Source organism: Roseburia inulinivorans DSM 16841 (genome assembly GCF_000174195.1).
GTDB classification, from domain to species: domain Bacteria; phylum Bacillota; class Clostridia; order Lachnospirales; family Lachnospiraceae; genus Roseburia; species Roseburia inulinivorans.
In genome coordinates, this window is sequence record NZ_ACFY01000117.1 from 1 (window position 1) to 45,797 (window position 45,797).

The 45,797-nt window shown below is 41.9% G+C and carries 41 protein-coding genes, 1 pseudogene and 1 other annotated feature; of the genes and pseudogenes, 5 read left to right on the forward strand and 37 right to left on the reverse strand.

Features of this window, described 5'->3' with window-relative positions:
• From ROSEINA2194_RS13245 to ROSEINA2194_RS13295, 11 genes are all read right to left on the reverse strand, one after another.
• The coding region (locus tag ROSEINA2194_RS13245) for a dipicolinate synthase subunit B (protein ID WP_007888074.1) at positions 1 to 370 on the reverse strand (370 nt) is incomplete at its 3' end.
• An 83-nt stretch (positions 371 to 453) separates the two neighbouring features.
• Positions 454 to 1,302, reverse strand: a complete 849-nt coding sequence (locus tag ROSEINA2194_RS13250) for a dipicolinate synthase subunit DpsA (protein WP_007888076.1) — start codon at positions 1,300 to 1,302, stop codon at positions 454 to 456.
• A 761-nt stretch (positions 1,303 to 2,063) separates the two neighbouring features.
• On the reverse strand, positions 2,064 to 3,020 hold the full coding sequence (locus tag ROSEINA2194_RS19840; RefSeq protein WP_007888095.1) for a L,D-transpeptidase: 957 nt from the start codon (positions 3,018 to 3,020) through the stop codon (positions 2,064 to 2,066).
• A gap of 5 nt (positions 3,021 to 3,025) precedes the next feature.
• Complete coding sequence (locus ROSEINA2194_RS13260; protein WP_007888096.1) at positions 3,026 to 4,345, reverse strand: aspartate kinase; 1,320 nt, start codon at positions 4,343 to 4,345, stop codon at positions 3,026 to 3,028.
• 261 nt (positions 4,346 to 4,606) lie between these two features.
• On the reverse strand, positions 4,607 to 5,401 hold the full coding sequence (locus ROSEINA2194_RS13265; protein WP_044928066.1) for a LysM peptidoglycan-binding domain-containing protein: 795 nt from the start codon (positions 5,399 to 5,401) through the stop codon (positions 4,607 to 4,609).
• Between the two features lie 72 nt (positions 5,402 to 5,473).
• Positions 5,474 to 6,859, reverse strand: a complete 1,386-nt coding sequence (locus tag ROSEINA2194_RS13270; RefSeq protein WP_007888102.1) for a PepSY domain-containing protein — start codon at positions 6,857 to 6,859, stop codon at positions 5,474 to 5,476.
• Positions 6,829 to 7,011, reverse strand: a complete 183-nt coding sequence (locus ROSEINA2194_RS13275; protein WP_007888104.1) for a hypothetical protein — start codon at positions 7,009 to 7,011, stop codon at positions 6,829 to 6,831. The genes ROSEINA2194_RS13270 and ROSEINA2194_RS13275 overlap by 31 nt, the downstream gene beginning before the upstream one ends.
• 12 nt (positions 7,012 to 7,023) lie before the next feature.
• A complete protein-coding gene (locus ROSEINA2194_RS13280; RefSeq protein ID WP_007888108.1) occupies positions 7,024 to 7,587 on the reverse strand; it encodes an RNA polymerase sigma factor in 564 nt (187 codons plus the stop codon).
• A 149-nt stretch (positions 7,588 to 7,736) separates the two neighbouring features.
• A complete protein-coding gene (locus ROSEINA2194_RS13285) occupies positions 7,737 to 8,429 on the reverse strand; it encodes an LrgB family protein (RefSeq protein ID WP_007888111.1) in 693 nt (230 codons plus the stop codon).
• Positions 8,430 to 8,433: 4 nt separating this feature from the next.
• The gene (locus ROSEINA2194_RS13290; protein WP_007888112.1) at positions 8,434 to 8,793 is read right to left on the reverse strand and encodes a CidA/LrgA family protein; all 360 of its coding nucleotides are present in this window, start codon (positions 8,791 to 8,793) and stop codon (positions 8,434 to 8,436) included.
• 65 nt (positions 8,794 to 8,858) lie between these two features.
• Positions 8,859 to 10,169, reverse strand: a complete 1,311-nt coding sequence (locus ROSEINA2194_RS13295; RefSeq protein ID WP_044928069.1) for an FAD-dependent oxidoreductase — start codon at positions 10,167 to 10,169, stop codon at positions 8,859 to 8,861.
• A 284-nt stretch (positions 10,170 to 10,453) separates the two neighbouring features.
• On the opposite strand from ROSEINA2194_RS13295, the gene ROSEINA2194_RS13300 reads away from it, so the two are divergent.
• Positions 10,454 to 11,353: a DegV family protein gene (locus ROSEINA2194_RS13300; protein WP_007888114.1), complete on the forward strand. Its 900-nt coding sequence runs from the start codon at positions 10,454 to 10,456 to the stop codon at positions 11,351 to 11,353.
• Positions 11,354 to 11,375: 22 nt separating this feature from the next.
• On the opposite strand, the gene ROSEINA2194_RS13305 is transcribed toward ROSEINA2194_RS13300, so the two are convergent.
• The 4 genes from ROSEINA2194_RS13305 to ROSEINA2194_RS13320 all read right to left on the reverse strand — a co-directional run bounded on the left by ROSEINA2194_RS13305 (position 11,376) and on the right by ROSEINA2194_RS13320 (position 16,158).
• Positions 11,376 to 14,084 carry a DEAD/DEAH box helicase family protein gene (locus ROSEINA2194_RS13305; protein WP_007888116.1) on the reverse strand — a complete coding sequence of 903 codons (2,709 nt, stop codon included), beginning with the start codon at positions 14,082 to 14,084 and terminating at the stop codon, positions 11,376 to 11,378.
• 27 nt (positions 14,085 to 14,111) lie between these two features.
• Positions 14,112 to 14,762, reverse strand: a complete 651-nt coding sequence (locus ROSEINA2194_RS13310) for a YkgJ family cysteine cluster protein (RefSeq protein WP_007888118.1) — start codon at positions 14,760 to 14,762, stop codon at positions 14,112 to 14,114.
• 30 nt (positions 14,763 to 14,792) lie between these two features.
• Positions 14,793 to 14,972, reverse strand: coding sequence for a hypothetical protein (locus ROSEINA2194_RS13315; protein WP_007888119.1), 180 nt, complete (start codon positions 14,970 to 14,972; stop codon positions 14,793 to 14,795).
• Between the two features lie 400 nt (positions 14,973 to 15,372).
• Positions 15,373 to 16,158, reverse strand: coding sequence for a class I SAM-dependent methyltransferase (locus tag ROSEINA2194_RS13320; protein ID WP_007888131.1), 786 nt, complete (start codon positions 16,156 to 16,158; stop codon positions 15,373 to 15,375).
• A 403-nt stretch (positions 16,159 to 16,561) separates the two neighbouring features.
• Between ROSEINA2194_RS13320 and ROSEINA2194_RS21510 the strand changes: the two genes are divergently transcribed.
• The 4 genes from ROSEINA2194_RS21510 (at position 16,562) to ROSEINA2194_RS19845 (ending at position 19,919) form a co-directional block, all read left to right on the forward strand.
• Complete coding sequence (locus ROSEINA2194_RS21510; RefSeq protein ID WP_217284420.1) at positions 16,562 to 16,879, forward strand: MATE family efflux transporter; 318 nt, start codon at positions 16,562 to 16,564, stop codon at positions 16,877 to 16,879.
• Entirely contained in the window at positions 16,845 to 17,195 is a 351-nt protein-coding gene (locus tag ROSEINA2194_RS21515) for an MATE family efflux transporter (protein WP_081453920.1), read from the forward strand. The genes ROSEINA2194_RS21510 and ROSEINA2194_RS21515 overlap by 35 nt, the downstream gene beginning before the upstream one ends.
• 47 nt (positions 17,196 to 17,242) lie before the next feature.
• Positions 17,243 to 17,932 (forward strand): MATE family efflux transporter, encoded by a 690-nt coding sequence (locus ROSEINA2194_RS21520; RefSeq protein ID WP_217284421.1) that lies wholly within the window; start codon positions 17,243 to 17,245, stop codon positions 17,930 to 17,932.
• 880 nt (positions 17,933 to 18,812) lie between these two features.
• Entirely contained in the window at positions 18,813 to 19,919 is a 1,107-nt protein-coding gene (locus ROSEINA2194_RS19845; protein WP_007888143.1) for a TdeIII family type II restriction endonuclease, read from the forward strand.
• A gap of 649 nt (positions 19,920 to 20,568) precedes the next feature.
• On the opposite strand, the gene ROSEINA2194_RS13335 is transcribed toward ROSEINA2194_RS19845, so the two are convergent.
• The 22 genes and pseudogenes from ROSEINA2194_RS13335 to ROSEINA2194_RS13435 form a co-directional block, all read right to left on the reverse strand.
• Complete coding sequence (locus ROSEINA2194_RS13335) at positions 20,569 to 21,480, reverse strand: MetQ/NlpA family ABC transporter substrate-binding protein (protein WP_007888145.1); 912 nt, start codon at positions 21,478 to 21,480, stop codon at positions 20,569 to 20,571.
• Positions 21,481 to 21,510: 30 nt separating this feature from the next.
• Positions 21,511 to 22,170: a methionine ABC transporter permease gene (locus tag ROSEINA2194_RS13340; RefSeq protein WP_007888149.1), complete on the reverse strand. Its 660-nt coding sequence runs from the start codon at positions 22,168 to 22,170 to the stop codon at positions 21,511 to 21,513.
• Positions 22,160 to 23,204, reverse strand: a pseudogene (locus tag ROSEINA2194_RS13345) (methionine ABC transporter ATP-binding protein). The gene ROSEINA2194_RS13340 and the pseudogene ROSEINA2194_RS13345 overlap by 11 nt, the downstream one beginning before the upstream one ends.
• 100 nt (positions 23,205 to 23,304) lie before the next feature.
• Positions 23,305 to 23,502, reverse strand: a complete 198-nt coding sequence (locus ROSEINA2194_RS13350; protein WP_044928071.1) for a hypothetical protein — start codon at positions 23,500 to 23,502, stop codon at positions 23,305 to 23,307.
• Between the two features lie 120 nt (positions 23,503 to 23,622).
• A complete protein-coding gene (locus ROSEINA2194_RS13355; RefSeq protein WP_007888160.1) occupies positions 23,623 to 24,528 on the reverse strand; it encodes a LysR family transcriptional regulator in 906 nt (301 codons plus the stop codon).
• Positions 24,529 to 24,569: 41 nt separating this feature from the next.
• The gene (locus tag ROSEINA2194_RS13360; RefSeq protein WP_007888162.1) at positions 24,570 to 24,902 is read right to left on the reverse strand and encodes a cupin domain-containing protein; all 333 of its coding nucleotides are present in this window, start codon (positions 24,900 to 24,902) and stop codon (positions 24,570 to 24,572) included.
• 219 nt (positions 24,903 to 25,121) lie between these two features.
• A complete protein-coding gene (locus tag ROSEINA2194_RS13365) occupies positions 25,122 to 26,180 on the reverse strand; it encodes an iron-containing alcohol dehydrogenase family protein (protein ID WP_007888166.1) in 1,059 nt (352 codons plus the stop codon).
• A 31-nt stretch (positions 26,181 to 26,211) separates the two neighbouring features.
• The gene (locus ROSEINA2194_RS13370; protein WP_007888168.1) at positions 26,212 to 28,512 is read right to left on the reverse strand and encodes an SbcC/MukB-like Walker B domain-containing protein; all 2,301 of its coding nucleotides are present in this window, start codon (positions 28,510 to 28,512) and stop codon (positions 26,212 to 26,214) included.
• A gap of 80 nt (positions 28,513 to 28,592) precedes the next feature.
• Entirely contained in the window at positions 28,593 to 29,612 is a 1,020-nt protein-coding gene (locus ROSEINA2194_RS23090) for an AAA family ATPase (RefSeq protein WP_330370505.1), read from the reverse strand.
• Between the two features lie 4 nt (positions 29,613 to 29,616).
• Positions 29,617 to 30,240, reverse strand: coding sequence for a DUF4194 domain-containing protein (locus tag ROSEINA2194_RS13375; protein ID WP_044928092.1), 624 nt, complete (start codon positions 30,238 to 30,240; stop codon positions 29,617 to 29,619).
• Positions 30,241 to 30,280: 40 nt separating this feature from the next.
• A complete protein-coding gene (locus ROSEINA2194_RS13380; protein ID WP_007888176.1) occupies positions 30,281 to 31,696 on the reverse strand; it encodes a Wadjet anti-phage system protein JetA family protein in 1,416 nt (471 codons plus the stop codon).
• A gap of 186 nt (positions 31,697 to 31,882) precedes the next feature.
• On the reverse strand, positions 31,883 to 33,241 hold the full coding sequence (locus tag ROSEINA2194_RS13385; protein WP_044928095.1) for a uracil-xanthine permease family protein: 1,359 nt from the start codon (positions 33,239 to 33,241) through the stop codon (positions 31,883 to 31,885).
• Between the two features lie 256 nt (positions 33,242 to 33,497).
• A complete protein-coding gene (locus ROSEINA2194_RS13390) occupies positions 33,498 to 34,532 on the reverse strand; it encodes a U32 family peptidase (protein ID WP_007888180.1) in 1,035 nt (344 codons plus the stop codon).
• Between the two features lie 3 nt (positions 34,533 to 34,535).
• A complete protein-coding gene (locus ROSEINA2194_RS13395) occupies positions 34,536 to 36,122 on the reverse strand; it encodes an AAA family ATPase (RefSeq protein ID WP_007888195.1) in 1,587 nt (528 codons plus the stop codon).
• A gap of 73 nt (positions 36,123 to 36,195) precedes the next feature.
• Positions 36,196 to 37,896 (reverse strand): AAA family ATPase, encoded by a 1,701-nt coding sequence (locus ROSEINA2194_RS13400; RefSeq protein WP_044928074.1) that lies wholly within the window; start codon positions 37,894 to 37,896, stop codon positions 36,196 to 36,198.
• A 50-nt stretch (positions 37,897 to 37,946) separates the two neighbouring features.
• Entirely contained in the window at positions 37,947 to 39,218 is a 1,272-nt protein-coding gene (locus ROSEINA2194_RS13405) for a PDDEXK-like family protein (RefSeq protein ID WP_007888197.1), read from the reverse strand.
• An 80-nt stretch (positions 39,219 to 39,298) separates the two neighbouring features.
• A complete protein-coding gene (locus tag ROSEINA2194_RS13410) occupies positions 39,299 to 40,699 on the reverse strand; it encodes a hypothetical protein (protein ID WP_007888198.1) in 1,401 nt (466 codons plus the stop codon).
• Positions 40,700 to 42,427, reverse strand: coding sequence for a proline--tRNA ligase (locus ROSEINA2194_RS13415; RefSeq protein ID WP_007888200.1), 1,728 nt, complete (start codon positions 42,425 to 42,427; stop codon positions 40,700 to 40,702). It abuts the gene before it with no gap.
• A 320-nt stretch (positions 42,428 to 42,747) separates the two neighbouring features.
• Positions 42,748 to 43,027: a binding site (T-box leader), on the reverse strand.
• A 165-nt stretch (positions 43,028 to 43,192) separates the two neighbouring features.
• On the reverse strand, positions 43,193 to 44,233 hold the full coding sequence (locus ROSEINA2194_RS13420) for an aldose epimerase family protein (RefSeq protein WP_044928077.1): 1,041 nt from the start codon (positions 44,231 to 44,233) through the stop codon (positions 43,193 to 43,195).
• Positions 44,234 to 44,349: 116 nt separating this feature from the next.
• A complete protein-coding gene (locus ROSEINA2194_RS13425; protein WP_007888205.1) occupies positions 44,350 to 44,778 on the reverse strand; it encodes a MarR family winged helix-turn-helix transcriptional regulator in 429 nt (142 codons plus the stop codon).
• 46 nt (positions 44,779 to 44,824) lie between these two features.
• A complete protein-coding gene (gene trxA / locus ROSEINA2194_RS13430) occupies positions 44,825 to 45,136 on the reverse strand; it encodes a thioredoxin (RefSeq protein ID WP_007888207.1) in 312 nt (103 codons plus the stop codon).
• Between the two features lie 22 nt (positions 45,137 to 45,158).
• A partial coding sequence (locus ROSEINA2194_RS13435) for an NAD(P)/FAD-dependent oxidoreductase (RefSeq protein WP_007888208.1) occupies positions 45,159 to 45,797 on the reverse strand: 639 nt, incomplete at its 5' end.

Consider the following 45,797-nt stretch of genomic DNA (forward strand, 5'->3'; position numbering starts at 1 on the left):
GCGGCTTTCCATTTCTCATATGTGCCTTGGCTGCCATAAGAACCGGTGTATCTGTGATCCCGTTGCAGAGTTTTGCCGCAGTATTTCCGGTACACGGTGCGATCACCATGATATCCAGAAAATTATTCGGTCCGATTGGCTCCGCTGCGCAGATAGTGCGTATTCCCTCATTCCCTGTGATATCACAGATCCCTTCCACATAATCTTTTGCGCTTCCAAACCTGGTATCACAGGTCTGTGCATTAAATGAAAAAATAGGGATCACATTTGCGCCAAGTTCTGTCAGCCTTTCTATTTCCTTTCTGGCTCTTGAAAACATACAGAAGGAACCTGTGATTCCAAGTCCGATATTACATTTTGAAAAATCCATTTTCCATACCTTCCTGCTCTATTTAAATCAAGAATCATTTCATTACCTATATTTTCTGTCACACATTTTCTGTAAAAACGAATCTATCTGTCTATGCTTTTTTGCTTTGCGGCAAAACGTTCCATGGATCGTTCCAGAATATATGCACTTTCTTTTGGCGCATATTTTCCCGGAATGCCAAGCACTAAATCTGCCCGGATGCCAAACTCTTTTGCACATGCAAAATCTGTTCCGCCAGGTTTTGAGGCAATATCCAGAATATAGGCATCACGCGGAAGTTCCTTGATGATCACCCGCGTCACAACCGGTGCCGGCACAGTATTTACAAGCATTGCCGCTCCCATTGCCTCCTCCGGTCCGAATGCAAAATCAACTGCATAAAATCCATCTTCTTTTGCCTGCTTTCTTACCTCGCGGCGTCTGGCAAGCACTGTCACCCTCGCTCCCAGTCCCCGGAGTTTCTTTGCGATTGCCTTTCCACAGTTTCCGTATCCGGTCACCAGAATTTTGGCACCTTCTATATTATAAGGACTGTGGTTGGTAAGTTCTGCGATCGCACCCTCTGCCGTTGCCACCGCATTTTCCTGTGCCACCACTTCATCCTCCATAAAATCAAGGTAACGGATTCCTCTCCTGTCCAAAAGTTCCCGCTGTTCTTCTGTAAAACATCCACCAAGCACCAGCGTATCATTTGCCAGATTTTTATTTAAAATTTCATTCAGCCGCTCCTGCTCTGGAACTTTTGTTACCGGGATTGGAAGCACCAGCATTGCCGCCCCGGCAAGAAATTTTTTTAATTTTAAAAGCTGTTCTTCTACTGTCTGACTGTTTCTGATGTCCAGGCAGCGCACACTCATCCCCTTTTTTGTCAGGATTTCTGCCAGATATACCTGACGCATATCACTTATAAGAAGTATTGTTTGACCGTTCATATCCTTCACACCTACGCTCCCTTCATTTTATTATATGAAAGAAATGTTTCCCGGTTCCTTCCCATCTGATGTTTTGCAAAGTTGTCCTGCATATGGATTTTTCGTTCCTGCTTATATTTTTTATGCTTTTTATATTTTCTGAATATTTCGCAAAATTAATATAATTATTTTTATCTTTAAAAATCTTTTTATATTTTTCTAATTTTATTATTGACATTTTCTATTTTATCTGTTATAACTAAATTAACAAAAAACAAGAGAGAAAAAAATAAAGGAGGTACAGTCCACCAGAAACGTAACGAAATACCTAATAGAATATGAAAGACAGGAGGTACGGACCACCAGAAACATAACGATTTACCCAAAAGAATTTTAAAAGAATCGAGGTACAGTCCACCAAAACAGTAATTGCATTCGGTTTTACCTTCAAAAGATGAAATGAAAACATGACGATCCTAAGAAAGGAATCCTGAATTAGTATCAGATCAGAAACATTCTTATATGATACAATTCCAAATGTCATAAGAAAACAGGTTCAGAGATTGAAGAGAAAAGCGAAGAAGTCCAAAAGAGTTGTTTGAGAGTTTCATAAAAGAAATGATAGGCAATAAGAAAAATTGTTTAGAAATTTCAAAATGAAGCGGCAAACAGAACGAACAGTAGAAAAAAGAATAGCGAGGTATAGTCCCATGGACGAAATAGTTTAAAAGGCGGCATTGAAAGAAAAAAAATTTCGATGTCGCCTTTTTCATGTTTATTTTTTATTCATCATCTGACAGCTGATGCCACGGATTCTCTACATCCGGATCTGTCGGATCCCAGCCTTTATTCGGACTGTCTGTATCAATATGCGCTGCCTCAGGTTTTCCCAATGGTCCCGGATCATCATCCTCATAAATTTCCACGGTTGTTCCCGATGGACAGTTATCTGCGATCCATTTTGCATCTTCCACCGTGAGCCGCACACATCCCATAGATGCCTGCTGTCCAAGTTTATTATATTTTTCTGTGCACAGAGCACTTTTTGATTTTTTATAGTATGGAACCGAATGAAACAAAACGCCTCCTGTGATCCGGGTTGCATACTGACCATATACTTTTCCGTACAGTTCCCGCCATAGATATTTGGTTGATAAATGAAATGTGCCGCACGGTGTTGCATTGTACAATCCTGTGGAACAGATCATTGCCTTATACGGAACCGTATATTCGCCGTTTTCGTCTGAAGTATATACGGTAATACAGTTTTGTCTGCGATTTACTTTTATGTAATATGGAAATTCCGCTTCATCTGAAGCAGACTGCTGCGAATCTTTTTCCTGCTGATTTTCGCCCTGCACTGTATCTTCCTGCCGAACATTCTCGTTCTTTCCTTCTCCTGGCACAATATCATCCTCACTCTGGCTTTCACCCTGTGTGATATCTTTCCCGGAATTTTCGCTCTGACTTTCGCCTTGCAGCATATCCTCTTCTAACATTACGTTTTCCGTGCTTTCATCCAGTTTCATCTCATCACTTCTGTATTCCTCAAAAATATAGCTGTCAGAATCACCTGTCACATACGCAAGCACCGGAAGATTCCATTCCATCCGAAGCGCCACAAACTCCAGCGCCGTCAATCCGCACATAAAAACAGTGGCTGCAATTGCGATAACGATTGCAGCCCTATTCTTCCATACTTTTTCAATTGTCTTACGAAAAGTAGTTTGTTTTTTCATTTATCCTATAACTGTGTGATAACAAAAATATCATAAATCGCCTTGATCGCATTCTCGAAATCTGCGTTGCTTACACCAATAATGATGTTTAACTCAGATGATCCCTGATCGATCATTTTTACATTGATGTTTGCATGTGCCAATGCAGAGAAAATTCTTCCTGCTGTTCCGCGTGTGGATTTCATACCACGGCCAACAACTGCAATGAGTGCAAGATCACTCTCCAGCTCAATGCTGTCCGGCTGTGCATATCTGTGGATAGCGGAAATGACAGCCTGCTCTTTTCCCTCAAACTCCGGCTGGTGTACAAAGATTGTCATTGTATCAATTCCTGATGGCATATGTTCAAATGAAATCCCATTATCTTCAAATGCAGATAACACTTTTCTGCCAAATCCAATCTCGGAGTTCATCATATCTTTATCAATGTTTACAGAAACGAAACCTTTTTTACCTGCGATACCGGTGATCGTATATTTTGACTGATGGCAGGTGCTCTCCACGATCCATGTTCCCTCATCTTCCGGTGCATTCGTATTACGGATATTGATCGGTATACCAGCTTTGCGCACAGGGAATACCGCATCCTCATGCAGTACGCCGGCTCCCATGTAGGAGAGCTCGCGGAGTTCACGGTAAGTGATCGTCTTGATCGGCTTTGGATTGTCGATGATCCTTGGATCTGCGATCAAAAATCCTGAGACATCGGTCCAGTTCTCATAACAGGTTGCCCGCACTGCCCGCGAAACGATAGATCCTGTGATATCAGAACCCCCACGCGAAAATGTTTTGATGGTTCCATCCTCTTTTGCGCCGTAAAATCCCGGAATGACCGCACGCTCTATTTTTGCAAGACGCTCAGACAGTACTTTATCTGTTTTCTCCGGCATAAAGTTGCCATCCTCATCAAAAAAGATCACTTCTGCCGCATCCACAAATTCATATCCAAGGTAGTTTGCCATAATGATACCATTCAGATACTCACCGCGGGACGCTGCATAATCAACACCTGCTTTATTTTTAAAATTCTCGGAGATTTTCTTAAATTCTTCCTCTAAAGAAAGTTTTAGGTTCAAACCATTAATAATTGTGTCATAACGGTCTTTGATTTTCATTAACATCACACGGAAATCTTCATCCTTTTCCACAAGGTCATAACATGCATACAGCATATCCGTTACCTTTGTGTCCTTAGAATTTCTTTTTCCCGGTGCACTAGGCACTACATATCTTCTCTCTTTGTCTGCATGGATAATCTTACCAACCTTTGCAAACTGTTCTGCACTTGCAAGAGAGCTTCCACCGAATTTCACAACTTTAATCATTTTTTCAAACTCCTTCGATTCTGTTTCTCTATTATCACCGGCCGATCACAGCCAGCCGTCACTTTCCTGATTGCAGTTTTTCTTTTTCCCGGTCAGGACTAACGACTATATCTTATCATAAATGCAAATTTCGTCAAACTATTTTTCTTAAAATAAAGCGGTTTTTCGGCTTTTCTGCGTTCTTACTTAGAATTATGTCAACCACTTATAATTTATGATTATGGCACTTAAAATCAGAAGTAATAATATGATTGTTACGATTTACCGCGCAAGAAGTCCACTTGTAAGAAAATCGGCGAGCTCGATCATATTCTGCTGTGATCTTAAGTAAATTTCAATATCTGTCTCATAATCGCCGTCCAGATATGCTTCCATCTGCTGACGTTCCATATCAAGATGATCGTAGAACATTTTTCTCAACTCTGTCTCGTTGTAGACCGGTGTCTGTCTGCTCAAAAAGGATGCGATTTCCTCCGCATTGATATACCAGTTTTCCATAGCTGCTCCCGAAAAAGCCGGATCAGCCTTTAAGCCGGCTGCAACTTCATCGGTCAGACGCAAATGCTCCATAAAAAGTTTGCGGAATCTATGCATTGCTGAAGCCGGATAATACTGAGCAAAAATCGCAAGAATCTCCTCTGCATTTTTGTACACGGCGTCTTTCCACGCATTCTGGCTTGACAGGTTTTCAAAAAAACTGATGAGATAGAATTTTACAAGTGTAATATGATTGAGCCATGCCATGCGCATGCGCTGTCGCAGATCCACGCCCATGTTGTTTCCCGGCTGCGTTGTGGTTCCCGGGATAATGACAATTCCACCCACAGGAGTCTTAGTTGGTTTGTTCGTGTTCCCCTCGGATGGTTTGCTCTCATTCTCATCCACATATCCCTCTCCCGGGCAGATCGTCAGGCGCATTCCCGTCTGAAGATTGTATGGGTTCACCCCGGAATTGAGCAGGATAAGTTCGGTTACGGTTGTATGAAACTGTTTTGCAAGTTTGTACAGAGAGTCTCCTTCCTGTACACGATAACTGATTCGATTCTGACAATACATATTTTCTTCCATAAAAATATTTTCAGATTATTTTATGAAATTCTGCGGGTTTGGTTACCGAATTGGAATCACTTAATCATCCCACTCCTTATCGAATTCGACAATCGATCCTGTGGCTGCATCAACTTCATAGCTGTACTCATAGCCTCCAGCTTTAAATTCAATCTCATAAATAGACATGCCATCATCCCAATCCAGTTTTCCCTCCATCTCAAAAGCATTGGCACTTGCAACACCGGCATGGGATAAAGCAATCTCCTTGGCCTTTTCCAGTGAAATTTCACTTGTATTCTGACTGCTGCCTGCTTGTATTGCTGTAGGTGTACTATCTCCTTCAATGCCGTAGTCATAGCTTATGATACTTCCGTCAGATGCAGCAATCTCATAATCATACTCCTTGATGGTATTGCCGGAAGAAACAACAAACTCAATCTCAAAAACAGCACGTCCATCTTCATAGTCACTTTTTGCTTTTACAAAAGTCGCATCTGTAGCTTTTACCCCTGCATGATCCAGTGCAATCTCCTTGGCCTTTTCCAGTGAAATATTGCTGACAGCCTGGTTTTCTTCCGTCTGACTGTGCTCCGACTGCTCCCCGTGCTCTTCAACCGATACATTTGAAACAGCAGCGCCATCGTATTCTTTTTCAAATTTTACGATTTCACCGGTCATTGCGTTAACCTCACAGTCAAATTCGTAACTGCCCGAAATAAATTCTACATCATAGACCATGACTCCCTTATGCGTGTCCAGTCCAACTGTATAAAATGTCAGGTCGCTCTCAGATACACCCGCCTTTGCCAGTGCGATCTCTTTGGCCTTTGTCTCCCCGATATATCCCTTTTCACTGGCCGTTCCAACAACCTCAACATGGGTTTCTGCCCCTTCCTTCCCCAGCAGAATATTCAGTTCATTGATGGACAATGGAGCAAGTTCATCAAATGTGTGTAAAGAGTTTTTGCCGAGAATCTCCTGAATCAGTTGTGCCTTTCCGAGCGTAATCCCATATTGTTCTGCCATCTGCTGGAGCTCATCACTCTTTACAACCGTCTGACTCAATACAGCCCCTCTGAATGAATCGGTCTGAAGCAGTTTATTGACTTCGTCCGCCAGCCGTTCCTGCAATGCCATGCCCCGAACCGGATCATTATTGTCCACACTGATCAAAACGGAATTGGCCAGCTCATTGAGATAGCCGTTTTGAAGCATCGAACCGATTATGGCATTCACTGCAACATCAAGACTGCTGCCTGAGAAATCCATGTCACCGACAATGGTTCTGCCATCCTCGTTCAGCGGAATCACATCCAATATACGTTCCTTCTGATTGATCTTAATCTCCACGCTCGGGTTTACGTCCAGCGAAACCGTAGCATCTACCGTATGATTGACCTGATAATTCCTGACTCCCAATCCACCTCCAAGGATCAGGCACAAACCGGCAGCCAAACCTGCCATTCGAACTGCCCATGTTTTTTCTTGTTTTCTGTCGTCATCAATATCACTCGTCCTTTCTGCTCATTGCAGTCGGAAAGAACAGCATCCAACACATCCGGTGCTGCGTGAGTACATGCCTGCCGGATCTTCTCATTCAATTCGTCATTTGTCATTGCTGCCACCTCCTATTGCAAATATTGTTTCAGCCTTTTTAAGGCTCGTGCATATTTTGAAAGTACCGTCGACAGCGGAAGTTCCATAATCCTGGCAATTTCCCTGTGTTTAAATCCGACCGCCGCATGAAGCATCACTATCTGCCGTTCCTCATCGGACAATTGTTCCATGCAGGTGACGAGAATACTTCTGTCCTCCATTGTGAGCATATCAGTATCCGGGATAGCAAGTTCCCAGCCTTCCTGCGATGTACATTCCGCTTTCTTGCGCTCCCTCATCCGCTGCAAACACAGATTTTTTGCAATGGTTATAATCCATGCCATCGGTTTTCCCCGGGAAACATAGCTTTCTGCTCCATTCCATACAGCAACGTAACAGTCATGGAGAACATCCTCTGCATCGTGGTGGTTTTTCAAAACCGAAAGGGCAAAACTGTAAACAGATGTGTGCGTAACCTGATACAGCTGCTCCAGGCACTTCTTGTCACCGTTGGAAATGCCGTAAAGCAGACTGTCCAAATCTGCATAGTCTGTTGATTGCTTAATGTCCGACGTCAAGGCAAAAAGTATCATCATTTCACTCCTTTCACTCTATTAATGCACAAATAGATGTTTTTATTGCACCGAATAAATTTTTTTGTAAGTTTTTCCATAATCCTTGCACATTTTCCCTGTTTTTGGAGAAATATATCTGACATAGTCACAGACAGACAGCAAATTTAATTTTATAACAAATTAGCATAAACCATAGCGGCAACAACGGTCAGAATACCGGAAACCGCAATGGAAAGGCTGCTCATTGCCCCCTCTATCTCGCCGAGTTCCATCGCTTTTGCAGTTCCTACAGCATGGGAGGCAGAACCAATTGCGATCCCTTTTGCGATAGGTTCTTCAATATGAAAAAGTTTTAATACCGCATCTGCTGTTATGTATCCAAAAATTCCTGTGATGATAATGACCGCAACAGTAATTGTCACATAGCCACCAAGTTCCTCAGAAACTCCCATTCCGATCGCTGTTGTGATAGATTTTGGAAGTAATGTAACATACTGCTGATGATCGAAACGAAAAAGCAAAGCCAGAACCAGAATACATGTCATGCTGGTAAATACCCCGGAAATAATTCCTGCTATGACAGCTTTCAGATTTTTCCTGAGTAACTCAAACTGCTCATACAGAGGAACTGCCAGACAGACAGTCGCCGGTGTCAACAAATAACTTATGTATTTTGCTCCTTCCTGATAATCTGCATAATCTATATGAAACACCACCAGAAATACCATAACTGCAATTACAGAAATTAAAAGTGGATTAAATATTGCGATTTTTACTTTCTTTTTAAACCATAAACCAAACTCATAGGTCAACAGACTGACTACAACCCCTAAGAAAACGGAATCTGTTAAAAATGATTTCATGTTCTTACTCCTCCTTTTTCTTTCCTTTACGGATCACAAACTGCGTGATGCTTCCGGAAACTCCCATGACGATCACCGTTGAGATCAGCGTAATGACAACCACCTGTATCCAGATTGACTGCAGAGCTCCCCACGAATCAAGAAGTCCTACTCCGGCCGGCACAAACATCAATGGCATGATCTCGATCAGAAAATTACTTGTTTCTTTGATGTCTGATACCTTTAAAATTTTCAATTCCAATGCAAGGAAAAGAAGTACCATGCCATAAATACTCGCCGGTATGGATAGTGGTATGATATATTTTAAAAGTTCACCTAAAAAAGAAATGAACAGAATAATTAAAAGCTGTCTTACATATTTCATGATTTTTCTCCTTTGTTTTTATTCCGGTTTTGTATCATACCACTGCTTATTTTGAATCTCAATACCTATTTTTTATGTTTCTTTTTTAGTCCATCACAGGCCGGGTTATCCAACACCTTCCCATCTGCTGAAAATCTTGAGCCATGACATGGACATTCCCACGTCTGTTCTTCTTTATTCCACTGAAGGACACATCCCATATGACTGCATCTTTTTCCGCCAATCCTTCCAATCCCCACAAGTGCATGACCCAGATTAGAAATTAACTGTGGTTTTAACATATTGCGTGATGGTGAAAAAACAGTAGAATATTCATTGTGTTTTTCCTGTACGAGGTCTGACAAGATCATTGCTGCCAGCATGGAACCTGTCATCCCCCATTTTCCAAATCCGGTTGCCACAAATAGATCCGGTGTATTTTTACTGTATGGACCGATGTATGGTCTTTTATCCAGAGACATGCAGTCCTGTGTTGCCCAGAAATAGCGTTCCTTTGCTTCCGGGAAATATTCCTTTGCGATATCGCGCAGTAAATCCCAGTTGCTTTTTTCCTTTCCAGACCGTTGGCCGCCTCCGCCTATCAGCAGATAGTCTTCGTAATTTCTCAAGGACAATCCGATATTATCTGCTTCAAGATACATACCCTTCAGATTTTTTCCATATGCACAGGCAAGTACATAAGAACGATTCTGATATAACTTTAAATAATAGGAACCTCTCGTATTAATAAACGGAAAATGTGTCGCAATGATAATTTTCTCTGCTGCGACTGAACCTTTTTCTGTCAATGCAAAATACTCTGTCATCTCACGCACTTCGGAATGTTCATAGATTCTCAGATTTTTGCTGATCCCGGCGGCAAATTTGAGTGGCTGGAACTGCGCCTGCCGCGGAAACCGTATTGCTCCCTCCACTTCAAACGGTAACTCCGTGTCCTCTGTATAATCAGCCTGAAATCCAAGACTGCCCAATGCCTGTATTTCACTCTCTAACTTCCGACGCTCCCTGACAGAATACAGATAAGAATCTGTCTCTTCCATGTCACAGTCCAGAAAACGCCCCAGACTTTTATAATTTTCCACTGCTCTTAAATTTGCTTTCAGAAACAGTTCTGCACGCTCCTGTCCCATGGACTGTAATGATTTTTCGTAAATCAATCCGTGCTGCGCCGTAATTTTTGCAGTTGTATGCCCGGTCACGCCCTGACAGATGCGGTCTTTTTCCAACAGACAGTAATCAACACCCGCCTGCTGTAAAAAATAGGCGCACAAAACACCCGCCATACCACCGCCAATGATCAAAACCTGTGTCCGGATGTCCTTTTCCAAAGTCGGGAACTCCGGCATTTCTATATTTTCCGTCCATAATGAACTCATAAATCCTCCTTGTTTTGCGAAGCAAAATGCGACTGTCCTTACACGGAGCAATGCCCAGCAAGCTGTGCAGGATTTAGCCTCCTTGTTTTGCGAAGCAATTTTATGATTAGTATGAATGGATTGTTTCATAATTATTCAATGCGTTCCATTTAGTTTGATTATCAAAATACTATTGACATTCTATTTCATTTCGCCTATTGTTTATAATAGTTTGATTCTCAAAGCATTTTAACAAAATAAATTTTTCTGGCTAAACTATTTCATTGTTCAGAACGGATTTCACAATGTTTGAAGTCAAAAATAATATTTTTGAAATGGAGATTATGATGAGTGTACGAATTATAATAGACTCTGCCTCTGATCTGACAAAGGAACAGGCAGATAAATTAGGACTTGATTTTTTACCTTTGAAAACAATTTTTGGTACGGAAGAATATCTGGATGGCATCACATTAAGCCACCAGCAATTTTATGAAAAACTGATCGAGAGTGACTGTATGCCGACCACAAGCCAGATTCCGCCACATGATTTCGAGCAGCTTTATGCAGATGTGAAAGAAAAAAAAGACACAGCAGTTGTCATCACACTTTCCTCCAGGCTTTCCGGTACTTTTCAGAGTGCCAATATTGCATTGGATGGTTATGAAGATTGTATTACGATCGTTGACAGCGAAAATGTATGTCTTGGCGAACAGATTCTTGTGATGTATGCCTGCCGTCTCAGAGATGCCGGTGTTTCTGCCTCTGAAATTGCAAAAGCTCTGGATCAGAAAAAGAAAGATGTCCGCGTTCTGGCGTTATTAGATACCTTAGAATATTTAAAACGCGGCGGACGCATTTCCAAGACTGCCGCTCTCGCCGGAAATCTGCTTTCCATTAAGCCGGTTATCGCAATTGTAGACGGGGAGGTTGCCGTTCTTGGAAAAGCTCGCGGCTCAAAAAACGGTTGCAATATGCTCCGGGAGGAAATTGCAAAATGCAATGGTATTGATTTCTCCATGCCGCTTTGTCTCGGTTATACCGGATTAGAAGATTCCCTTCTGCAAAAATACATAGAAGATAACACCGATCTCTGGAAATCTTATGTGGAAGAACTGCCTATCAGTTCCATTGGAAGCACAATCGGAACCCATACGGGTCCCGGCGGAATCTGCGTTGCATTTTTCAGTAAGACAAACTCCTGACCGGAGTTTGTCCTGCGTCATCTTACTCCAATGCCCCTTTTACTTTTTTATGGGAAATACAACGCTCCTCCCGATTGGCAAGTGCCTTTACCCTGCCTTCTAACAGAAGTTCCCTTCCTTTTTCATTTCTTGTATACACACAGTCATAGCCTCCAATATACGGATGCATGCATTTTGCGAAACATTCCGCATCCTCCTTCTTTTTCGAAAAGCAATTTGGAATGGCATAGAAACCGTTCAGTCCTTTCCGACCCTTCTTTTTCACAAGTATGTAACGCTGGTTGTCGATCACATCAAAAAACTCATTGACACACTGCGCAAACAACGCTTTATCCCTGCCGCTTCCACCGGACAGATAAATGATATGGTTATCCGGTCCCGGCGATTCTGCCACTACTTTGCAGTGTGTTTCTTCCAGAAGCTGCTGCTCCTCCAGCGCTTTACGGATTCCATTTCCAAATGCCTTTAATCTTTTTAACGGACTCCACAGCATGAAAATTTTCGGAAAACGTATCATAATTCCAGTCAGTCCGACAACAATGAAGAAATAGCAGATTCCGGCTAAATGTCCATTTCGGGACGCTCCCGCCACGACACCTGCCCCAATTGCCCCGATCAGGAATAAAATTGCTGACAGGATCATTGTGAGAATCGCATCCCAGAAAACAACACTCGTCACAAACTTGTCTTTCACCTCTGTCTCATCCACAATATCCATTTTGTCATAGATTGCAAGCGCACTGTCCCAACGTTTTTTTAGCGTATCGCGCTGTCCCGACATTTTCAGCATTTGTCTGTTAATCCTGTCAATATTTGTTTTATTAAATGGAGTTTTAATAATTGACAGCCGCTTTATTCCATTTTCGATCGTATTTTCCGTGTAATGCAGACCTAGAAAATGTTCCATCCTTCGTTCCAGCATACTGTAATCTTCGCTGATCTGATTGTCGTCTGCCTTCAGCACCTCATCCCACGGTCTCAGGCATACTAAATGCCAGATGTTACTTGTTTTTTCCGGCTGTTCCTTCATCACACGGATAGCGCGCCCACGCATCTGATTACTTAACATAAATGAACCGACAAAGCTTGCAAGGATCAGGGAATTGATGCAAGGAGAATCCCATCCCTCCCCAAGCAGCGATTTTGTGCCAACCAGCACCTGCATATAGCCTTTTGAGAAGACATTGGTTACCGCCCCTGTCAGAAAATGTGCATTTCCAACAGCCGTCACCTTAAGATAATCTGTCTCAGGAAGATTTCCGATCCTGCTGAATGTGACTTTTCCACTCGTTCCGATCTCCTGCTCTAACGCCTCTTTTGCCTCCGCCGGAATGATCACGATCGTCCCGCAAAGCACTCCAAAACGAATTTGTTTGTTTTTCTTTTCATTTTCACGCCGGAGCATTTCAAAAAACGGAAGCACTCCAAGCGAGTTTACGTCATATTCTGTATTTCCAATTGCTTTTTCATATTCTTTCCGGATGTAATCCGTCAAAACCAGCAGCCTTAAATTCTGACCGGATGTCTCATACTCATGGAACACAATATCTCGGATACTGTTACATTTTCCAAGAGAATTTGTGAGCATTTTTTCCACTGCTGCACTTTTCGTCATGACGACTTTTTTCTTTTCTATCAGACCACTGGATTTTAAATCTGCAATTAACAATTCACGATATACCTTGTCACAAAGGTAAGAATCCACATCATCATACAAAAATCCCTGTAACAGACGTTCCATCCACTGTACATTCATGGAAGGTAATTTTTTTGCCCCGAGCAGCCTCTGAAGCCTGGACGGAAATGCAACATTTTTGCTCTGTAAATAAATCAACAGCGATGCCAGATATGCAGGATTATCCAGCAACAGGTCATCCGATAGCTGTCCACTCAGCCCCTTATGGCTTCTCACATATGTGAAAAACTGTGTATCCTGCATAAGCTTCTCTGTCATTGCTTTACTGCGTTCTTCAAAACGTCTGACTTCCTGCTCCTCCTCTTTTGTCGGATAATTGAAGTAAACATAATCCTGATGCGGACAGAGACTTCCCTCTTTTACAAGTTCCGGTATCGTGATCTCCTCATCGATCTCTCCACACATATTCATGTACCGCGTCCACATAGCCGGTGTGGAATCATACGGCGGTGTTGCTGTCAGCGCTATGATTTTAAGGTTATCCACCTGTTTTTTGAAATCTTCTAATGCTTTCCACCATTCACTTCGCAGATGGTGGCATTCATCCAGACAGAGCACTTCGATCCCTGCCTCTTTCATCGCCGCAACCAGATCAAAACCGCTGTAATCTACTTCCTCTGTCTCGTTTTCTGTCAGGCACTCGTCTGTGCCTGTGCCACTCTCCTCACCTGCATCTTCCTGCATTCCCTGAAATCTTGTCATGGCACTGTGCAATGCCTGATAAGTTGCAACCGTGATTGCCTTTGGCTGTTTTAAATTCTGTGAAAGAAAATCTTCCCCCTGCACGCCCTCACATAAAAAAGCTTCCTCAATCCTTGCGATCCACTGCTCCCGGATCGTAATGGACGGAGCTAAAATCAGTGCTTTTCCATTCATCCTGCGGATCAGTTCAATTCCCAATGTCGTTTTCCCGGAACCAGGTGCTGCTACAATATGTATTTTTCCATCTGCCATGTACCTGTCTGCATGTTCTAAAACTCTTGCCTGATAATTCCGCCATGTTCCCTTAAATTCCAAAATTCCTTCGTAATTCATAACTTCTCCTTGCCGTTATTGTGCTATTTAGGCGATCACCTGCGCAATTCTGTCCAGTCTCGCATAAAATTGCGGATAAAAATCCTGCTCCGTGTCATACGGATTTATGTAAAAAGTATTCAGCAAAAACATCGTGATCGTCTTTTTCTGGTTTTCATCTGACATTTCCCCTAAAATACATTCGATTTTCTTTCGAAATGCATGCCAGTCGATCAGATATTGCTGATTTTTCTTAAGTTCCGGTGTATCCAGCCACTTGCAAACCTTCACCTTACTGCGGTTCTCTTTGACACAGCCCTCCACCTGTAAAAAATAGTCCAGCCTGTTCTCCTCATAGATCCGCCCCAATGGAAAAACACGGCAGATACCCGGTCGAAATCTGTGAATGCTGCATCTTTTCTCTTGTAAAAACGGACAGACATCTTTATCCGTCATTTTCAGATTCGGTAATATCATGCCATCTGCCACATGCAGCTCTATCTGCTCCTTTAATAAGTTTTCAAACGTTGTATTCAGATTTTTCGTCAGTTCATAAATATCTAATGGATCAAGGATGATCGACTCCCCCATATCCTCACAGCACGAAGAACAGCCTGCACAATCGTTGCAGGCTGCCCGTACCATATCATTTAATCCATATCTTTTTCCGTCTGAAATTTCTTCCAAGTTCTTATTCATTTGTTAAACCTCGATATAATATTTGTATTTTTATCCCTGCCAGCTGTCCGACGCCATGCGGTCTGTAAGCTGGCTTAATTCGTTGGGATATTTCATAAGCTCACGTTCGGAATCCAGCCGATGCCGTTGTTCGGCATTTTTCTTTCCTGCGGTTCCATATTCCAGGGCATTCTCCAAAGCCTGATACTCCCTCTGTGCTTCCCTGTTCAAAGTCTTATGAACACCGGAAACCTGTCGGTTCGTTCCATAGCGGCAGCCATTTCCTCCATGCGCACTCTCGTACTGTCCATTCTCATAAACGTATTCATCGTTCGTGTCATTTTTGTATACAGTCTCCTTTTTATCCGTTGGCGCACAATTGTATGCACTGTTATTTTTTGTTTTTTACCCATTTCGCTTTTTTCTGGCAAAAATAATTATATCACAATTTAACAATTATTTTTATACCATTTCCCTCCTGTTTATTCAGATAGTATTGCACATCTGTTTTCACAGTTAGGGTATCACGTACAAGCATTTTTATTCACAAGCTGCAATGATCGCGTATTCCATTATTATAATCTGCAATTTGATATTGCATAATCAATTTTGCATCTGATTTTTATCTGCTTCACGATACACGCAAAATATCAACCGTGTGGGCACTTGCCCCCATCAAGTCCATACGCTCTGCGACAGACATCTGGTATCTGACGAACAGCTCAAATGTTTCTTCGTCCATCTCCTTTAAGACCGGACGCATATAATTTGCCGCGCCGTCGGGTGCTATGATTTTTTCACGCTGTAAAGAAACTGCCTCATTTATTTTTTCAATGTCCGATAATGTGACATATTCATACAAATCTTTTTCTTTTGACACACAGTGAAAATCTTCTGTCAGCCTGCCATCTCCGAGACACTCTTTTACCATATTTTCCTTAAATCCATACATCAAAACACCATAATCGTTCATCAGATATGCCACAAAAATAAGACCGTTCTTTTTTGTCACACGCTTCGCTTCGCACAACGCTTTTACCTTATCCTCAAATGTATACAGATGATACATCGGTCCTAAAAGCAGTGTCATATCAAATGTTTCATCTGCAAACCGTGACAGTTTCAATGCGTTTCCCTGATATGCCTTCACGCTGCTGCCCTTGGATTTTAAAATTCCGAGATTATACTTCACGAGTTCCACCGCTGTGACATCATAGCCTTCGTTTGCCAGTGCGACCGAATACCGCCCTGTTCCGGCGCCCACATCAAGGATTTTCGGTTGCTCCATTTCCTTTAAATAGCGATGGATGTATTCCATGGTAATGCGGTATTCCACCTGTCCATGACGGCGTCCGAGCCTTTTTTCTTCATTAAATTTATTATAATGCTTTTCTAATTCTGTTAATTCTTTTGCCATATCTGTTTCCTTTATTAAAGCAGAGATCAAACATTACAGAAATAAATCGCTTTTATTCCACGCTTCATGCCCTGATCCGCCATTTTTCAAATCTATTATGCAGATAATAGATTTACCCGCATCTGCTCTATTTTTATGCCTTGTAACCATTATATACAACTACCGATTTTCTGACAAGAAAGATTGTTGCTGTTCACTCAGCAGTAAAACACTTGCTGCTTTGCTGCATAAGAAAGTGATTCAAAAGTGAGCCGTAACAAAAAATTCCAGCCACAGATTTTAAAGGAAACGCAGTCTTTTCTGATTACATAAAACATGCTATAATGTACAGTTGTGAATACGTATGACTACCTGCGCTTTTATCTGTAAATATTATTTATTTTTTCATAAATGGAGAAAAAAAATGAACCTGTTAAAAAAACAACTTGTAAAAAGAAACTATCACAAAGAGACCTTAAAAATCACCATTGATATGGCATGGCCAGCCATTGTCGAATCCTTTTTCGTGGCTTTTGCCGGACTGATCGACTCCTTAATGGTCAGCTCGCTCGGCTCCTATGCCGTGGCGGCAGTTGGGCTTACCACACAGCCAAAACTGTTAGGACTTGCCCTGTTTTTTGCCTTAAATGTTGCAATCTCAGCCTTAGTTGCCCGGAGAAGGGGTGAAAAGAAGCAGGACTCTGCGAATGAGATCCTGCTTACCGCTATCTTTTTATTGTGATCGCAGCTATCATCTCAAGTATTGCATTCGTGTTTTTGCCAGTGCAATCATCGGCTTTTGCGGTTCTACAGCAGACACACACACTGATGCTGTGGTATATTTCCGCATTATTATGGGCGGTATGATCTTCAACTGCATCCAGATGGGGATTAACGCTGCCCAGCGCGGTGCTGGGAACACAAAGATCACCATGCGTACCAACGTGACCTCCAACACAATCAATATCCTTTTAAATTATCTGCTAATCAACGGACGCTTTGGTTTCCTGCCCTTGGCATCCGCGGTGCCGCACTCGCAACTATATCCGGGACCGTAGTTGCCTGCATTATGAGTGTTGCTTCCATTTTCAAAAAAGAGAGTTTTTTGAATATTCCATATATATTAGAGCAGCATATCCGCCCGACTTTGTCTGCTTTTCTCAATCTGATCAAAGTTGCTTACAGTGTCTTTTTCGAACAAGTACTAATGCGGATCGGTTTTATGTTAACCGCTATTATGGCTGCCGATCAGGGGACGGATGCTATGGCGGCGCATCAGGTCGGTATGAACATTATGGCACTCTCCTTTGCGTTTGGCGACGGTCTGCAGGCAACGGCAGTTGCTCTGATCGGACGAAGCTTAGGTGCCGGCGATCCGGATCTTGCCAAAGAATACGGCCGCACCTGTCGTCTCATCGGTGCTGTCATCGCTGTCTGTCTGGTTGCGATCTACTATTTTGGTGCCAGCGGTCTCTACCATCTGTTTTTCACGGAAGACCACATTGTGGCAATTGGAGTCCAGATTATGCATGTCATAATCTTTGTTGTCATTTTCCAGATCTGTCAGGTCATCTACATGGGATGCCTGCGTGGTGCAGGAGACACGCTTTACACAGCCGTTGCATCCATGATAAGCGTCACTTTCATCCGTACCATCATTTCCTATTTCTGTGGTTATGTCCTCGGCTGGGGGATCATCGGTATCTGGATGGGCGTGCTTGGCGATCAGATTTCCAGATTTATCTTTGCGACCGTGCGCTTCAGGCAGGGCAAGTGGGTGAAGATCAAAATCTGATAACTGGAGTTTAACTAGCGTAGTGTCGCAGATTCTGCAGTGCTTTCCTAGGGCTTGAAGGACAGATATAAGCGTCCTCTCACAAGTCGTGATTTTATAGGTTTATGAAAAGAAAAACGGTACAGACGAAATATGATGTTCCTATTCGCCGGGCATTCCGATAAGCCTCTATAGAGTCTTATCTCCATGGCTCACGAAGGAAATCATATTTGTCTGCACCGTTTTTCTTTCATTTACACTGTGAATGACTTGTGAGAGGACGCTTATATTTGCCCAATTTACGCTGTGAACTGCACCACAGAATCTGCAATTTATGTTATGGAACTCACGGTTAGGGGATGGACGCCTATGAGGGAATGGCAAAAATCAATCTACATTCTCAAAGTAAATTAATTATAACTTCTGTAAATCGATTTTAACAGAATGAAGTAGGATTGTAAGTGTAATTATGGTAGAATAATGATATTAATGAAGTTGTTCAATCGGAAGTTGGAGGAAACTTATATGTTTGATTTTATTATTAATCTATTTGCTGAAATTGCAGATTTCTTTTTACTTTTGGGCAGACAATGTTATTGATAAGTTTGCGAAAAGAAAAAAGTAACTTCCAGTATGTAAGTGCTTGAATAAGTTTATGAAAAATTAAAATAGGTTGAATTTATCCTAGAAAAAATATAATATCTGTATGAGTTAATGGAGATGTTCATATGACAGTTTGCGACTGAGTTTAGAGAATTCTTTTTGAGAATATTAAGCGATATGCTTGATGATGGAAAGATTGAACTTGATAGTTATACTCGATTTTATGATGGATGGGAACAGGTATCTGATTTGGTATATACTAAAATAAAAAATACTAAGGCATAAGTAGGTTACGTTTATGAAGACTGATATCTTACAAATACACAAAAATTGCTTAGATTTCCTTTTGGACTGGCAAGCGGAACATGATGATTTTTATTTTGTTCCACGAAAGATTAACAATAAGAATAGGCTTGAACAGGGAATGTATTTCCGTGGAAATGATGATTATATGGTTCTGACTTTCTGGGATAACGCAGACTCCAAGGAATTTATCTATAATATAAATTGGAGTTGTGATTCTGATGGGGTATCTTCAATAGAGTTGTCCTGTAGAGATAATGCAGAGAGAGTTCCCTATGTAGTAGCCGTCAAAGAGTTAATTGAGGCGCAGGGAAAGGTATTTAAGGAAACAAAGCCAAATAGGTGGAGATATTTTTATCCAGCAGATAGGTATTACCTTGATACTTTGCAAGACTTCATTTTGAATGAGAAGCCCATAATAGATAAATATTTGAGCAGCCATGTGGAAAGTGGAATCCCCCTTGCGGATAAAGAGCTGGACGATAAGTATGTGAAAGCACTGCCAGGGTATAAGGGATATATTGAAACAATTCAGAAGGCAAAAAAGACAGGTGCAGTGAAAGTAAAAGCATCTGATTACATAATGACATTCCAACATAATGAGCTTTCAAATGCGATGGTTAATTATTTGAAGAAGAATGGCTATCAAAACGTGAAAGCGGAGGACGATTATGTAGATATTTCTTGCAATGATTCTTCTGGGAAAAAGATATTCTTTGAATTGAAAACTGCAAAAACAGTAAAAGCAGCTATTAGAGAAGCCATGGGACAGCTATTGGAGTATAATCATTATCCTAACAATAACAAGGCTGATAAGCTGATTATTGTTACGGCGCATGAACCAGAAAAAGAAGATATGCAGTATTTATTGGGATTGAGAACTATTTATCATATTCCTGTGTATTATCAGCAGTTCGACATGAACAAAAAAAATTATTGGCAGAGTGTTAGAAAATATTCTATTACATCTATCCCCAACCAAGAGATTGTAAGAGCTTTTTTGCAAACAGAACATGCAAAAAATTCTAACAATCTCTATTCCTTCCCCTTACATGACACAGGTGAAGGGGAAGGATATGAAAAAATCTGTTTTTTCATATAGCAAATAAAGGGTGTCTTTAAAACAGGATGTATAATATTTTTAGATACATTAAAAGTACATGTACCTAAAGTTTATATGAATTAACATATGTTATTAGTTTTTTATAATTTAATGTAATATTTACTGTCAAAAGATAACCTCTTATCAATATTTATTAGTATTTACGAGAGCCAAACGGCTTCCTATTTTTGCACGAAAAATTTTGTGACATTAAAAAAGCTATCCATTTCTGAATAGCTTTTGAGCAGTGAGATTTATAAAGTAGGAACCTCTTGAATTTTGCCGTTATCTCATAGACACTCATCCCATAACCGGGAGTTCCATAACGTAAATTGCAGATTTTGTGGTGCAATTCATGACGTTGACCGGGCATGTATAAGCGTCCTCTCACAAGTCATTCACAGCGTAAATGAAAGAAAAACGGTATAAACAAATATTATTTTCTTTGTGAGCTATGGAGATAAGACTCTTCAGAGTCTTATCGGAATGGCCAGCGAACAGAAACATAATATTTCGTTTATACCGTTTTTCTTTTCATAAACCTATAAAATCACAACTTGTGAGAGGACGCTTATATCTGCCCTTCACGCCCTAGGAAAGCACCACAAAATCTGCGACACTACGCCAGTGAAACTCCGATTTATTATCCTTACTCCTCGAAAGGAATAACTGCTCCATCGTATGCGTCATTGATGAATTTCTTGATCTCATCAGATTTTAATACATCAACTAATGCTTTCACACCTTCGTTGTTCTCATTTCCTTCTTTTACAACAATAACGTTTACATATGTTTTCGCTGCTTCAGAATCAGATTTCTCATATGCAAGTGCGTCTTTTGCTACAGAGAAACCAGCCTGTAATGCATAGTTACCATTTAATACAACGTATGCTACTTCATCTGCAACTCTTGCTACAGATTCTGCTGCAAGCTCCTGAATTTCAACATTGTAAGGATTTTCAGCGATATCGTTTACAGTTGCCTCTAAACCTGCACCGTCTTTTAATGTGATGATTCCGTTATCCTGTAATAACAAAAGTGCACGTGCTTCGTTTGTGGTATCGTTTGGAACTGCGATCACATCGCCATCTGCGATATCATCTAAGCTGCTCTTTGTTCCCGGATAAATTCCGAATGGCTCGTAGTGGATTTTTCCAACTTCAACTAAGTGAGTTCCCTTCTCCTCGTTGAAACTGTCAAGATATGGTACGTGCTGGAAGTAGTTTGCATCCATCTCGCCACTCTCTACAACTTCGTTTGGTAATACATAATCATCAAACTCTGTAACCTCTAAGTCCCATCCCTGCTCAGCTAAAATAGGTTTTGCTGCTGCTAAGATCTCTGCGTGTGGAGTTGCAGATGCTGCTACTTTAATTGTTCCTTTTGATTCCACTGTGCCGCCTGCTGCTTCTGCAGACTCTTCTGCGGCTGCTTCTGTTGCAGGTGTTGTGCTGTTATCTGCTGCTGCCTGACTGTTGTCTTCTGTTTTGCTTCCGCATCCGGCAAATACGCTGACTACTAAAACTCCTGCTAAAATACTTGATAATACTCTTTTCTTCATAATAATCCTCCTTGTTTTTATATCTCCTCTTTATTTTCTATGATCAAACTTATCTGCCAGTTTCATTCCAACGGTCTGGAAGATCTGGAATAAGATAATCAACAATATAACTGTGACGATCATAATATCGGTCTGCCATCTGGTGTATCCATAACGGATCGCGATAGCGCCAAGTCCGCCGCCGCCAACTGCTCCTGACATTGCGGAATAACCTAAGATTGTTCCCAATGTAATAGTTGCTCCCACTAAAAGGGATGTTCTTGCCTCCACTAACATTACTTTTGTAATAATTGTAAAATTGGATGCTCCCATAGATCTTGCTGCCTCGATCACACCGGCATCTACTTCTTTTAAAGAAGATTCAACCATTCTGGCAATATATGGTGCTGCTGCGATCACAAGTGGAACGATTGTTGCCGTGGAACCATAACTCTTTCCTACGACTAATCTTGTAAATGGGATCAGCAATACAAGCAAAATGATAAAAGGTACACTCCGCACGATATTTGCGATCACATCTAAAATCTTATATAATACTGCATTTGGTTTAATCCCGTCTTTGTCTGATACCGTAAGGATAATTCCCATCGGAAGTCCGATCACATAACCAACCAATGTGGATACTAATGTCATATAAAGAGTTTCCCAGATACCGGTAATAATCATATTTGTCACTTCACTACTCCACATCGCCTGTCACCTCCTCAATCTCAAGTCCATGTTCTGTCAGATACTGTTCCATATCAATCTGAAGATGTCTGTCATCCGGCAGACCTAAGATCATTTCGCCTTTGGCTACACCGCCGACATTTTTTGTATCTGCCCTTAAAATATTGACCGGTTTTCCAAACTGTAAGATCATATTAGCGATCACCGGCTCAAATGCGGAATTTTCTGTAAATACAATACGCAGCTTCTTATCTCCCTGGATCCTCTCCATCTGGGCTGCAACTGCACCCTCTGCTTTTCCACTGTTTTCAGGAACATCTCTTAAAATCAGTTCTCTGGCTGCCTTCGACTTTGGATGGCTGAAAATATCTTCTACCAGACCATTTTCCACCAGTTCTCCATGTTCAATGATCGCTACCCGGTTACAGATTTCACGGATCACGGACATCTGGTGTGTGATGATCACGATTGTGATCTGAAACTGCTCATTGATGCTTTTCAAAAGTTCCAAAATAGAAGCAGTCGTCTGTGGATCAAGTGCACTGGTCGCCTCGTCACAGAGAAGTATTTTCGGGTTGGATGCAAGTGCTCTTGCGATGGCAACACGCTGCTTCTGTCCACCGGAGAGCTGTGTCGGATAAGCCTTCTCTTTTTCCTCAAGTCCGACTGTCTTTAACAGTTCTCTTGCTTTGGCTCTCGCCTCTTTTTTCTTAACACCCTGAATCTGTAATGGGAAACAGATATTGTCGATCACATTCTTCTGCATCAAGAGATTGAAATGCTGGAAGATCATCGCAATGTCGCTTCTCTGTTTTCTCAATTCCTTCTCATTTAAAGTTCCAAGATCTTTTCCTTCGATCAGCACCTGACCGTCAGTCGGTCTTTCCAAAAAGTTCAGGCATCGTACCAAAGTACTTTTTCCTGCACCGGACATTCCGATGATCCCGTAAATATCGCCCGCCCCGATCGTGAGGTTAATATCCTTTAAGGCATCCACATGAACACCTTTTTTGTTCAAATGTCTTGGACAAATGTTTTACTTCTATTTCAGACATATCGAATCCTTTCTTTTCAAAAATAAAAACCTATTGATTTTTATTTACGACTGTTACACAAAAAAATAACAGGCTCCATCGCGAAGATGATTCCTGTCTATTATGCTCTATCTATAAAAGCAAAATTCAAACCGAAACATCTGGCGCACATTTTTCTTTTCCGCAGCTCATACAAGACATACACATACATCTGCACATGCACATCATTTCTGACATCATTCTTCTGCCGTTTTCTGGAAAAATAGCTGTTCTCATTCCCGGTTCTCCTTTCTGCTTCTTCTGCTTTTTGAAAATACAAAACTCCTGCTGTTCTGATCCATGTGCTTTGTATCTCCCTTTCACATTGACCATTATAGCAAGAGTTTTTAAAATGTGTTAATACGCGAAACCTTGAATCTGTTATAGGTTGTACCTATAGCTACATTACTTTTTCCTTATACTTTTTCAATTCTTCAATGTATAATTCCCCGATATGACTGACTTTTGCGCCTTTTCGTTTGATATATCCGATTCTCATTTTCTCAGTTTCCCTTAACGGAACTGCTTTATAATCGTCGCCGTTTAAATCTTCACAGATAATACCGGAGCAGAGCGTGTAGGCATTCAGTCCGATCATCAGATTTAAGAGCGTTGCCCTGTCATTTGCCTTGATCAGCCGCCTATACTCATAGGTGCTCTTCATCTCTTCCGCCAGATACAGGGAATTATTTTTTCCCTGGTCAAAGGAAAGACACGGATACTCATCCAGTTCTTCCATTGTGATCACATCCTGTTTTGCCAGCGGATGTCCGGACCACAGATATACAAATGTATCGCAGGAAAACAGCTCCACAAATTCCAGCCCATTTTCCTTAAACATTTTATTTAAGACTTTCTCATTGAAATCATTCTCATAGAGTACACCAATCTCACTCTTGAAGTTTTTTACATTCTCGATCACACTGATGGTCGTTGTCTCATGCACTGCAAATTCGTACTGTTCCATACCGATCTGTTTGACCGTCTCCACAAACGCTTTCACCGCAAACGTATAATGCTGTGTGGAAACGCTGAATTTCTCTTTTACTTTTTTATCGATATACTTGGACTGTAACAGCCCGAACTGCTCTGTCACCTGTCTGGCATATCCCAAAAATTCTTCACCCTCCGGCGTGATGACGATTCCACGGTTTGAACGCAGAAAAATATCCAATCCTATCTCTGTCTCAAGCTCCTTCATCGTCTCTGACAGACTTGGCTGTGAGATAAAAAGCTGTTTTGCCGCCTCATTCATGGAACCGCAGTCGGCGATCGTCAATGCATATTTTAACTGTTGAAGTGTCATAAGCTATCTTCCTTTTCTTCCTTTGCAATCAATCATGAAAGCTAGTTCTGCTCCGGGACAACTGCAAAAAATTCAAGTTCTGCATCACTGTCATTCATGAGGCTGTGGGTATGTCCCTTCGGACAATAATGACACATACCCGCTTCCAGTTTCTCATATTCTCCATCCATAAGAACTCTGCCTGTTCCCTTTGTGATATAGATGATCTCACTGTTAGTCTCATGCGTGTGTACGCCGATGGATGCTCCCGGTATCAGTTTTCCGTAGATAATGCGGTTCTTCTCATCGTGGAACATTTTGGCGTAAAGCGATTTCTCTCCGCCTTTAAAGTTTGGAAATTCTTCATATTCCTGCTCATGATAGTTAAAATTCATTGTAGTTTCCTCTTTTCCTTTTTATTCTTTACGCAATATTTGGACAATAGAATTTATCATTCCAATGATGATCACGGCATACATTATGGAATTAGGTTCCGTATCCGGTATGATGTGAAAATCCATAAAAAGCATACAGATTAATAAAATGATCCATATGACCAATGTAACCATGTAGAATTTTTCTTTTTCATTTGTTTTTCCTTTCTAGCATGCTATTTACACCAAAACCTTCTGCAGCACCTCATCCTCCAAAACAATCTTCTTTGCAAGCTCCCGGTATGTTTCCTCATGAAGATAAGTATGACGGAATGGTTTGATCGACGGAGCCATCTCGATCGCTTTTATAAAATCTTCACGCTTCATGCCAAGTGTCGCCGCATAGTCAAAGAATCCTGTCTCACGGAGCACAGTCTCCACCCGGACATAGCGGTGATCCTGCACCTTACTCATAATATAAGTTGCAATGCCAACCTGGATACCGTGAAGCTGCGGAACTTCTAATATTTTATCCAATGCATGGGAAATCAGATGCTCGCTGCCGCTTGTCGGCGCACTGCTTCCTGCAATTTCATTTGCGATTCCGCTCATTGCCAGCGAATCCACCAGTTCTTTCAAAAACAGTTCATCTTTTATCGTCTCATACGGTGTCCGCACAAAACTGTTCACCGCCTTTTTCGCGATCATCACCGCAAAATCATTCACTTCTGAATATCCGCTTTTCTCCTCAAAAATCCAGTCATAGAGCGCTGTGATCTTTGAGATCATATCACCAATACCTGAATAGATAAACTTATCCGGTGCAGTCCTTATGACCTGCGTATCCACAATAATTCCATATGCCAGCTTTGCCGGGACGGAAGTTCTTTTTCCATGCACTAAAAGAGATGCACTTGCGCTGGAAAATCCATCACTGGAACTTGAGGTTGGAACACTGATAAATGGAATATTACGCAGAAAAGCTGCGTATTTTCCGGCGTCGATCACTTTTCCGCCTCCGATCGAGATCACGGTCTGCGTCTTATTCGGCATTGCAAACGCCAGCGTGATAATATCATCGATATCGACTGTGTCCAACTCGCTGTACTCCAATACCGTGATTCCTTCCTGTTTCAGCGAATCCATGACATCCATGCCAAACAGGTCGATCAGTCCGTTTCCGAAAAAAATTACAACCTGTTCCAGATTCTCTGCCTTAAGATACTGTCCGATTTTTTTCAAAGTACCATTTCCAACTTTTAATATAGATGGTATTAAAATTCCTTTTCCTGTCTGCATGCTGTCTCCTCCCTGACTATTGTTCCTATCTCTATTTTACAGTTTCCGGCTCTCCCTGTCCATGCTCACCTTCCATGAGCTTTAAATAATCTCCCTTATCAATATGCATCATGGAGATCTGGTTCTGATGACGCCTGAATCCGTAGACACAGTCCACATTGCGGATCAGCGACTGCAGACGTTCATCCGGCACACAGACAATGAGCTGAAGATCCATTTTTCTTGCATATTTCAGGCAGACGGCACTCCGCTCCTGATCCATCTTGGAAAATGCCTCGTCCAAAAGCACCAGCTTGATCTTGGAATCCCGGTTGCTCTGCTGCATATACAGCATTGCAAAACCTGCCAAAAGTGCCACATATTTCGGGTTCTGTCCCTCTCCACCGGAATCTCTTCCTGCCATATCATCGACAAAATTTTCACGAATGACATTCCCCTGCTCGTCTGTCACCTGTTCAAACATGCTGAAGGAGAGATAATTGCGGTAGTCCGCGTATTGCTCCATCTCCTGACGCTTCTTTGCGCGCACCTGCTCGTCCTCGTCTCTCGGCGGCATGAATTTATCGGTGAGGAGTTTGATCTTCTGCTCGTATTTCTGGTAAAAGGTATCCTCCCCAAAACTCAGCTGGCCATCAAAACCTGCATTATCCAGATTTTTGCTGTCTAATTCCTCTGCCATTAACATCTCAAAGAACTGGCCATTCTCATTCTTTGCCGGCTCGATCTTGATCTGATAGGTGCTGTCGGAAAAGTTTGTCTCACGCAGTAACCGGTTGATCTCGTAAGCGTGGCGTTTTGCCGCCTTGATATCTCCATGGATGGTTGCGATCACATTCTCACGCAGACTCTTGTAGATAAAATCACACTGTTTTTCAAATTCTGCTTCGTATGCAGGCTCATAGTCCGTCTGATATTCTTCCAGAAGCTTCTCATAGGCTTCATTAGACTTTTCTGAACCGTTAAACTGGCTGGACGGATAAGCAAAAATGTAACGGTTTCTGGCGGTGCGCAGTGTCTCGGCTTTCTCCTGCTCTCCTGCCGAAAGGGCTGCAAGTTCTGCGTTTTTCTGATTCTTCAAGGACTGGCCGGAGCGCTTCTTCAACTGCTCCTGCACCTCCTGACTAATCTCCTCATTTGGCACGTATCCCTGCAGCATCTCCTCTAACTGCAGACGACGCTGGTCATTTGCGCCGGAAAGATTTTCGTGTCGGCGTATTTTCTCACTCATCTGTCCCTGATTTTCGCCGATTGAAGCCTGAAGCTCACGCATCTGCTGTTTCAGGCTCTGCTCTTTCTGCTGTAATTCCTTATACTGCCCTTCCTGCAAAGTGCGGATTGTCTCCTCAAGTGTGGATTTTTTCTTATTGACCTTTCCAAGCTCTTTTTCTGCGCAGGAAAGGTTTACATAATATTCTTTTTCTTCTTTCAGACTTTCAAAATCCCTTGCCGCCTTTAAGCGCTCGGTCATGTAATGCAGTTCCTGATACTGTTTCTCAAGCCTCTCCACGTCAGCCTCGTACTCTGCCAGACGTACCCTTGACACTTTCTCTCCAATGCACGCATTTGTGGTATAATCCTTTTTCCGCAGATGACGGAAAATAAAATTACTGTAGGAATAGCAATCCGGTGTCACGCCGTCTTTCACCTGCTCCAACTCTTCCACGGAATGACACTTTATAATATGACCAAGGTAACGTTTCAGGCACACATCCACATAGGCTTCCTTCGTCTCAACCGCCTCATAAAGAGAGTTCTCCATGGCACGCGGCTCGCTATCTGCGATCGCTTTGGAATTAATGAGATCCACTTCCTCAAACTGTTTCATCTCACGAAAGACCGCCGCCGCATCATGCGCAAACTTTGGCTCTGTAATCAGAGAAAACTTCAGCCTTCCCATACGGCCCTCGATCGCATTTTTCCACTCTTCGTCTGCCACATCAAAAAGATCCGCCAGAATCTGGACTTTTATCGTTCTTCCGTAACGGTCGCTTAATTTCCGCTCCAGAGAACTTCTTGCAGAACGGAGATTCTCGCTGTAGGATTTCCGATTGTTTTTCATATCATCCACAAGCTTCTGCTTTTCTTTCAGTTCTTTTCCTGTCTCGCGCTTCTGCTCACTGTAATCTTCAAATTCGTTTTCAATATCCTGCTTTGCAGACTCTATTTTCAAATGCAGTTCCTGACAGTTTTCCTCTGTCACATTTCCATTTTCGATTGTTTCAATGAGATTTAGAACCGGATTGCTGATATAATCGGTGATGACCTCGTCCTCTTCCCACTGTTTCAATCCCTGAACGATTTTGCGCCACTGTCTGCTGTTATCGATCAGCATACGGCTTCTTTGCTCTAATTCCTCTAACTGCTGCTGTTTGTTTCCAAGATCGCTGGCTTTTAAATCTGCACTTACACGGATCAGCTCCTGTTCGACCTCTCCGCGCTCTTCGGCGAGCGTGTCTGCCTGTTGCTGCAGCTGTGCCTGCTCTTCTTCAATCTTTTTTTGTCCTCCTCGGCTGCCTCTATTTTCGCCCGGAGATCCTCAATATCAATGCAGCGGATAAAACTCTCTGTGCGGATCATATCGGTCTGGAGCGTCACCAGCTCCTGCCCGGTCTCTTTTACGTCTGTCAAAAGTTCGATACGTTTCCGCATATCCTCAATTTTTTCCTTGATCTGGCGGTAGGCATCTAACTGCTCACTGATCGTTCCGATCGTGTCTGACGTGCTCTTTGGAAACATATAATCACGGATAAACTGTCCTGTTCCGTTTGTCATTTTCAGTGCGATTGCACTCTTTTCCATCGTGATAAAACGGTTTGGATCAATGTAACCTAAAATGACATCATATAACGTTCCAAGATAAGCTTCCTTGGAAGCGTAAATACGGTTGACATCCCCTTTTCCACGGTTATCCTTCGATACGGCTCTCTCATTTACCAGCTTTTTGATATCCTGATTGGAATAACAGAAGCCCTCCTCCGTGATATACCCCGGTTCCGGCATCTTTCCGGAATGGCTGAAATAGGAAAACTTTTTGATCTCAGAATCATTTCTTCTCACTTCAAACGCAATGCCCACACACGTAGTGATGTGCGTTCCCGTGTCCTTGATCTCCAACGCAATGACCGAGCAGAAATCGCAGTTTCCACGGTTTGCAGAACCATCTTTCTGCTCACCACGGAGGTAGCTTAAGACACTTCTGCGGTTTTTGGCATCATCCGCCGCCTTGTTCAAAAAACTCGGACTGAAGCTTCCATATAAAATAACCTGGATTGCATCCATAACGGTCGATTTTCCAGATCCGCTTTTTCCACTGAATAAATTCACATATTCATTAAATTCTAATACTTTATGATTAATTCCACCCCAGTTGTTCAGACACATGCGGGTGAAAATTTTCTTTGCCTGGCTCAAATGTACTGCTCCTTTTGTCAATGATCTAATTCTCTTTTTCCTCTTCTGTCAGAAGTTCTTCCACCTCGTCCTGATAGGTGCGCACCAGCTCGTTGATATCCATCGCAGAGCAGAACACGTTTACGGTACTGTAAATATAAATCGGGGTAAAATCTTCCAGATTGGCAACGGCACCCGGCAGTTCGATCATCTGATGCGTTTTCATCAGAACAAGTGCATCGTTCCACTCCTGTCCTGTGAGACGTCTTGTAATAAGGTTTGTATTTTTTCCATACTCACGGATCTCTGCCAGATTTGTAGTAGTTGCATGCAGACCTTCCCCCATGATTTTGTCACGATAAATCATTTTTAAAAGAATGACCAGCTTCGTTGTCATAAGGCTCATACGCTCTGTCATAACGCCATCCCCCGTGATCCGGAAAATATGTTCCTGCGGATCATGCACAAGCTCGCAGTCCAGCACAGACAGATAGTCCGCGATAAACTCTCTGTGGCGCAGACACACCTGATACCTCGGATTGTCGTGCTGTACCAGAGTTGCCGGGTCACATTTCACCTGTAAAATGCATGTCTGCCGGAATAAATCCTGTATCGTTTTTCTGATATTTTCTGCCTCGCCCTGTGAGACAGTCTCCATATATTGTAACATCTTTTTTCCAATGCCTTCTTTCATGTATAGTAACGCAATTTTATTGATTCTGCCCGATCACAAGTCTCGAATAAGTTAGTCCGTCCTCACTCCGTATCTCGCCGTCCACCGATACCGTATCTTCCGCCAGACGTTCCTCCGTCTCTTCCTGCCAGAGGAAAAGAAGTTTTTCCAGATCCTCCACAGACTGTACGGTCTCTTCTGTTGCCACAAAGACTCCATCCACGGTATTTTTTCTTCGGAAACTCTGTAACTCGTTTCTTGTATACAACGGCTTTGGAACAAAATCCGTCATGTGCTGTTCCCTTGCGTCTATTTCTTCGTCCAGCATCACCGGTGCAAATGCTCCGTCCCCGCGGTCTCTTCTTCCAGCAAAACTGTTATCTGTAATATTTTTAAACTGCGAAGAAAAACGGATACGCTCTCTCATTTCCACCAAAATCTCATCTTTTTTCTCACTGCGGTCTAACAGATTGATCAGTTTGATGATGTTATCTTCCTCACTGACGCCCTCCTGCAAAATGTAATGGATGCGGGCCAGCGCACGCTTTGCAAAAACGGTTTTCTGCTCAATGAGTTTATTGTATTTGCGCTCGATCATGTCAAATTCCCGCTCCAACTGCATCACGATCCTGCTCGTATCCTCACAATACTGCAATCTGTACTCATTTCTCTTCTGTAAAAGCGTGCCTGCTTCGAGAGATTTTTTTTCTTTCAGAAGCACTGCTTTTTTCTCATCATTTTCGTTTAAAATTTCACTGATAAGTTCTTTCACTGCCTCCTTGTACCGGTAAAAACTGTCCGTCGTTGTGAGGATTGCATATTTTTTGCTGTCGCTGTTGTTAATCTCCTCCACAAGCACCTGCTGAATCCCGATAAAATGTTTCTGGGAGGAAAGCTCATCAAAATAGGAACGCATTCCATCCTGCATGTTGGACAGCAGCTGCCCCAGACTTTTGGATGTGCGCAGTGCACTTTTTAAAATATCATTGTTTTTTTCATTGTCAGAATGATAAGTAAACAACGCACTGTAAATGGAAAGCATGCTCTCTCTTTCCCGGCTGTCATCATCACTCTGCAGCTTTTTAAACAACTCGACATACAACTGGCTGTATTCCGGGAAAGAGATCACACAGGTATTCAGTTTCTCATCAAAATCACTTTTCAGCCATCCCCACCGGATCAGGTGGTTTAACATGCCGGAAGGAGAATCGCTTGGAAATAATGCATCCGGCGTTTCTCCTTCCTCCATATCGTCCTCTTCCTGCCACACGATCTTTGATTTCTCGATCGTATTCTCAATAATAAGCGCACACTCTTCCTGCGTAAGACCGAGAGAAGCATATACTTCATTGTTTTCCTCGTAAATGGCTGTGACAAACTGCATATATGCTTCCCTGTTTTTTGTGCGGAATAATTTATAAAAATCATTTGGAATTTTCTTCTTTAAAATCATGTATCTTAATTCCTTTGTTTAAAGCTCTGTCTTTCTATTATACACTATTTTTAAAGGCTTCCACAAGTTTATTTCTGATACTTCTATAAAGAAAAAGTGCACGGACAAATAGGATGTTCCTGTTCGCAGAACTCACAAAGGAAATCCTATTTATCCATACACTTTTTCTTCTATTTACCTATCTTCTTAAGCCTCATCCTTAGGAAGCACAATATTTAAGACCAGTGCAACAATTGCAGCCGGAACGATTCCGGAACCACCGAAGATCAACTGCATGGTATCCGGCAGCATTCTTAAAATGTCACTGTTTGCTCCAAGTCCATAACCAAGTCCCAGTGCGACAGATACGATCGTAATATTTCTTCCGGTCAGTTTTTCCTTTGTGATCAGCTGGATACCGCTGACTACGATAGAGGAAAACATCATAACTGCTGCTCCACCGAGAACACTCTGCGGCATAATAGAGATCAATGCTGCAAGCTTAGGAAACAGTCCGCAGAGAATCAATACTCCTGCTCCGCACGCAAGTGCCATGCGGTTTACAACCTTTGTCATCGTAACCAGTCCGACATTCTGGCTGAAAGAGGTATTCGGTAGTACACCAAATAACGCAGCAAGCGAAGAACCAAGTCCATCACACATAACACCTCCGGAAAGTTCCTTGTCTGTTGCTTCACGTCCAAGTCCGCCTTCCATAACACCGGAAATATCACCGATCGTTTCCACGGCTGTCACGATAAACATGATCAGTACCGGCACGATCGCACGCATATCAAAAATCGGTTTTACCGGCATTACTTTCGGCAATGCAAACCAGGAAGCTTCTCTCACTTTATCAAAATTCAAAACCCATGCCTTGGTGTATTCCACTCCGTCAGCATTCACTGCGGTTGTCGGAAGGATCATTCCCATAATAAAACATAACACATATCCTGCAATAATACCGATCAGGATGGAGGAAGAACTTGCCATTCCCTTTGCAAAGTGTTTTACCCCAAGAATAATGATCAACACAACAAGACCGATGAATAAATTTTCCAATGAACCATAGTCAGCCGCAGAAGATCCTCCTCCAAAGGAGCTGACACCAACACTGATCAGGGAAAGTCCGATCGATAAAACTACTGTTCCTGTCACCACAGCAGGGAAAAATCTGCGGAGCGGTTTTAAGAAAAATCCAAGCACGCCCTCAAACAGACCACCGATGATCGATGCACCCATGATCGCGCCATATGCGATCACTCCGCCACCCATAACACCTGCAACGCTTTTAAATACACCAATAAAACCGGAACTCGTTCCCATAATGATCGGAACACGTCCACCGACAGGACCGATTGCAAAAAGCTGAACCAATGTGACAACGCCGGCAATGATCATTGCATTCTGTAATAATTCCACATAAACCTCTGCAAAGTCAGATGCTGCTCCAATACCGCATGCACCACAGATCACGATCAGCGGTGTCAGGTTTCCGACAAACATTGCCAGAACATGCTGCAAACCATAAACGATCGCTTTCGGCCATGGAATTCTTCCGTCCATTTCATAAGGGGATGTGTACTCTTTTGTTTTTCCATTTTTTAAACTCCTGTTATTTTTACTTTTGTTACAGACAGTCTGAATGAACCGGCTTTTTCTATCTGCCAGCATATATTTTCATCCTGTTTTTCCTATCATCCGATAGCAGTATAGCATAGGTTCTCTTTTCCTGAAAAGTCATTATTATTAATGAATTTTATCGATATAACTAATAATTATCTGTTCAAATATATAAAAATGTTCCTCAGATCTTCTTTTCTCACCGATAATAACAGTTTTGACTGCATCCATCCGGAAAAAGTGACGCTTTCATTTCCCTCTGATATTGCAACTCATTGTCTGATTTTTCCAGAATATCCAGAGCTTTCCGCAACTGCCTTATATCCTTTTCCATAAAATCGGTATAATTGCCACGACCAACCAGTTTTAAATGGGTAATGCCGACCTGTTTCATGCGGTAAAGTGCGCAGAGCCCACAGCCGGTACTGCCGGTCAGATAACCATCTTCATCCAAAGGAAGTCCCTTCCCCTCTTTTTCCTGTATTCTGTCTGTTTCTGCCACATCTTTTTGCGCAGCATCTGTCTCTTCTTTCTTGTGCAGATTTCCCAGTTCATATGGTACTCTGCAAAGATGTGTCAGTTCATCACAGTGCAGGGAATTACAGAATGCCCCGGAAAAATGACAGAGTTCATTCAAAATGAAGGCTTCATATTCATCTGGAAACATATATTTTTCCTCTATATTTTCCTTCATATCACATTTGTAGTTTATTTTCTTATCATTTACAAATTTAATACAGCTTTGCATATCTTCCAGCGAATTTTTTCTGTGAAAAATCACACGGCGGATTCCAAACGGTAACATCTGTTCTAACATTCCCCGGTTCACTTCCGCGGTCTCACCGCTTAAATGGATTCCGCAGTTGATTTTCTGCTGTCTGAGGTACAGCATCAGTGCCGGGTCTGCAATGATAAAATTTTCAAAGCCTGCTGCCATGCACTGTGTGATGATCTCCGCTATGACAGGATACTGCTCCCCTGTATAGTAAAGGGAATTAAACGTCAATTTTACCGGCTTGCCATAATAGTCCACCATTTTTTTCAGGATTTGCAGTTCGCTCATGGAACCAATCTGCACATTGTAAAAAAGTACTTCCCTACGGTTTAATGGATGGATCACACCGTACTTTTCCGCCCAGGAAAACGGCACATATCCACAAAAGAATTCATCCGCCCCCGCTTTTACAAATGTCTCATATTCATCAATACTTCCTAAACCTGCGACAATTTTCATCTGTTAAAGTTCCACTTTCTCAATCACGCAGGTATGTGTCTTTGTCTTTTTATCATAATTAATTCCGGCTAACAGAAGATTACCTTTGTAATCCTCTAAGGATTTCACATACTTTTTCTCTTTTATTTGTGCGATTGCACCTTCTGCATCCTTATCCCACTTTAATTCAATAATCACTGCCGGCTTATCTGCGTGTATTTTTCTTGGGATCATGCAGATATCTGCAAAACCTTTTCCTGTCGGCAGTTCCCGGATGATCGTATAATATTCTCTTGCAAAATAGAATGCCAGATGAATGGTACAACTCAATGAGTTTTCATCATGATACTGAAGAATTGAAATCTCATCATGGACATTCTCAATTCCGGCAGCAACTGCTTTTGCATCCTGATTCCATAATGCTTCCACTAACTTACGCGAATTTTCAACCGAACGCATTACCTCGTGCCAGTCCATGGTACTGATTGCATTGAGATATTCCTGTGACACTTCTTTGTTTGGAATGGTCACTTTCTCTGTCTCACTGTTATATGTCAGATAACCAAGGTGCACCAGTAAGGTCAGTACATCATCCTTTGTTGCAAAAGTTGTCATGTCGTTGCTGAATGTTCCGGTATTAATACGCACACCCTCCCCTGCAAGCATCTGGATCACTGAATCTTTCAATCCATCCATATTCATCTGAATATATATTTTCAGTGCCTCATAGGTCTCTGTTCTGTTCCAGTATGTGCCGAATTTGTGCCGCAGCATCGCTTCTACCACTGATTTCGGGCTATAAATTGAATATCTTTTGTCGCCAAAACGACTATGTGAAATCAGATCATATCCATCATACCACGCTTTGACTTCTTCAAAGTTCATGGCATATTCCTCACACAATCCCTTAACTTCTTCTTCCGTAAACCCAAAAAATTCTGCGAGTTCTCCCGGATCGGTCATCGAGTACTCCATAAACATATTCAGTGCCGAGTGAGAACCGTATTTTTTTATCGGAAGTATCCCTGTCATGTATGCAAGAGCAATGTAGTCTTTGTCTTTCAACCAGAAACGCAGAAAATCCAGATATTTTTTTTGTGCATCTTTATCCTGTTGATATTCGCGGAACAGGCAATCCCATTCATCAATTAAAATGATGAACGGATGGTGCGTGTTGGCATAGACATCCTGCATCGCAAATACCAGATTATCTTCTATCTCATATGAAGAATATCTGTTTTTCAAATCTGTGATCAGCCTCTTTTGCAGTAATCTTAACATTTCCTCCATGCCCTGTGTTGCGCTCAAAAATTCCTGCATGTTAATTTTTAACACATCATACTGGTTCAAATGTTTCAGATACTCTTCTGACTGACTGATTTTAAGTTTATCAAAAAATTCCTTCGTATCACAATCTCTGTCATAATATGCCGCAAGCATATTTGCTGCCATAGATTTTCCGAATCGTCTTGGTCTGCTCACGCAGACATATTTCTGCTCTGTGCCAAGCACTGTGTTCGTCTTTTCAATCAGTCCGCTTTTATCAATATAAATTTGTGACCGCAGACTTCCCTGAAATGCTGTGCTGCCCGGATTAAGATAACTTCCCATAAAAAAATCCTCTCTGAACCATGTTATAACAAAGATATTTCACCCAATGTCATCCATGTAAAAATTTTATTTTTTAACATTTTTCTGCCTCTAACATAATCTTACAGGTTTTCTTATAACATGCGATCGCATATTTTAAGATTTTACAGATTCCGTCCTGATGCAACGCTTCTGCATACCCTGTATCATCAATCTGTTTCAATGCTTTTTTGCACTCTGCTTCCAGATTACCATCATTGGCATACTTCACCTCAATAACAATCCCGACCTCAGAATCTCCTACCTGGATCATGATATCACTAAATCCATCTCCAGATTCTCTGTTTGATGTCACAAGCCAGTTTTCTTTAAACCCAAGAATTCCAAGCAAAATTCCATGATAAAAATTTTCTTTTGTCGGCTTCTGTACAAAAGTATCTCTCACACTGATCGTTTTTTGCATGTAATCTGAAAAAAGCTTCTCTGCCACATCCGCTTTCTCTGTTAATAAGGCATCACAAAAAGCGTTTACTTTCTGACCATCCTGCTTAATATTCTCCTTAAATAATTTCAGAATATGTTCTGTGATAATATTTCTGATTTCTCTATTCGGGATCACAAGATCATACCTGTTTCCATCCGTATTGCTGCGGCTTGTCAGATACCCTGTCATAAAAAGGGTACTCCAGAGATTATCGATTGATGAATACAATTCCTTATAGGTCATCTCCTGACTGATTTCTTTCTGGACACTTCCACCATTCACAAGATGTTCCAACTCCAGTTTTGTGAGTTTCTGCGGTTCATAAATACTATTGATAAAGCGATGGATCACATCATTTCCGCTTGTATTCACCCAATAATTTTTTGGTGCACACTCCTGATTTGCAATATGATCACTGCAATAGTTAATCACATCCCATGGACAGTATACATCAACATTTCCAAAACGATACCCATCATACCATTCTTTTACCGTCTCATAATGTGTATCCTGACCATAATAATGAAGCAACTCTTTTACTTCATCATCTGTAAAGCCAAAGTTTTCATCAAAATCAACATCCGTAATGGAATAAACTTTAAAATTATTCAATCCTGTAAAAATGCTTTCTTTTGCAACCCGAAGGCATCCTGTCAACACAGCAAACTTCAAACTGTGATTCGTCTTTAACACATTTTCAAATAAATTACGGATCAAAAGTACCATCTCATCGTAATAGCCATTTTCATTTGCTTTTGCAAGTGGCACATCATACTCATCAATCAAAACGATCACTTTTTCTTCATAATGTTTTTCCAAAAGTTCTGAAAGTTCCAATAAGCTGCTGCTTAACGTTCCATCATCCTTCATCTGAGAAAGCAATTTTTCAAAAAGTTCCTTATCAACCTGTGTCAGTTTTTCACTTTCTGATAAGTTCTGCAATCTACGCGCTTCTCTGTTGATAACTTTTACAAGACAGCTCCGTGCCTCGTCGAAAGTGTTTCCATTCACGCCTTTCAAACTGATGGATACAACCGGAAACTTTCCAAGATACTGTTTGCAGACTTCTTTATTCTTTGAAATATACAATCCATCAAAAAGTGATGCATCTGCTCCTACCTCAAAAAATGTCTGAAGCATACTCATATTTAAAGATTTTCCAAACCAGCGTGGACGGGTAAAAAGATTTACCTTTCCCCACTGGGCGAGAAGCTGCTCGATCCATCTCGTTTTATCAACATAATAAAAATCTTCTTTCCGCATCTCTTCAAAACTCTCAATTCCAATTGGAAGTTTCTTACGTTTGTTCATAACAGCTTCTCCTTTCCAATCCACTACATACTTATTTTATTATAATTTTTTCATTCTGGAATAGCAAGCACTCTCTCCACCATCTCCTCAATGTTACGAACACACAATGATACAAACTCCGACCGGCACTCTTTATCTGCCAGTGCGATTGCTGCATCATTCATGATTTTAAAGTTCGGAACGGAATCGTTTGGCTTCTGTTCTCCGGCTGGCAGATACCACCTGGTTGCCCACCAGTCCTTGTGGTCTGCCGCACTGATTTTCAGATAATGCCCGACTGCTTTTACAGTTGCAGCATCATATTCATCCACCTGATCCCCGTGTCCTTCCTCCGATTCTGCATTCGGATCAAAGACACAGAATCCCGCGAACAGACAATGTTCTACCTCCACACGGAACCAGAGCTGCTTTCCATCCGGCATCGGGGCGTCATTTACAATGTAGTTGATTCCCGGATAGGTAGAATACCATTTATAAAAAAATTCATCTGCCTGCTCTTTATATTCGTACCAGTTACTGTTTTTCTCCCTTGTCCAATGATTCTTTTCCGCAACTCCTGCTAACTGCTTCTCAAATTCCTCCATCACCTGATAGATCAGCTTTGCTTTTGCAGCATTGATAGAATCTGCAATCTGCATCCCTGCTCTTAGGGAATCACCCGACTTAAGCAGTTCATCAATTACCATATTTCTCACCTTCTCACTTGTATAACCGCTGATTTGTTCTATGTTCTGGATAAACTGTTCCAAAATAGGAACCATTCCTGTATTTTCACAACTTTTACATGCTTTCAGCCAGTTTAAAATGTGCTCACGGAATGAGAGACAGACGATATCCTCCTCCGGTACTGACTGGCTGCCGGAAGATGTGCTGTCTTTTCCTGGTCTGTGTCCATCCAACGTCAGATAATACACCTTCGCCTGCGCATCTCTTCTTTTTGCATACTGATAATAATCAAAGCACTGGCTTTTCTGGTCAGCCGCATATATTTTCACTTCAATTGGGAGAAAATAGCTGCCCATTTCGATGACAATGTCGATTCTCCGCTCATCATCAATCGCATATTCTGCCGTCACAATTGCCTGATCTGCCAGTTTTGTATCCATTTTTTCCATTCCAAGACAATCTCTCAGGAAAATTTTTAAGTACTCTGCCCCTGCGCCATGCTGCCCTCTCGGATTTAAAAGGTCAGCTATCATGCGGCAGATCAGAACTTCCTTTGACTGTATCTGTAAAACAGAAAAAATATTGTAATCTTTTGTTTTTAATAAATTTACATTTTCCGTGTTCTGCTTGATTACACGGTCAAGAACAGACTCCATCGTATTTTTCTCCCCTGTTGCATCTCAGCGGAATCGTTTTCTATATAAAAATGCATTCCTGTCCAGACAATGTCCTACTATTACAAAGAAACATTCACAACTATCCGGTCAATCCCCTGTTCGAGATAATCCTGCAACTGTTTTTCATCCCAAAGTATTTTCTCATCATATCCAAACAGTGAATTATATCTTCCCACCATTTTCAGATGCTTCGGATATAGAAATACTTTTTGCTCGCAATATTTCGGGCAGTTTTCCGGCAACTTTTGTTTTTCCCTGTCACCATATCTGCAAACGGCATAAAGCGTACAATACTGCGAGGTATTTGTCTGGAAAAAAGGAAGATGCAGGCTGTGGTGTCCATCTGGGATTGTAACCTTATATCCACATGATTCAAATTCAAATCTTTGTATATCGAATGTATTTTTTAAATAATCCTGATAAAATCCACAATTCAAATTATTTTCTGCCAGACTGTCCACATGATTCCCGATACCATGTTTATAAGGTAAACGGACATCTTTTCTGCGTTTATTTAACAGAACTCCCAACACTGGTTTTAAGTGTGGTTTTCCCTGCAAAAGTATAGGCATCGCCCAGTCGTTTACGATAATTTCCTCCTGCTCCTTGCCTGCCTCTTTTTCTCTGCTTTGGCACCATACTTCAAGTTCCTGCAACAGTTCATCAATCTCTTCCAACAGATGATTCCTAATATATGAGAAGGCAAGCGTCACCGCAAGATTGTTCTCCAACGCTTTCTCCAACACCTGAAACAGCAATTTTTTCTTTGGAAAAAGGTTGTGGCAGAACTGGTTTCCAATGTAGATTCTTGTCACTCTCTTCTGACTCAATGTGTGATGTTCCAAAAAATTGTTTTTCCAGTAATCGTGGCAAAATCTCGTCCAGTCTTTTTGTAGAAAATCATAATATAATTCCGGGCGGTCTATTGTGATGGCGAGCTCGAATTCAGGGAAATCTGTAATATTACACTTTTTATGCTCCCATGTATTCCTGCACTCCTGTATTCCATCACCAACACAACTGAACCACTCTTTCTTCTGCTCTTCGAAGCTCTCTGCGTAAACTTCGTCCAATTCTGCCGGATAACCAACCATTTTTTCTGAAAGATACGCATCATCTCCTGCGAGTTTTAGCGATATGTAGTTGTCATAATCTGTCACCAGACGCTTTACCTGCTCCCTGTATTCCCCGTTTTTTGTCCACACCGAATAGATAAAGAAAAAGGGCGTCTCCTCTGTTAACTTCATCTCTCTTTCCTTCTCTGCCAACTGCACTTTGCGGTAACAGTCAGCAGAAAAGTCAAAAAAACAAATCTCAAGGCACGCCGCTTTTTCTATTTTTTCCGGTACACGAAACGAAAAACCTTCCTCCGACAGTCCTGTGATTCTGATTTCCAGATGATCACAGAAACCGCCAAGAAGTCCAAATGGAATCATCGGGATTCCGTTTATTTTTTCCATTTATTTTACCAGATTACACTCTTTTTTCATTTTCTCTACAAGGTCTTTTACATACTGCTCGGCATTTTCTACCGGAACTTTCTCCATAAGGCTCTTGTCACGGGTGGAAACTTCCACAACAGACTCTTTTAAGTTACGTGGGCTCACAACAACACGAACCGGAACCCCTAAAAGGTCTGCATCGGAGAATTTATTTCCGGCACTTACGGAGCGGTCATCATAGATCACTTCCACACCGGCATTCTGTAAATTCTCATATAAAGTATCTGCTACTTCCCTGACACCTTCTTTGTCAAGGTTCATCGCACAGATGTGAACCTGCCACGGAGCAATGCTCATTGGCCAGATTGGACCATAATCATCATGATGTGCTTCACAAATGGAAGCTGCCATACGTCCGACACCGATACCGTAGCAACCCATAATTGGATTTTTGCTTATGCCGTCTTTGTCCACATAGGTCATGTTCATGGTCTTGGTGTATTTCGTTCCGAGCTGGAAGATGTTACCAACCTCAATACCACGGGAAATGGTCAGTGATTTCTTACCGCAGCATGGGCAGATACCGCCCTCCACAACTTTTGCAAGATCAACATACTCTACATCCGGGAACTCGCGCTCCATATTCAGGCCTGTGTAATGATAATCCACTTCATTGGCGCCGCAGACAAGATTTGTTGTTCCCTTTAAAGAACGGTCAAATAAAACGATACAGTCTGCATTCTGGTTCACCGGTCCGATAAATCCTGCCTGAATGCCACTCTCCTCTGTGATCACTGCCGGATGGACATCGCAGCCAAGGTAATTGGTCAGCTTTGTCTCATTAATTTCGAGGTCACCGCGCACAAAAATGAGAATATATTTGTCATCGGAATTTTTCTGGTAAACAACGGCTTTCATGGATTTCTTTGCATCCACATGTAAAAATTCACAAACCTGTTCAATTGTATGCATCTCAGGTGTATGAACCTTTGTCAGCTCCTGCATAGCCTCTGTCTCGTTCTCTACAATATTTTCGGCTGCTTCCATATTGGCACGGTAATCACACTCATTACAGATTACGATGGAATCCTCTCCGATTGGAGTTAAAAGCATGAACTCATGGGAAACATTTCCGCCCATCATACCGGAATCGGATTTTACAGAAACTACCTCCGGGATACCTGCTCTTGCATAGATTCTCTCATATGCTTTGTGGCATTTATCATAGTACTGCTCTAAATCTTCCTGACTTGTGTGGAAAGAATAAGCATCTTTCATGGTAAACTCACGCACACGGATCAATCCTGCTCTTGGACGTGCCTCGTCACGGAATTTTGTCTGGATCTGATAAATCATGAATGGGTATTTTGCATAGCTCTGTCCATATTCTCTTACTAACTGAACGGCTGCCTCCTCATGTGTCATACCAAGAACCATCGGTGCTCCGTTTCGGTCTGTAAAACGTAAAAGTTCTTTTCCGATGCTGTCGTATCTGCCAGACTCCTGCCAGAGACTTGCCGGCATAACAACCGGAAACTGTACTTCCTGTCCATCAATCGCATCCATCTCCTCACGGATGATCTGCTCGATCTTTCTTGTAATTCTGCGGAGTGGCATATAAGAAGAGTAAATTCCGTTTGCCACATTCTTCATGTAACCACCACGGATCATAAGTGCGTGGCTGTCTACCTGACAATCCGCCGGTCTTTCCTTAAATCTGTCACCTACTAATTTTTCTAATTTCATATAATCCTTTCTCCTTTTCTTGTTTTTTTGAATTAGGCGTTTGCGAAACTCATCCTAGTCTTCTTTCAATTGTTCAAAATTAACAAAAACATTCAAGACACGCTCTCGCTATGTGTCGCTCCCAACGGTACTAAGAAGCCAGACACAACTTACTGTTGTATCTGCCTTCTAAGTGCCGGCGGCTCCCCAATGTCTTTCATGTCTTTTGTCAATTTCTCACAATTCAATTTAGGTTGTTATGAGTTTCGCAATTGTCTATTTTTTTGAATACAGATATTTTCGAAGCACTAAAAAAGCCCCAAGCCAATATGAAAATATCAGCTTAGGGCGAACTATCTGTCCGTGGTACCACCTAATTTCGGTAAAACCGCTCTCACGCATACAGGAAATATCCGATATGCCAGCTCTGTAACGGGAGCTCCCGATGAAGCTTAATAATGAATCCTTCTGCTTTCTAGCATCTGATGCCGTCCGCAGTTCTAACACCCACGTTCACTTCACGCTCAAAGACAGGTTCCGTTTTCATCATGAAAGGCTCGCACCGACCGCCTTCTCTCTGCACATCATAGGAAACGTACTAACTCTTATCATCGCTTTCACTTAATTATCAGCTATAGACTCACTCATAATTATCACTTTTCATGCTATGTTGGAGAATAGCACTTTTTTCCCCCGAAGTCAACTATATTTCTGACAAAATCGGCTGTTTGTTCTGTCAATACAATTTATCAGCACTTTCATCCTGATTCGTTTATCGTTTCAACCCTATCTCAGATAAAACCGGTAACTTGTCTCCGTGTGATAGGTATGTCCCGCTTTCACCACCGGTGACGGAAAATCCGGTTCATTCACCGCATTTGGATAAAACTGGGACTCCAGACAAAATGCACTTCTGTCGTGATAGGCTGCACCACCTTTTCCGGTCTGCTCTCCGATAAAGTTTCCTGCATAAAACTGTACACCACAGCAGTCAGTTTCCGCTTCTAAGGCAATTCCACTCTCCCGGCAGTATGCGTTTGCCATAATCTTTTTCTCACCTGGTCTGCCGAGAACATAATTGTGATCGTAACCGCCTGTAAAATGAAGCTGTTCAAAATCTGCCCTGATATCCTGTCCAATCTGTTTTTCTGTTCGGAAATCCATCGGCGTTCCCTCCACCGATGCAATCTCTCCTGTCGGAATCGCACTTGAATCCACGACTGGCGTATAGGCATCTGCGAAAATCTGCAATACCTGTCCTTCAATGCTTCCACTCTCGTGACCATTCAGATTAAAATAGGAATGATTCGTGCAGTTCATAATCGTATCTGCATCCGCTTTTCCATTATATACAATATGCAGTGTATTATCATCTGCAATCGTGTATGTAACGGTAATCTCCATGTTGCCCGGGAATTTCTGCTCTGTCTCTGAACTGTAGTGATAAAATGTGATGCTATTGTCCGTGTGTTCTCTCACTTCCCAGATGACCGTGTTAAACCCGTTTTTTCCACTGTGGAGATTATTATGATTCTCATTCTCGTCAATCCTGTACTCTTTTCCATTGATCGTAAACCGGCTGTCTTTGATACGATTTCCGTTTCGTCCGATAATCGCCCCAAAGTAACTGGTATGTTCCTCATATCCGGTCACGTTATCATACCCAAGTACAAGGTCTTTCTGTACCCCTGCCTTGTCCGCAAATAAAAGAGAAACCAGTGTTGCACCGTAGTCTGTCACCTTAATCGTTGTGTTGTTTTTATTCTCCAACACATATAACGAGGCTTCTTCCCCTCGCTTTGTTACACCAAAATTCACTTTTTCCATGCTGCTCTTCTCCTTTTCTATGTAGTCTGGCAATACGCCTGACCTGTTAAAATTGTTAATGATTACCGCAACATTTTCTTTTGCCCTATGCAATCAATCTGAAAATCTGCAAATAATTACATATTCCCCAATATTTTATATAAAATTTTATAAAGTGATGCTGCCTCTTCCTGGTCAAGACAGACGCACCCACCAACTTTTTGTGGAATTTCCACTGCTTTATCTCTTAACTTTTCGCCTTCTGCGGTGAGCGTGACGATCAAAACTCTCTCATCCTCTTTTGCCCGGTTTCGTTTCACCCAGCCTTTTTGTTCCAGCTTTTTTAAAACCGGGGTGAGTGTTCCGGAGTCGAGGTACAGATGTTCCCCAAGCTCCTTCACATTCATCTCCTTATACTCCCACATGACCATCATTGTAATGTACTGTGTGTAAGTCAGATCCAGTTCATCCAGATATGGCTTGTACTTTTTTACAATTTCTTTTGATACTGCATACAATGGAAAACAAAGCTGTTTCTCCAGTTTCAATGCATCGTATTTTTCCATATTGTCATCCTGTTGCCCTTACTGTGGTAAGCGCCGCTTTCTTTTATTATAACTGTTTTTTAATAAATTCTACAATATTTTCTTTTGGAGCGAAACCTACCTGTGTATCGACCTTTTCACCCTTTTTCAATACGACAAGTGCCGGGATATTCATGATTTTGTACTGCATTGCGAGATCCGGGTTCTCATCAACATCTACATTGAAAAAGTTTACTTTTCCTGCATATTCCTCGGAAACCTCCTCCAATACAGGTGCTAACATTTTACATGGTCCACACCATGTAGCAGAAAAATCAATGACTGCTACCTCACTTGCTGTTACTTCGTTAAATTCGTTCTGTGAAATTTTCTTTACCATAATTTTTTCTCCTTCTTATCATTTACTTTGACAGCCGTTTTTTCTCTGCCAGATATGCAACTGCTGAAAGTGCGGCTACATTGCCCTCTCCTGCAGACTTGATATACTGGTACGGTGCACCGACCGCGTCGCCACAGGCAAAACAACCTGCAAGATTTGTGCGCATCTGACGGTCAACCGCAATATGATTGTCCTCTATTTTAAGTCCTGGCACTAACTGTGCAGGAGAAACACTTTCTCTTAAAAAAAATACTCCATCCACATCATAACGGTTCCGGTCTGTCACAAGTTCCTGAACCTTTAATGATCCCTCGACGGACACTGGCTTTTCCCTCAAAACTTCGACGGAATCTGCCACATTGACATCGGCTTCATACATTGGAATATAATAAACTTTGTCTGCCATCTCCGCCATAAAGTCGGCTTCCGCTTCCTCTTTTGGTGAAAAACCGATGATGGCTGCTATTTTTCCTCTGTATAAAGGTGCATCGCAGGTGGCACAGTAGCTGACGCCTCTGCCTAAAAACTGCTCCTCACCCGGATATGCCTTTGCAGTGCTGACTCCGGTTGCAAGAATGACTGTCTGTGCCTCATAGTTTGTTCCATTTCCCTGCAAGGCAAAATACTCGCCCATCGCGTAAACTGCGTTGATCTTATCTTC

Excerpts from the sequence above, each read along its gene's own strand:
- ROSEINA2194_RS13250 (WP_007888076.1), bottom strand. The coding sequence starts at position 1,302 with ATGAACGGTCAAACAATACTTCTTATAAGTGATATGCGTCAGGTATAT.
- ROSEINA2194_RS19840 (WP_007888095.1), bottom strand. The coding sequence starts at position 3,020 with ATGAAAAAACAAACTACTTTTCGTAAGACAATTGAAAAAGTATGGAAG.
- ROSEINA2194_RS13260 (WP_007888096.1), bottom strand. The coding sequence starts at position 4,345 with ATGATTAAAGTTGTGAAATTCGGTGGAAGCTCTCTTGCAAGTGCAGAA.
- ROSEINA2194_RS13265 (WP_044928066.1), bottom strand. The coding sequence starts at position 5,401 with ATGTATTGTCAGAATCGAATCAGTTATCGTGTACAGGAAGGAGACTCT.
- ROSEINA2194_RS13270 (WP_007888102.1), bottom strand. The coding sequence starts at position 6,859 with ATGGCAGGTTTGGCTGCCGGTTTGTGCCTGATCCTTGGAGGTGGATTG.
- ROSEINA2194_RS13275 (WP_007888104.1), bottom strand. The coding sequence starts at position 7,011 with ATGACAAATGACGAATTGAATGAGAAGATCCGGCAGGCATGTACTCAC.
- ROSEINA2194_RS13280 (WP_007888108.1), bottom strand. The coding sequence starts at position 7,587 with ATGATGATACTTTTTGCCTTGACGTCGGACATTAAGCAATCAACAGAC.
- ROSEINA2194_RS13285 (WP_007888111.1), bottom strand. The coding sequence starts at position 8,429 with ATGAAATCATTTTTAACAGATTCCGTTTTCTTAGGGGTTGTAGTCAGT.
- ROSEINA2194_RS13290 (WP_007888112.1), bottom strand. The coding sequence starts at position 8,793 with ATGAAATATGTAAGACAGCTTTTAATTATTCTGTTCATTTCTTTTTTA.
- ROSEINA2194_RS13295 (WP_044928069.1), bottom strand. The coding sequence starts at position 10,169 with ATGAGTTCATTATGGACGGAAAATATAGAAATGCCGGAGTTCCCGACT.
- ROSEINA2194_RS13300 (WP_007888114.1), top strand. The coding sequence starts at position 10,454 with ATGTTTGAAGTCAAAAATAATATTTTTGAAATGGAGATTATGATGAGT.
- ROSEINA2194_RS13305 (WP_007888116.1), bottom strand. The coding sequence starts at position 14,084 with ATGAATTACGAAGGAATTTTGGAATTTAAGGGAACATGGCGGAATTAT.
- ROSEINA2194_RS13310 (WP_007888118.1), bottom strand. The coding sequence starts at position 14,762 with ATGAATAAGAACTTGGAAGAAATTTCAGACGGAAAAAGATATGGATTA.
- ROSEINA2194_RS13320 (WP_007888131.1), bottom strand. The coding sequence starts at position 16,158 with ATGGCAAAAGAATTAACAGAATTAGAAAAGCATTATAATAAATTTAAT.
- ROSEINA2194_RS21510 (WP_217284420.1), top strand. The coding sequence starts at position 16,562 with ATGAACCTGTTAAAAAAACAACTTGTAAAAAGAAACTATCACAAAGAG.
- ROSEINA2194_RS21515 (WP_081453920.1), top strand. The coding sequence starts at position 16,845 with ATGAGATCCTGCTTACCGCTATCTTTTTATTGTGATCGCAGCTATCAT.
- ROSEINA2194_RS19845 (WP_007888143.1), top strand. The coding sequence starts at position 18,813 with ATGAAGACTGATATCTTACAAATACACAAAAATTGCTTAGATTTCCTT.
- ROSEINA2194_RS13335 (WP_007888145.1), bottom strand. The coding sequence starts at position 21,480 with ATGAAGAAAAGAGTATTATCAAGTATTTTAGCAGGAGTTTTAGTAGTC.
- ROSEINA2194_RS13340 (WP_007888149.1), bottom strand. The coding sequence starts at position 22,170 with ATGTGGAGTAGTGAAGTGACAAATATGATTATTACCGGTATCTGGGAA.
- ROSEINA2194_RS13355 (WP_007888160.1), bottom strand. The coding sequence starts at position 24,528 with ATGACACTTCAACAGTTAAAATATGCATTGACGATCGCCGACTGCGGT.
- ROSEINA2194_RS13360 (WP_007888162.1), bottom strand. The coding sequence starts at position 24,902 with ATGAATTTTAACTATCATGAGCAGGAATATGAAGAATTTCCAAACTTT.
- ROSEINA2194_RS13365 (WP_007888166.1), bottom strand. The coding sequence starts at position 26,180 with ATGCAGACAGGAAAAGGAATTTTAATACCATCTATATTAAAAGTTGGA.
- ROSEINA2194_RS13370 (WP_007888168.1), bottom strand. The coding sequence starts at position 28,512 with ATGCTGATCGATAACAGCAGACAGTGGCGCAAAATCGTTCAGGGATTG.
- ROSEINA2194_RS13375 (WP_044928092.1), bottom strand. The coding sequence starts at position 30,240 with ATGTTACAATATATGGAGACTGTCTCACAGGGCGAGGCAGAAAATATC.
- ROSEINA2194_RS13380 (WP_007888176.1), bottom strand. The coding sequence starts at position 31,696 with ATGATTTTAAAGAAGAAAATTCCAAATGATTTTTATAAATTATTCCGC.
- ROSEINA2194_RS13385 (WP_044928095.1), bottom strand. The coding sequence starts at position 33,241 with ATGGACGGAAGAATTCCATGGCCGAAAGCGATCGTTTATGGTTTGCAG.
- ROSEINA2194_RS13390 (WP_007888180.1), bottom strand. The coding sequence starts at position 34,532 with ATGAAAATTGTCGCAGGTTTAGGAAGTATTGATGAATATGAGACATTT.
- ROSEINA2194_RS13395 (WP_007888195.1), bottom strand. The coding sequence starts at position 36,122 with ATGGGAAGTTATCTTAATCCGGGCAGCACAGCATTTCAGGGAAGTCTG.
- ROSEINA2194_RS13400 (WP_044928074.1), bottom strand. The coding sequence starts at position 37,896 with ATGAACAAACGTAAGAAACTTCCAATTGGAATTGAGAGTTTTGAAGAG.
- ROSEINA2194_RS13405 (WP_007888197.1), bottom strand. The coding sequence starts at position 39,218 with ATGGAGTCTGTTCTTGACCGTGTAATCAAGCAGAACACGGAAAATGTA.
- ROSEINA2194_RS13410 (WP_007888198.1), bottom strand. The coding sequence starts at position 40,699 with ATGGAAAAAATAAACGGAATCCCGATGATTCCATTTGGACTTCTTGGC.
- ROSEINA2194_RS13415 (WP_007888200.1), bottom strand. The coding sequence starts at position 42,427 with ATGAAATTAGAAAAATTAGTAGGTGACAGATTTAAGGAAAGACCGGCG.
- ROSEINA2194_RS13420 (WP_044928077.1), bottom strand. The coding sequence starts at position 44,233 with ATGGAAAAAGTGAATTTTGGTGTAACAAAGCGAGGGGAAGAAGCCTCG.
- ROSEINA2194_RS13425 (WP_007888205.1), bottom strand. The coding sequence starts at position 44,778 with ATGGAAAAATACGATGCATTGAAACTGGAGAAACAGCTTTGTTTTCCA.
- trxA (WP_007888207.1), bottom strand. The coding sequence starts at position 45,136 with ATGGTAAAGAAAATTTCACAGAACGAATTTAACGAAGTAACAGCAAGT.